Annotated in this window: 64 protein-coding genes (2 of these 64 cut by a window edge); 50 read left to right on the forward strand and 14 right to left on the reverse strand. The window is 66.1% G+C overall.

Annotation, left to right across the window (positions count from 1 at the left end):
• The 15 genes from fusA to AC6LJ5_RS00575 all read left to right on the forward strand — a co-directional run.
• On the forward strand, positions 1-602 hold the 3' portion of the coding sequence (fusA, locus tag AC6LJ5_RS00505) for an elongation factor G (RefSeq protein ID WP_103271743.1). It extends 1,501 nt beyond the left edge of the window; only the last 602 of its 2,103 coding nucleotides appear in the window; its start codon lies off the left edge, out of view; its stop codon occupies positions 600-602.
• Between the two features lie 76 nt (positions 603-678).
• Positions 679-1,869, forward strand: coding sequence for an elongation factor Tu (tuf, locus tag AC6LJ5_RS00510; protein ID WP_103271742.1), 1,191 nt, complete (start codon positions 679-681; stop codon positions 1,867-1,869).
• A 70-nt stretch (positions 1,870-1,939) separates the two neighbouring features.
• Positions 1,940-2,251 carry a 30S ribosomal protein S10 gene (gene rpsJ / locus AC6LJ5_RS00515; protein ID WP_003806903.1) on the forward strand — a complete coding sequence of 104 codons (312 nt, stop codon included), beginning with the start codon at positions 1,940-1,942 and terminating at the stop codon, positions 2,249-2,251.
• A 506-nt stretch (positions 2,252-2,757) separates the two neighbouring features.
• Complete coding sequence (gene rplC / locus AC6LJ5_RS00520) at positions 2,758-3,447, forward strand: 50S ribosomal protein L3 (RefSeq protein WP_199770953.1); 690 nt, start codon at positions 2,758-2,760, stop codon at positions 3,445-3,447.
• Between the two features lie 4 nt (positions 3,448-3,451).
• A complete protein-coding gene (rplD, locus tag AC6LJ5_RS00525) occupies positions 3,452-4,072 on the forward strand; it encodes a 50S ribosomal protein L4 (protein WP_103271740.1) in 621 nt (206 codons plus the stop codon).
• On the forward strand, positions 4,069-4,365 hold the full coding sequence (rplW, locus tag AC6LJ5_RS00530; protein WP_006216557.1) for a 50S ribosomal protein L23: 297 nt from the start codon (positions 4,069-4,071) through the stop codon (positions 4,363-4,365). Before rplD ends, rplW begins: the two co-directional genes overlap by 4 nt.
• Positions 4,366-5,193, forward strand: coding sequence for a 50S ribosomal protein L2 (gene rplB, locus AC6LJ5_RS00535; RefSeq protein WP_103271739.1), 828 nt, complete (start codon positions 4,366-4,368; stop codon positions 5,191-5,193).
• Between the two features lie 12 nt (positions 5,194-5,205).
• A complete protein-coding gene (gene rpsS / locus AC6LJ5_RS00540; protein WP_006216555.1) occupies positions 5,206-5,481 on the forward strand; it encodes a 30S ribosomal protein S19 in 276 nt (91 codons plus the stop codon).
• Positions 5,482-5,484: 3 nt separating this feature from the next.
• On the forward strand, positions 5,485-5,814 hold the full coding sequence (gene rplV, locus AC6LJ5_RS00545; protein ID WP_006389608.1) for a 50S ribosomal protein L22: 330 nt from the start codon (positions 5,485-5,487) through the stop codon (positions 5,812-5,814).
• Positions 5,815-5,823: 9 nt separating this feature from the next.
• The gene (rpsC, locus tag AC6LJ5_RS00550) at positions 5,824-6,615 is read left to right on the forward strand and encodes a 30S ribosomal protein S3 (RefSeq protein ID WP_103271738.1); all 792 of its coding nucleotides are present in this window, start codon (positions 5,824-5,826) and stop codon (positions 6,613-6,615) included.
• Positions 6,616-6,617: 2 nt separating this feature from the next.
• A complete protein-coding gene (gene rplP, locus AC6LJ5_RS00555; RefSeq protein ID WP_006389610.1) occupies positions 6,618-7,034 on the forward strand; it encodes a 50S ribosomal protein L16 in 417 nt (138 codons plus the stop codon).
• Between the two features lie 13 nt (positions 7,035-7,047).
• Complete coding sequence (gene rpmC, locus AC6LJ5_RS00560; protein ID WP_003806912.1) at positions 7,048-7,239, forward strand: 50S ribosomal protein L29; 192 nt, start codon at positions 7,048-7,050, stop codon at positions 7,237-7,239.
• Positions 7,240-7,241: 2 nt separating this feature from the next.
• Positions 7,242-7,523 (forward strand): 30S ribosomal protein S17, encoded by a 282-nt coding sequence (gene rpsQ, locus AC6LJ5_RS00565; RefSeq protein ID WP_006216549.1) that lies wholly within the window; start codon positions 7,242-7,244, stop codon positions 7,521-7,523.
• A gap of 87 nt (positions 7,524-7,610) precedes the next feature.
• Positions 7,611-8,312 (forward strand): hypothetical protein, encoded by a 702-nt coding sequence (locus tag AC6LJ5_RS00570; protein WP_233772645.1) that lies wholly within the window; start codon positions 7,611-7,613, stop codon positions 8,310-8,312.
• 148 nt (positions 8,313-8,460) lie between these two features.
• Positions 8,461-8,991, forward strand: a complete 531-nt coding sequence (locus tag AC6LJ5_RS00575; RefSeq protein ID WP_158658310.1) for a hypothetical protein — start codon at positions 8,461-8,463, stop codon at positions 8,989-8,991.
• Positions 8,992-9,098: 107 nt separating this feature from the next.
• Here AC6LJ5_RS00575 and AC6LJ5_RS00580 read toward each other — a convergent pair whose 3' ends face one another.
• Genes AC6LJ5_RS00580 through AC6LJ5_RS00605 form a run of 6 tightly spaced genes read right to left on the reverse strand, consistent with a single transcriptional unit; the run spans position 9,099 to position 14,855 of the window.
• The gene (locus AC6LJ5_RS00580; protein ID WP_103271736.1) at positions 9,099-10,166 is read right to left on the reverse strand and encodes a branched-chain amino acid ABC transporter permease; all 1,068 of its coding nucleotides are present in this window, start codon (positions 10,164-10,166) and stop codon (positions 9,099-9,101) included.
• 10 nt (positions 10,167-10,176) lie between these two features.
• Positions 10,177-11,187: a branched-chain amino acid ABC transporter permease gene (locus tag AC6LJ5_RS00585; RefSeq protein WP_103271735.1), complete on the reverse strand. Its 1,011-nt coding sequence runs from the start codon at positions 11,185-11,187 to the stop codon at positions 10,177-10,179.
• On the reverse strand, positions 11,184-11,990 hold the full coding sequence (locus tag AC6LJ5_RS00590; RefSeq protein WP_498139562.1) for an ABC transporter ATP-binding protein: 807 nt from the start codon (positions 11,988-11,990) through the stop codon (positions 11,184-11,186). Before AC6LJ5_RS00590 ends, AC6LJ5_RS00585 begins: the two co-directional genes overlap by 4 nt.
• Positions 11,987-12,757, reverse strand: coding sequence for an ABC transporter ATP-binding protein (locus AC6LJ5_RS00595; RefSeq protein ID WP_392412405.1), 771 nt, complete (start codon positions 12,755-12,757; stop codon positions 11,987-11,989). The genes AC6LJ5_RS00590 and AC6LJ5_RS00595 overlap by 4 nt, the downstream gene beginning before the upstream one ends.
• Positions 12,758-12,770: 13 nt before the next feature.
• Positions 12,771-13,943: a substrate-binding domain-containing protein gene (locus AC6LJ5_RS00600; protein WP_392412425.1), complete on the reverse strand. Its 1,173-nt coding sequence runs from the start codon at positions 13,941-13,943 to the stop codon at positions 12,771-12,773.
• A gap of 12 nt (positions 13,944-13,955) precedes the next feature.
• The gene (locus tag AC6LJ5_RS00605; protein ID WP_498139563.1) at positions 13,956-14,855 is read right to left on the reverse strand and encodes an alpha/beta fold hydrolase; all 900 of its coding nucleotides are present in this window, start codon (positions 14,853-14,855) and stop codon (positions 13,956-13,958) included.
• A 162-nt stretch (positions 14,856-15,017) separates the two neighbouring features.
• Here AC6LJ5_RS00605 and AC6LJ5_RS00610 point away from each other — a divergent pair, with 162 nt between their 5' ends.
• Together AC6LJ5_RS00610 and AC6LJ5_RS00615 are read left to right on the forward strand one after the other, a co-directional pair.
• Positions 15,018-15,977, forward strand: coding sequence for a helix-turn-helix domain-containing protein (locus AC6LJ5_RS00610; RefSeq protein WP_103271731.1), 960 nt, complete (start codon positions 15,018-15,020; stop codon positions 15,975-15,977).
• A 70-nt stretch (positions 15,978-16,047) separates the two neighbouring features.
• Positions 16,048-16,725 (forward strand): ArsR/SmtB family transcription factor, encoded by a 678-nt coding sequence (locus tag AC6LJ5_RS00615; RefSeq protein ID WP_498139564.1) that lies wholly within the window; start codon positions 16,048-16,050, stop codon positions 16,723-16,725.
• Here AC6LJ5_RS00615 and AC6LJ5_RS00620 read toward each other — a convergent pair.
• Positions 16,722-18,857, reverse strand: coding sequence for an alpha-amylase family protein (locus AC6LJ5_RS00620; RefSeq protein ID WP_498139565.1), 2,136 nt, complete (start codon positions 18,855-18,857; stop codon positions 16,722-16,724). The two genes, AC6LJ5_RS00615 and AC6LJ5_RS00620, sit on opposite strands and share 4 nt — an antisense overlap.
• A gap of 475 nt (positions 18,858-19,332) precedes the next feature.
• Positions 19,333-20,760, reverse strand: a complete 1,428-nt coding sequence (locus tag AC6LJ5_RS00625) for an NAD-dependent succinate-semialdehyde dehydrogenase (protein ID WP_103271728.1) — start codon at positions 20,758-20,760, stop codon at positions 19,333-19,335.
• A 191-nt stretch (positions 20,761-20,951) separates the two neighbouring features.
• Between AC6LJ5_RS00625 and AC6LJ5_RS00630 the strand changes: the two genes are divergently transcribed.
• The 19 genes from AC6LJ5_RS00630 (at position 20,952) to rplQ (ending at position 31,283) form a co-directional block, all read left to right on the forward strand.
• The gene (locus AC6LJ5_RS00630) at positions 20,952-21,707 is read left to right on the forward strand and encodes an aspartyl/asparaginyl beta-hydroxylase domain-containing protein (RefSeq protein WP_392412411.1); all 756 of its coding nucleotides are present in this window, start codon (positions 20,952-20,954) and stop codon (positions 21,705-21,707) included.
• Positions 21,708-22,236: 529 nt separating this feature from the next.
• Positions 22,237-22,605, forward strand: coding sequence for a 50S ribosomal protein L14 (gene rplN / locus AC6LJ5_RS00635; protein WP_006216531.1), 369 nt, complete (start codon positions 22,237-22,239; stop codon positions 22,603-22,605).
• Positions 22,606-22,616: 11 nt separating this feature from the next.
• Positions 22,617-22,937, forward strand: coding sequence for a 50S ribosomal protein L24 (gene rplX, locus AC6LJ5_RS00640; protein WP_103271726.1), 321 nt, complete (start codon positions 22,617-22,619; stop codon positions 22,935-22,937).
• 12 nt (positions 22,938-22,949) lie between these two features.
• On the forward strand, positions 22,950-23,489 hold the full coding sequence (gene rplE / locus AC6LJ5_RS00645; protein WP_103271725.1) for a 50S ribosomal protein L5: 540 nt from the start codon (positions 22,950-22,952) through the stop codon (positions 23,487-23,489).
• A 12-nt stretch (positions 23,490-23,501) separates the two neighbouring features.
• Complete coding sequence (gene rpsN, locus AC6LJ5_RS00650) at positions 23,502-23,807, forward strand: 30S ribosomal protein S14 (RefSeq protein WP_006227037.1); 306 nt, start codon at positions 23,502-23,504, stop codon at positions 23,805-23,807.
• Positions 23,808-23,817: 10 nt separating this feature from the next.
• Complete coding sequence (gene rpsH, locus AC6LJ5_RS00655) at positions 23,818-24,213, forward strand: 30S ribosomal protein S8 (protein WP_103271724.1); 396 nt, start codon at positions 23,818-23,820, stop codon at positions 24,211-24,213.
• Positions 24,214-24,225: 12 nt separating this feature from the next.
• Positions 24,226-24,759 carry a 50S ribosomal protein L6 gene (gene rplF / locus AC6LJ5_RS00660; protein WP_103271723.1) on the forward strand — a complete coding sequence of 178 codons (534 nt, stop codon included), beginning with the start codon at positions 24,226-24,228 and terminating at the stop codon, positions 24,757-24,759.
• 21 nt (positions 24,760-24,780) lie between these two features.
• Complete coding sequence (gene rplR, locus AC6LJ5_RS00665) at positions 24,781-25,146, forward strand: 50S ribosomal protein L18 (RefSeq protein ID WP_212316366.1); 366 nt, start codon at positions 24,781-24,783, stop codon at positions 25,144-25,146.
• Between the two features lie 15 nt (positions 25,147-25,161).
• Positions 25,162-25,683, forward strand: coding sequence for a 30S ribosomal protein S5 (rpsE, locus tag AC6LJ5_RS00670; RefSeq protein WP_006389628.1), 522 nt, complete (start codon positions 25,162-25,164; stop codon positions 25,681-25,683).
• 3 nt (positions 25,684-25,686) lie between these two features.
• Entirely contained in the window at positions 25,687-25,872 is a 186-nt protein-coding gene (gene rpmD, locus AC6LJ5_RS00675; RefSeq protein ID WP_006216520.1) for a 50S ribosomal protein L30, read from the forward strand.
• A gap of 9 nt (positions 25,873-25,881) precedes the next feature.
• Positions 25,882-26,322 (forward strand): 50S ribosomal protein L15, encoded by a 441-nt coding sequence (rplO, locus tag AC6LJ5_RS00680; RefSeq protein ID WP_103271721.1) that lies wholly within the window; start codon positions 25,882-25,884, stop codon positions 26,320-26,322.
• A gap of 14 nt (positions 26,323-26,336) precedes the next feature.
• Positions 26,337-27,662 carry a preprotein translocase subunit SecY gene (gene secY, locus AC6LJ5_RS00685; protein ID WP_103271720.1) on the forward strand — a complete coding sequence of 442 codons (1,326 nt, stop codon included), beginning with the start codon at positions 26,337-26,339 and terminating at the stop codon, positions 27,660-27,662.
• Positions 27,663-27,670: 8 nt separating this feature from the next.
• Positions 27,671-27,889, forward strand: coding sequence for a translation initiation factor IF-1 (gene infA, locus AC6LJ5_RS00690; RefSeq protein WP_003806927.1), 219 nt, complete (start codon positions 27,671-27,673; stop codon positions 27,887-27,889).
• A 34-nt stretch (positions 27,890-27,923) separates the two neighbouring features.
• Positions 27,924-28,037: a 50S ribosomal protein L36 gene (gene rpmJ, locus AC6LJ5_RS00695; protein WP_003806928.1), complete on the forward strand. Its 114-nt coding sequence runs from the start codon at positions 27,924-27,926 to the stop codon at positions 28,035-28,037.
• Positions 28,038-28,080: 43 nt separating this feature from the next.
• Positions 28,081-28,446 carry a 30S ribosomal protein S13 gene (rpsM, locus tag AC6LJ5_RS00700; RefSeq protein WP_103271719.1) on the forward strand — a complete coding sequence of 122 codons (366 nt, stop codon included), beginning with the start codon at positions 28,081-28,083 and terminating at the stop codon, positions 28,444-28,446.
• Between the two features lie 15 nt (positions 28,447-28,461).
• Complete coding sequence (rpsK, locus tag AC6LJ5_RS00705) at positions 28,462-28,863, forward strand: 30S ribosomal protein S11 (protein WP_006216516.1); 402 nt, start codon at positions 28,462-28,464, stop codon at positions 28,861-28,863.
• Between the two features lie 11 nt (positions 28,864-28,874).
• A complete protein-coding gene (rpsD, locus tag AC6LJ5_RS00710; protein WP_212316374.1) occupies positions 28,875-29,498 on the forward strand; it encodes a 30S ribosomal protein S4 in 624 nt (207 codons plus the stop codon).
• Positions 29,499-29,716: 218 nt separating this feature from the next.
• Positions 29,717-30,703, forward strand: coding sequence for a DNA-directed RNA polymerase subunit alpha (locus AC6LJ5_RS00715; protein WP_006216514.1), 987 nt, complete (start codon positions 29,717-29,719; stop codon positions 30,701-30,703).
• A gap of 184 nt (positions 30,704-30,887) precedes the next feature.
• Positions 30,888-31,283, forward strand: a complete 396-nt coding sequence (rplQ, locus tag AC6LJ5_RS00720) for a 50S ribosomal protein L17 (protein WP_103271717.1) — start codon at positions 30,888-30,890, stop codon at positions 31,281-31,283.
• Positions 31,284-31,365: 82 nt separating this feature from the next.
• On the opposite strand, the gene AC6LJ5_RS00725 is transcribed toward rplQ, so the two are convergent.
• Positions 31,366-31,818, reverse strand: a complete 453-nt coding sequence (locus AC6LJ5_RS00725) for an HIT family protein (protein ID WP_212316376.1) — start codon at positions 31,816-31,818, stop codon at positions 31,366-31,368.
• A 127-nt stretch (positions 31,819-31,945) separates the two neighbouring features.
• Between AC6LJ5_RS00725 and cutA the strand changes: the two genes are divergently transcribed.
• On the forward strand, positions 31,946-32,293 hold the full coding sequence (cutA, locus tag AC6LJ5_RS00730) for a divalent-cation tolerance protein CutA (protein WP_103271715.1): 348 nt from the start codon (positions 31,946-31,948) through the stop codon (positions 32,291-32,293).
• A complete protein-coding gene (dsbD, locus tag AC6LJ5_RS00735; RefSeq protein ID WP_498139566.1) occupies positions 32,293-34,194 on the forward strand; it encodes a protein-disulfide reductase DsbD in 1,902 nt (633 codons plus the stop codon). The genes cutA and dsbD overlap by 1 nt, the downstream gene beginning before the upstream one ends.
• Before the next feature lie 89 nt (positions 34,195-34,283).
• Here the strand turns inward: dsbD and AC6LJ5_RS00740 are convergent, their stop codons facing one another.
• The gene (locus tag AC6LJ5_RS00740) at positions 34,284-35,135 is read right to left on the reverse strand and encodes an IclR family transcriptional regulator (protein ID WP_103271713.1); all 852 of its coding nucleotides are present in this window, start codon (positions 35,133-35,135) and stop codon (positions 34,284-34,286) included.
• 164 nt (positions 35,136-35,299) lie between these two features.
• Here AC6LJ5_RS00740 and AC6LJ5_RS00745 point away from each other — a divergent pair, with 164 nt between their 5' ends.
• From AC6LJ5_RS00745 to AC6LJ5_RS00775, 7 genes are all read left to right on the forward strand, one after another.
• Complete coding sequence (locus AC6LJ5_RS00745; RefSeq protein WP_498139567.1) at positions 35,300-37,045, forward strand: FAD-dependent oxidoreductase; 1,746 nt, start codon at positions 35,300-35,302, stop codon at positions 37,043-37,045.
• A gap of 61 nt (positions 37,046-37,106) precedes the next feature.
• The gene (locus AC6LJ5_RS00750) at positions 37,107-37,868 is read left to right on the forward strand and encodes an SDR family NAD(P)-dependent oxidoreductase (RefSeq protein WP_392411009.1); all 762 of its coding nucleotides are present in this window, start codon (positions 37,107-37,109) and stop codon (positions 37,866-37,868) included.
• 76 nt (positions 37,869-37,944) lie between these two features.
• A complete protein-coding gene (locus AC6LJ5_RS00755) occupies positions 37,945-39,135 on the forward strand; it encodes an ABC transporter substrate-binding protein (RefSeq protein ID WP_103271710.1) in 1,191 nt (396 codons plus the stop codon).
• Between the two features lie 31 nt (positions 39,136-39,166).
• Positions 39,167-40,090, forward strand: a complete 924-nt coding sequence (locus AC6LJ5_RS00760; protein WP_392411010.1) for a branched-chain amino acid ABC transporter permease — start codon at positions 39,167-39,169, stop codon at positions 40,088-40,090.
• Positions 40,087-41,874 carry a branched-chain amino acid ABC transporter ATP-binding protein/permease gene (locus AC6LJ5_RS00765; protein ID WP_498139568.1) on the forward strand — a complete coding sequence of 596 codons (1,788 nt, stop codon included), beginning with the start codon at positions 40,087-40,089 and terminating at the stop codon, positions 41,872-41,874. The genes AC6LJ5_RS00760 and AC6LJ5_RS00765 overlap by 4 nt, the downstream gene beginning before the upstream one ends.
• Positions 41,875-41,886: 12 nt before the next feature.
• Positions 41,887-42,597, forward strand: coding sequence for an ABC transporter ATP-binding protein (locus AC6LJ5_RS00770; RefSeq protein ID WP_392411012.1), 711 nt, complete (start codon positions 41,887-41,889; stop codon positions 42,595-42,597).
• 88 nt (positions 42,598-42,685) lie between these two features.
• Positions 42,686-43,639 carry a DMT family transporter gene (locus tag AC6LJ5_RS00775; protein WP_498139569.1) on the forward strand — a complete coding sequence of 318 codons (954 nt, stop codon included), beginning with the start codon at positions 42,686-42,688 and terminating at the stop codon, positions 43,637-43,639.
• Positions 43,640-43,646: 7 nt separating this feature from the next.
• Here the strand turns inward: AC6LJ5_RS00775 and hemB are convergent, their stop codons facing one another.
• Both hemB and yihA read right to left on the reverse strand, forming a co-directional pair.
• Entirely contained in the window at positions 43,647-44,663 is a 1,017-nt protein-coding gene (gene hemB, locus AC6LJ5_RS00780; protein WP_103271706.1) for a porphobilinogen synthase, read from the reverse strand.
• Positions 44,660-45,283, reverse strand: coding sequence for a ribosome biogenesis GTP-binding protein YihA/YsxC (gene yihA / locus AC6LJ5_RS00785; RefSeq protein WP_103271705.1), 624 nt, complete (start codon positions 45,281-45,283; stop codon positions 44,660-44,662). Before yihA ends, hemB begins: the two co-directional genes overlap by 4 nt.
• A gap of 215 nt (positions 45,284-45,498) precedes the next feature.
• On the opposite strand from yihA, the gene AC6LJ5_RS00790 reads away from it, so the two are divergent.
• The 3 genes from AC6LJ5_RS00790 to ccsB all read left to right on the forward strand — a co-directional run bounded on the left by AC6LJ5_RS00790 (position 45,499) and on the right by ccsB (position 49,747).
• A complete protein-coding gene (locus AC6LJ5_RS00790; protein ID WP_103271704.1) occupies positions 45,499-46,200 on the forward strand; it encodes a c-type cytochrome in 702 nt (233 codons plus the stop codon).
• Between the two features lie 111 nt (positions 46,201-46,311).
• Positions 46,312-48,390 (forward strand): cytochrome c biogenesis protein ResB, encoded by a 2,079-nt coding sequence (locus AC6LJ5_RS00795; protein ID WP_498139570.1) that lies wholly within the window; start codon positions 46,312-46,314, stop codon positions 48,388-48,390.
• 7 nt (positions 48,391-48,397) lie between these two features.
• The gene (gene ccsB / locus AC6LJ5_RS00800; RefSeq protein ID WP_103271703.1) at positions 48,398-49,747 is read left to right on the forward strand and encodes a c-type cytochrome biogenesis protein CcsB; all 1,350 of its coding nucleotides are present in this window, start codon (positions 48,398-48,400) and stop codon (positions 49,745-49,747) included.
• Positions 49,748-49,840: 93 nt separating this feature from the next.
• Here ccsB and lptM read toward each other — a convergent pair whose 3' ends face one another.
• A complete protein-coding gene (gene lptM, locus AC6LJ5_RS00805) occupies positions 49,841-50,005 on the reverse strand; it encodes an LPS translocon maturation chaperone LptM (RefSeq protein WP_233772643.1) in 165 nt (54 codons plus the stop codon).
• A gap of 55 nt (positions 50,006-50,060) precedes the next feature.
• Here lptM and cyaY point away from each other — a divergent pair, with 55 nt between their 5' ends.
• On the forward strand, positions 50,061-50,390 hold the full coding sequence (gene cyaY, locus AC6LJ5_RS00810) for an iron donor protein CyaY (RefSeq protein WP_103271701.1): 330 nt from the start codon (positions 50,061-50,063) through the stop codon (positions 50,388-50,390).
• 135 nt (positions 50,391-50,525) lie between these two features.
• Here cyaY and AC6LJ5_RS00815 read toward each other — a convergent pair whose 3' ends face one another.
• Positions 50,526-52,970, reverse strand: a complete 2,445-nt coding sequence (locus AC6LJ5_RS00815; protein ID WP_103271700.1) for a penicillin-binding protein 1A — start codon at positions 52,968-52,970, stop codon at positions 50,526-50,528.
• A 114-nt stretch (positions 52,971-53,084) separates the two neighbouring features.
• Here AC6LJ5_RS00815 and AC6LJ5_RS00820 point away from each other — a divergent pair, with 114 nt between their 5' ends.
• Positions 53,085-53,395, forward strand: the 5' portion of a protein-coding gene (locus AC6LJ5_RS00820; protein WP_103271699.1) for a shikimate kinase. The gene runs 331 nt beyond the window's last position; the window shows 311 of its 642 coding nt (coding positions 1-311); it begins with the start codon at positions 53,085-53,087; its stop codon lies beyond the right edge, outside the window.

Raw genomic sequence — 53,395 nt, forward strand, 5'->3', positions numbered from 1 at the left:
GCAAGTTCGTCAAGCAGTCGGGCGGTCGTGGCCAGTACGGTCACGTGGTCCTGAAGGTCGAACCGCTGCCCCCGGGCGGTGGCTACGAGTTCGTGGACGCCATCAAGGGCGGCGTGGTGCCGCGCGAGTTCATCCCCGCGGTGGACAAGGGCATCCAGGAAACCCTGCCGTCGGGCATCCTGGCCGGTTATCCGGTCGTGGACGTCAAGGTCACGCTGTTCTTCGGTTCGTACCACGACGTGGACTCGAACGAAAACGCGTTCAAGATGGCCGGCTCGATGGGCTTCAAGGAAGGCATGCGCAAGGCCAGCCCCGTGCTGCTCGAGCCCATGATGGCCGTTGAAGTCGAAACGCCTGAAGACTACGCCGGTACCGTGATGGGCGATCTGTCCTCGCGTCGCGGCATGGTTCAGGGCATGGACGACATGGTTGGCGGCGGCAAGGTCATCAAGGCCGAAGTTCCGCTGGCCGAGATGTTCGGTTACGCCACGAACCTGCGTTCGCTGACGCAAGGTCGTGCCACGTACACGATGGAATTCAAGCATTACTCCGAGGCCCCCAAGAACGTCGCTGACGAAGTCATCGCCGCTCGGGCCAAGTAAATAACCCTCGCCGCGTCCGCCCAAAAGGCGGCGCGGCAAATATCGAAATTTCCTTGAAAGTCAAAGGATAGAGATCATGGCAAAAGGCAAGTTTGAACGTACCAAGCCGCACGTGAACGTCGGCACCATCGGCCACGTTGACCACGGCAAGACCACCCTGACCGCGGCCATCACGACGGTTCTGTCGACCAAGTTCGGCGGCGAAGCCAAGGGCTACGACCAGATCGATGCAGCTCCTGAAGAAAAGGCACGCGGCATCACCATCAACACCGCGCACGTCGAGTACGAAACGGAATCGCGTCACTACGCGCACGTTGACTGCCCGGGCCACGCCGACTACGTCAAGAACATGATCACGGGCGCCGCCCAGATGGACGGCGCGATCCTGGTCGTGTCGGCCGCTGACGGCCCGATGCCGCAGACCCGCGAGCACATCCTGCTGTCGCGCCAGGTCGGTGTGCCGTACATCATCGTCTTCCTGAACAAGGCTGACATGGTCGACGACGCCGAGCTGCTCGAGCTGGTGGAAATGGAAGTTCGCGAACTGCTGTCCAAGTACGACTTCCCGGGCGACGACACCCCGATCGTCAAGGGTTCGGCCAAGCTGGCGCTGGAAGGCGACAAGGGCGAGCTGGGCGAGCAGGCCATCCTGGCCCTGGCCCAAGCCCTGGACACCTATATCCCGACGCCCGAGCGTGCCGTTGACGGCGCGTTCCTGATGCCGGTGGAAGACGTGTTCTCGATCTCGGGTCGCGGCACCGTGGTGACCGGCCGTATCGAACGCGGCATCATCAAGGTCGGCGAGGAAATCGAAATCGTCGGTATCACCCCGACGGTCAAGACGACCTGCACGGGCGTGGAAATGTTCCGCAAGCTGCTGGACCAAGGTCAAGCCGGCGACAACGTGGGCATCCTGCTGCGCGGCACCAAGCGTGAAGACGTCCAGCGCGGCCAGGTTCTGGCCAAGCCGGGCTCGATCACCCCGCACACGGACTTCACGTCCGAGGTGTACATCCTGTCCAAGGAAGAAGGCGGCCGCCACACCCCGTTCTTCAACGGCTATCGTCCCCAGTTCTACTTCCGCACGACGGACGTGACGGGCACGATCGACCTGCCGGCCGACAAGGAAATGGTTCTGCCGGGCGACAACGTGACGATGACCGTCAAGCTGCTGGCCCCCATCGCCATGGAAGAAGGCCTGCGCTTCGCCATCCGTGAAGGCGGTCGTACCGTCGGCGCCGGCGTCGTCGCCAAGATCCTGAAGTAATCGGATCGCAAGCAGCACCTACCCAGCGGGGGCGCACCGCGCCCTCGCAACTCGTTCTTTAGGAAACGCCATGAAAAACCAAAAGATCCGCATCCGCTTGAAAGCCTTCGATTACAAGCTGATCGATCAATCGGCCGCCGAAATCGTTGATACCGCCAAGCGCACGGGCGCCGTCGTCCGTGGTCCGGTGCCGCTGCCCACGCGCATCCGTCGCTATGACGTGCTGCGTTCGCCGCACGTCAACAAGACGTCGCGCGACCAGTTCGAAATCCGCACGCACCAGCGCTTGATGGACATTGTTGATCCCACCGACAAGACCGTTGACGCCCTGATGCGTCTGGACCTGCCGGCTGGCGTCGACGTCGAAATCGCGCTGCAGTAAGTAGGCGTGGCAGGTTGGCGACCTTCGCCCGCCGACCTGTGAAAAATGGCCGCAATCCTTCGGGACTGCGGCCATTTTGTTTTGGGCGCCGGTCTGGACGCCGTCGCGGCGACCGGGGGCAGGGCACGGTTGTTAGCAGGCACTTACTTTGCCGGGAAGGCGCTGGTCAGCAATTGATCAGGATGAAAGGTGGCGATTCCTCGGAGCGCCGCCATGCATGCCCTGCGTCGGTCCGTCCGCTCCGCGTCGCGCGCCAGACACGGAAAACGCGCTAAGTGCTTGTGCTGCCTGAAAAAAACATGCTAATATGCGAAGCTTGCCATTTTGTGGCAAGTCTAACTATGGTCTGACGCTTTGCGTTGCCGGTCTTTTGCTGGAATCCGTAAGGAAACTCGCAAGGGAAACGCCCGGAAAGCCCGGATCAGGTTGCACATAGTCGTAGGGCAAAGGCCGTTACCTTTTGCCCGATTAGCCCCGACCAATCGCAGTCGGGAATGGAGAAAACGATGTCGAATTCGACACCCACGCCCGCCGCTCACCGGCTGGGTCTGGTGGGTCGCAAGGTCGGCATGACCCGCATTTTTACCGAGGAAGGTGAATCCATCCCGGTGACCGTGCTGGACGTGTCGAACAACCGTGTGACCCAGGTTAAGTCGCTGGAAACCGACGGCTACGCCGCGATCCAGGTGGCTTATGGCACCCGTCGTGCCTCGCGTGTGGCTCAGCCGCAAACGGGCCACTACGCCAAGGCCGGCACTGAAGCCGGCAGCATCCTGAAAGAGTTCCGCCTCGACCCCGCCCGCGCCGCTGAATTCGCGGCTGGCGCCGTCATCGCCGTGGAATCCGTGTTCGAAGCCGGCCAACAGGTCGACGTGACGGGCACCACCATCGGTAAGGGTTTCGCCGGTACCATCAAGCGCCACAACTTCGGTTCGCAACGCGCGTCGCACGGTAACTCCCGTTCGCACCGCGTGCCGGGCTCGATCGGTCAAGCTCAAGATCCGGGCCGTATTTTCCCGGGTAAGCGCATGGCTGGTCACCTGGGCGACGTCACCCGCACCGTCCAGAACCTGGACGTCGTTCGCGTTGACGCCGAGCGCGGCCTGCTGCTGGTCAAGGGCGCCGTCCCCGGCCACGCTGGCTCCGATATCGTCGTGCGCCCGGCCATCAAGGCCCCGGCCAAGAAGGGAGCGTAAGTAAATGGATCTCAAGCTCCTGAACGAACAAGGTCAGGCTGCCGCTACGTTCAGCGCGCCCGACACGATTTTCGGTCGTGACTTCAACGAAGCGCTGATTCACCAGGTCGTCGTGGCTTTCCAAGCCAACGCCCGTGCCGGTAACCGCGCCCAGAAGGACCGTTCCGAAGTCAAGCACTCCACCAAGAAGCCCTGGCGCCAGAAGGGTACCGGCCGCGCTCGCGCCGGTATGACCTCGTCGCCGCTGTGGCGTGGTGGTGGTCGCATCTTCCCGAACTCGCCTGAAGAAAACTTCAGCCAGAAGGTCAACAAGAAGATGTACCGCGCCGGTATCCGCTCGATCCTGTCGCAGCTGGCCCGCGAAGACCGCATCGCCGTCGTCGAATCGTTCGACCTCGAATCCCCCAAGACCAAGCTGGCTGCCGCCAAGCTGAAGAGCCTGGGCCTGGATTCGGTGCTGATCATCACCGACAACGTCGATGAAAATGTTTACCTCGCCACCCGCAACCTGCCGCACGTTGCCGTGGTCGAGCCCCGTTACGCCGATCCGTTGTCGCTGGTCCACTACAAGAAAGTGCTGATCACCAAGCCGGCCATCGCTCAACTCGAGGAGATGCTGGGATGAACGCTGAACGCTTGATGCAAGTCATTCTGGCTCCGATCGTGACCGAAAAGGCCACGTTCGTCGCTGAGAAGAATCAGCAAGTCGCTTTCCGTGTCGTGGCTGACGCTACCAAGCCGGAAATCAAGGCTGCCGTCGAACTGCTCTTCAAGGTGCAGGTCGAGTCCGTGCAGGTCCTCAACCGTAAGGGCAAAGTCAAGCGCTTTGGCCGTTTCGTCGGCCGCCGTCGCAATGAGCGCAAGGCCTACGTCTCGCTCAAGGACGGCCAGGAAATCGACTTTGCGGAGGTGAAGTAAATGGCCCTCGTAAAAGTTAAGCCGACTTCGGCTGGCCGCCGTGGCATGGTGAAGGTTGTCAGCCCGAACCTGCACAAGGGCGAGCCCTACGCGCCGCTGCTCGAAAAGAAGACCCGTGGCTCGGGCCGTAACAACAACGGCCACATCACCGTCCGTCATCGTGGCGGTGGTCACAAGCAACACTACCGTGTCGTCGACTTCCGTCGCGACAAGGATGGCATCCCGGCAAAGGTCGAGCGTCTGGAATATGACCCGAACCGTACGGCGCACATCGCTCTGCTGTGCTACGCCGACGGCGAGCGTCGTTACATCATCGCTCCCCGTGGCCTGGAAGTGGGCGCCACGCTGGTCTCGGGCATCGAAGCCCCGATCCGCGCCGGCAACACGCTGCCGATCCGCAACATCCCGGTGGGTACCACCATCCACTGCGTGGAAATGATCCCCGGCAAGGGTGCTCAGATGGTCCGTTCGGCCGGCGCTTCCGCCGTCCTGCTGGCCCGCGAAGGCACGTACGCCCAGGTTCGTCTGCGCTCGGGTGAAGTGCGCCGCGTGCACATCGAGTGCCGCGCCACCATCGGTGAAGTCGGTAACGAAGAACACAGCCTGCGCCAGATCGGCAAGGCCGGTGCAATGCGTTGGCGCGGTGTCCGTCCGACGGTTCGTGGCGTGGCCATGAACCCGGTCGATCACCCGCACGGTGGCGGCGAAGGCCGTACCGGTGAAGCACGCGAGCCGGTCAGCCCGTGGGGCACTCCGGCGAAGGGTTTCAAGACCCGTCGCAACAAGCGGACGAACAATATGATCGTCCAACGGCGCAAGCGCAAGTAAGAGGCGAACACTATGTCACGTTCGATCAAGAAAGGCCCGTTTGTCGACGCTCACCTGATCAAAAAGGTGGACACGGCCGTCGCGGGCAAAGACAAGAAGCCGATCAAGACCTGGTCGCGCCGTTCCACGATCCTGCCCGAGTTCATCGGTCTGACGATCGCTGTGCACAACGGCAAGCAGCATGTTCCCGTTTACATCAACGAGAACATGGTCGGTCACAAGCTGGGCGAGTTCGCGCTGACCCGTACGTTCAAGGGTCACGCCGCGGACAAGAAGGCGAAGAGGTAAGCGATGGAAACTACTGCCATTATCCGTGGGGTTCACATCTCCGCACAAAAGACTCGCCTGGTTGCGGACCTGATCCGCGGCCAGAAGGTCGGCCGTGCGCTGGAAATCCTCACCTTCTCGCCGAAGAAGGCCGCCGCCATCCTGAAGAAGGCTGTCGAGTCCGCCATCGCCAACGCCGAGCACAACGACGGCGCCGATATCGACGAACTGAAGGTCACCACGATTTTCGTGGACAAGGCTCAGTCGATGAAGCGCTTCTCCGCTCGCGCCAAGGGCCGCGGCAACCGTATCGAGAAGCAGACCTGCCACATCACGGTCAAGGTCGGAGCTTAAGGAGTCACGATGGGTCAGAAAATTCACCCCACTGGGTTCCGTCTCGCGGTCACCCGTAACTGGTCCTCGCGTTGGTTCGCCGACGACAAGGCCTTCGGCGCCATGCTGGCCGAAGACATTCGCGTCCGCGAGTACCTGAAGAAGAAGCTCAAGAGCGCCTCCGTTGGTCGCGTGATCATCGAGCGTCCCGCCAAGAATGCCCGCATCACCGTCTACTCGGCTCGTCCGGGCGTGGTGATCGGCAAGCGTGGCGAAGACATCGAAAGCCTGAAGGCTGATCTGCAACGCCTGATGGGCGTGCCGGTGCACGTGAACATCGAAGAAATCCGCAAGCCGGAAACCGATGCTCAACTGATCGCCGATTCGATCTCGCAACAGCTCGAAAAGCGCATCATGTTCCGTCGCGCCATGAAGCGTGCGATGCAGAACGCCATGCGTCTGGGTGCCCAGGGCATCAAGATCATGTCGTCGGGCCGTCTGAACGGCATCGAAATCGCTCGCACCGAGTGGTATCGCGAAGGCCGTGTGCCGCTGCACACGCTGAAGGCGAACATCGACTACGGCACCTCCGAAGCCCACACCACCTACGGTGTGATCGGCATCAAGGTCTGGGTCTACAAGGGCGACATGCTGGCCAACGGCGAACTGCCGCCGGAAACCGCCGCCCCGCGTGAAGAAGAACGCCGTCCGCGCCGCGCTCCGCGTGGCGATCGTCCGGAAGGTGCTCGCACCGGTCGTCCGGGTGGTCGTGGCCGTGGTCCCCGCAAGGCGGACGCGGCTCCGGCTCCTGAAGGAGAATAACCATGCTGCAACCCTCTCGCAGAAAGTATCGCAAAGAGCAAAAGGGCCGCAACACCGGTCTGGCGACTCGCGGCACCCACGTGTCGTTCGGCGAATTCGGTCTGAAGGCCACCGGCCGTGGCCGTCTGACCGCCCGCCAGATCGAAGCCGCTCGTCGTGCCATCAACCGTCACATCAAGCGTGGCGGCCGCATCTGGATCCGGATTTTCCCGGACAAGCCGATCTCGCAGAAGCCTGCCGAAGTCCGTATGGGTAACGGTAAGGGCAACCCGGAGTACTGGGTCGCCGAAATTCAGCCCGGCAAGGTGCTCTACGAAATGGAAGGGGTTAGCGAAGAGCTCGCGCGTGAAGCTTTCCGCCTGGCCGCTGCCAAGCTGCCGATTTCGACCACGTTCGTCGCGCGTCATATCGGTGCTTAAGGAGTACTAAGACATGAAAGCCAGCGAACTCCGTTCGAAAGACGCCGCCGAGCTCGGCAAAGAGCTCGAAAGCCTGCTGAAGGCACAATTCGGTCTGCGTATGCAGAAGGCCACGCAGCAGCTTGCCAACACCAGCCAGCTGCGTAACGTGCGCCGCGACATCGCGCGCGTGCGTACCTTGCTGACCGAGAAGGCAGGGAAATAAAGATGAGCGAAACTCAAAACACCCAAGTGGCCAAGCGCCAGCGCACGCTGGTTGGCAAGGTCGTCAGCAACAAGATGGACAAGACTGTCGTCGTGCTCGTTGAGCGCCGCGTCAAGCACCCCATCTTCGGCAAGATCATCATGCGCTCCGCGAAGTACAAGGCGCACGATGAGTCGAACCAGTACAACGAAGGCGATACCGTCGAAATCGCTGAAGGCCGTCCCATCTCGCGCTCGAAGTCGTGGCGTGTGGTGCGTCTGGTTGAAGCCGCGCGTATCATCTAAGTAGCAGTGCATCGGGACGGCATGCCGTTCTGATATAAAACGGCAAGGGATCAAACCCTTGCCGTTTTTTTTCGTCCGGCGCGTCCGTTGCGACGCGCGCAATCAGGCAATGTGGAGCAGGGCAAAGACATGGGCCGCCGTTTTTCAGGCTTCAAGCGGATCACACGCGCGGCGTGCGGCATGAGCGTGTTTGCATGCACGGCAGCCTGGACGATATCCGCGGCGCAGTCGCTGCCCGCGGAGCCCGTGGGCGCGGCACCCACGCCAGCGATGCCGGTGGCGGAACAGGGGCTGGCCGGACCTGCTGCCAAGGCCGGCGTCGCAAATCCTGGTGCTCAAATTGGCGTGGACAGGTCCGTCGCATCGCCTGGCGATGTGCCGATGCCCATCGACAAGCGGGGCAACAATGCCCTGACGGCCGGCCCCGACCCGCGTGTGCAGTTTCCCGCAGACTCACGTGACCATGCCGCCATTTTTGGCACGCAAGACGAGGACGAGCTGGCGCTCGCCGGACAGGAGCGCGCCGTCGACGAACAACGCATGCGCTTGCAGGCATTGGAACGCTTGTTCAATCAGACGCCGGGTCCGCGCGCAGCGCCGGCAGGCACGATTCCGCTGAGCCGGAGTTCGGCCGATCAGCCGCCGCCTTCCATGCCGAAGCTGGCCCCCGCGCCGGCCGGCTCGCGCCTGGACGGCACGATGGATGCGCGACGTCAGGTCGATGCCATGCAGCGCAAGGTGGATGGCATGCTGCGCAACGCCAATACCTTGAGCACGCCGTCGCGTTGAGGGGCCGCCTTCGGCGCATACCCAAACTCTGAAACCCAGCGTAGCAACTGTCCGGAACCAGGGTATTCCCGGCCTCGATCCCGCCTGTTACAACTCTCGCGGGCACGCATTCCGCGTGCCCGGACTTCAGTCGGCAGGAGCGTGAAACATGCGTGGATCTGTGGGTAAGTTCGTGGCCGCTTGCGGCGTTGTTCCGATGGTGCTGGTCTTGATGGCGCCGGCAGCGCAGGCTGATCTCAATAGCGTGCAATTGAAGGACGTCACCGTGCAGCGCCCCTTCAGCGAGAGCGTGGTCGTCATCGGTAGCGACGGTCAAGTGCGTGCCGGCATGGAGGTCAGCAAGTTGACCCGCCAGATCAGCGAGCAGGCCGATGCGTTGACGGAATTGCGGCGCAAGAACGAGGAGCTGAGCCGCAAGCTGGAAGAACAGACACAGAAACTGTCGGCGCTGGAGCGCAAGCAGGGCGACGGCGGCCGCAGCAGCGACGGCCAGCGCAACGACCTGGACAAGCTGAGCCGCAATGCGGACAGCCAAAAGAACGAGCTGGAGAAACTGTCGCGCAGCGTGTCGCAGTTGAACAGCAACGCGGATTCCAGCAGCCGCAAGATCGACGATCTGCAACGGCGCGTGGATGACGTAAAGCGCAGCGTGGAGGATGTGCGCAGCCGCGTGAAATAGCGCGCGGCGCGAGGCCGTGGATGGCTAGGCGAAAGCAGGCAGCAGCAGCTTTTGCCTGAGCCCGGGAACCGTGGCCACCGAGGCGCCGGCGCGGCAAGCGCGCCGGCTTATCGCCGTTTCGCCAGTTCCCTGAGCCGTCCCGCGATCCCCGTCGGAAAGTAATACACCGACACCACGAACAGGATGCCCAGCCACAGCAGCCAGCGGTCAGGCTCGAACAGCAGCGCCAGCGGCGCCACGCCCGCCACGGTTTCGTGGATCAGGTGCAGGCCGTCCTGCAGATAGCTTTGCGCGAACACGAACAGGCTCGCGCCGATCACCGCGCCGTACATGGTGCCCATGCCGCCGATCACCAGCATCAGCAGGATGTTCAGCATGATCTCGAACGACAGCGAGGTGTCCGGCCCGTTGTAGCGCAGCCAGAGCGCGTAGAGCGCGCCGGCCAGTGTGGCGAAGGCGGCCGCCAGCAGGTTGGACAGGCTGCGGTACAGCACCGTGCGGTAGCCGATGGCCTCGGCGCGGAACGGATTTTCGCGGATGGCCTGCAGCACGCGGCCGAACGGCGAATTGACGATGCGCAGCAGCAGCAGGAACAGCACGACGGCGACCGCGGCGATCAGGTAGTAGGTGATGATGCGTCCGTCCACCGTCACGCCGAACAGCGGTTCGGACAAGGGGCGGAAAGCGGGGCGCAGCATCTGCGGCACCTTGAAGTTCAGCCCGTCCTCGCCGCCCGTCAGATCCGACAGCTGCGATACCAGTGTCTGGAAGGCGGCGGCCACGGCCAGCGTGATCATGGCGTAGAAGATGGCGCGCACGCGCAGGCTGGCCAGCCCGATCAGCAACGCAAAGGCCAGCGACACCGCCAGGCCGCCGGCGGCGCCGGCCAGCACCGCGGTCCAGCCCGGTTCCAGCCGCACGCTGGCGATGGCCACGCCATAGGCGCCGATGCCGAAGAACATGGTGTGCGCGAAGCTGACGATGCCGGTATAGCCCAGCAGCAGGTCGTAGCTGGCCACCAGCACGATGAACACCAGGATCTTGGCCGCGACCGCGAGCGACTTCGGTCCGGGGAACAGGAACGGCGCGGCAAGCAGCAGCAGCGCCACCGCGATCAGCAGCGCGCCCAGCACCATGCTGCGCGGAGGATCGCCGGAAAGCAGACGTAGGGACATGAGGCGGGTCCTAGCGGTTGGCGACGGGGTAGACGCCTTGCGGGCGCCACAGCAGGATGGCGACCATGAGCGCGATGTTCGAGAAGAGCGCGGCCTTGGGCATCAGAAAGCCCGTGTAGTTGGCCATCAGGCCGACCAGCAGCGCACCGATCAGGCAGCCCACCGTCGATCCCAGCCCGCCGATCATGATGACGATGAAGATCAGCACGTTGACCTGCGCGCCCAGCTGCGGCACCACCGACTGCTGGTACAGCCCCCACAGCGCGCCGCCCAGTCCGGCCAGCATCGAGCCGGCCACGAACACGCCGACGAACAGATGGCGGATGCGGTAGCCCAGGCTTTCGACCATTTCGCGGTCTTCCACGCCGGCGCGGATCAGCAGGCCCAGCTTGGTGCGGTTGAGCAGCCACAGCATGCCGCCCAGCACCGCCAGGCCGCCGACCAGCGCCACGATGCGAAACTTCTCGATGGCGGCATCGCCCAGCAGCACCGCGCCGCGCAGCGCTTCCGGCAGCGGCAGCGAAATGGTCTGCGGGCCCCAGATCATCTTGATCAGCTCTTCGCCGATGATCATGCCGCCCATGGTGATCAGGATCTGCTTCAGGTGCTGGCCATAGACCGGCCGCACGATGACGCGCTCGAAGGCCAGGCCCACGGCGCCGGCCACCAGCATGCCCACGATCATGGCCGGCAGCACGGCGGCCAGGTTCATCCACAGGCTGCCGGACTGGGTCCAGTCGCCCATGGCGCCCAGCACGGTGGCCGCCAGGTAGGCGCCAATGGCGATGAACAGGCCATGGCCGAAGTTCAGCACGTCCATCAAGCCGAACACCAGCGTCATGCCCGAGGCCACGATGAAGATGATCATGCCCATCGCCAGGCCGGCGAAGGTCAGCGTGAGCCAGGTCGAGAAGGAGCCCACCAGCGGCAGGGCGATGGCGGCCAGCGCCAGCACCAGCAACACGGGGCGCAGGTCGGCGCGGACCTGCGGCAGCGGAGCGTCGGCGTCCAGGGTACTCATTGGTGGCTTCCCAGGGAAAGGCCGAGCAGGCGCGTCTGCAGCGCCTCGTCCTCGGCCAGCTGCGCCATGCCGCCGGCGTGCACCACGCGGCCGTCGTCCATGACGGCCACGCGGTCGCCGACCTGGCGCGCGAAATTGAAGTTCTGTTCGACCAGCAGGATGGTGGTGGCTGCCTGCTTGAGCTCGATGAAGGCGTCGATCATGTTCTGCACGATGGCCGGCGCCAGGCCCTTGCTGGGTTCGTCGATCAGCAGCAGCCGGCGCGGTTCGATGATGGCGCGCGCGACCGCCAGCATCTGCTTCTGCCCGCCGGAAAGCTTGCCGGCCGGATGCAGCCAGAACTTGCGCAGCGCGGGGAAGAACCCGAAGATCCATTCCAGCCGCGCCGTGTCGAGCTGGCTGGCGTTGGCGGCGCCGCGCGCGGCCAGCAGGATGTTCTCCTTCACCGACAGGTCGGCGAAGATGCCCATGTTCTCGGGTACGTAGGCGACGCCGCGGCGCGCCATGTCGGGCGGTGACACGCGCACGCCGGGTCCGCCGGCGGCCTCGCCGTCGAAGCGCACATTGCCCTGCGAGGCTTTCCACAGGCCCATGATGGTGCGCAGCGTGGTGGTCTTGCCGGCGCCGTTGCGGCCCAGCAGCATGGTCACCTGGCCGGCGGGCACCGTCAGGTCCACGCCGTGCAGGATGTGGTACGCGCCGATGTGCGTGTGCACGTCTTTCAATTCGAGCAGCGGACGGGTCTCGCCCGCCGGCGTATGCGTGCCTGGGGCGGCGCCCGCGCCGCGCGCTATCGCGCTCATGCCGTCTTCTCCGTCGGGGCCACGCCCAGGTAGGCCTGTTGCACGATGGGCGAGGCGATGACTTCGGCGGGCTCGCCATCGGCCATCAGCCGGCCGTTGTGCAGCACCACGATGCGGTCGGCCAGTTCACGCACCACGTCCATCTTGTGCTCCACCAGCAGGATGGTCTTGCTGCGGTCGGTCTTGATCTCGCGGATCAGGTCCAGCACCACCGGCACGTCGTCCACGCTCATGCCGGCGGTGGGCTCGTCGAACATGAACACCTGCGGTTCCAGCGCGATCAGCATGGCGATCTCCAGCTTGCGCTGGTCGCCATGCGGCAGGTCGGCGGCGATGTGGTCGCGCCGGGCGGACAGCCGGGTGCGCTCGAGCAATTCATCGGCGCGCGCGATCAGGGCGCGGTCGTCGTCCCAGGTGCGCCAGAAGCGGATCTGGCGCCAGCCCAGGCCCTGCTGGCGCGATTGCAGCGCCAGCCGCACGTTCTCGTGCACGCTCAGGCGCGGGAACAGCTGCGTCAGCTGGAAGGCCCGGCCCAGGCCCGCATGCATGCGGGCCGGCGCGGACAGTCCGGTCAGGTCGCGGCCGTTCAGCCGCACCGAGCCGGCGCTGGCGCGCAACTGGCCGGAGATCAGGTTGAAGTACGTGGTCTTGCCCGCGCCGTTGGGGCCGACGATGGCCGTCAAGGTGCCGGGCGCGAAGCCGCAACTGACACTGTCGACGGCTACGTGCCCGCCGAAACGGATCGTGAGCGCTTGGGTTTCGAGCATGAGTGGCGACGCGCTAGCGCTTGTTCTGGACGGGCACGTCCATCTGGTCGGGCGTGATCTCGCGCACCAGGTCCTGCACGGCCCAGGGCACCGAGGCGTCGTTCTTGATGCGGAAGTGGTACATCGACTGCATGGCCTGGTGGTCCTGCGGGCGGAACGTCATCTTGCCCTTGGGCGTGTCGAAGCTCATGCCTTCCATGGCCTTGATCAGCGCGTCGGTGTCGGACTTGCCCTGCGTCTTGTTCAGCGCCTGCACGATGGCGATGCCGGCCGACATGCCGCCCGCGGTGAAGAAGTCCGGCGGCTGGCCGAAGCGCTTCTGGTGCTCGGTGACCAGCCAGTCGTTGACCGGATTCTTGGGGATGCCGTAGTAGTAATAGGTGGCGCCTTCCATGCCGGCCAGCGACTTCAGCGGCGTCATGGCGGCCAGCGTGTTGCCGCCGGTGGCGATCTCGATGCCGTAGCGCTTCGGGTCCAGGTCGGCGATCTTGAACGGGTTGCCCGCGCCGGCCCAGAGGATGAAGATGATCTTGCGGCCCGGCTTGTCCTTGAGTGCGTCGAACAGGCGCTGCGCGCCGGCGGTGAAGTCTGTGGCGTTGGCCGGCAGGTATTCCTCGTGCACGATCTTGGCGTGCTTCAGGGCGCCCTTGAAAGCCTTCACGCCGTCGCGGCCGAAGGCATAGTCCTGCGCCAGCATGGCGATCGACGTGCCTTCCTGGTCGAAGGCCACGGCGTTGGCGATGGCGTCCTGCGAGGAATTGCGGCCGGTGCGGAAGATGTACTTGTTCCACTTGTCGCCGGTGATCGAATCCGCCACGGCGGGTTCGACCAGCAGGATCTTCTCGTATTCCTCGGCGATGGGCAGCATGGCCAGCGCCACGCCCGAGGACGTGGGGCCGACGGCGATGTCGGCGTTGTCGTCGGCATAGGCCGAGGCCAGCTGCGCGCGCGCCACGTCGGGCTTGCCCTGGTTGTCCTTCTCGATGACGCGGATCTTGCGGCCGGCCACCGTCATCGTGCCTTGCGTGGCGTACTCCAGGCCCAGCATCAGGCCGTTCTGGGTCTGCTTGGCATAGGCTTCCAGCGGGCCGGTCTTGTCGTAGACGTGGGCCACGACGAAGTCCTTGGCCATGGCGGCCGATTGCATGCACAGGCCGGCCATCGCGGCCAGCAATACGCGTTTCATCATGGTTGTCTCCTAATGCGCGGGGGCGGTCGCCGCCGCGTGATCCGGTTGAGCCAGGAATTGCCTGACGGCGTTGATCTGCGGCGCGATGTTCAGCGCCGGGGCGTGGCCGCAGTCGGGGAAGTCGATGCGCTGCGCGCGCGGTCCGCGCTGGGTCATCGCATGCGCCACGTCGGGCAGCAGCAGGTCGGAATCGGCGCCGCGCAGCAGCAGCAGCGGCATGCGCAGGCTGTCATAGCCCTCCCAGCGTTCGTAGTCGCCGGGGTGGTGGCTGAACTGGCCGACGATGGCCGGGTCGTAGTGCGCGGTGACGCGGCCGTCGGGCAGGCGCCGTACCGAGGTCTCGGCCATGCGGCGCCACTGTTCGTCGCTTTGCCAGCCGTAGGGCTTGTAGGCGGCGCGCAGCCAGGTTTCGAGTTCGGTCACGGTATCGAACGCCGGCGGCTGGCCGGCGTAGGCCAGGATGCGGTCGATCGCGGGCTGCGGCAGCGTGGGGCCGATGTCGTTCACCACCAGGTGCGAGATGCGGTCGCGCAGCGTGGTGGCGGCCGCGTGCATGCCGGTGGCGCCGCCCATGGACGTGCCGACCCAGCGCAGGCGCGCCAGGCCCAGCCCGTCGGCCAGCGCGCGCGCCAGCCGGGCGTAGAAGTCCAGGCGGTATTCGGCGACGGGGTCCGGGCTCCACTGCGACAGGCCGCGGCCGATGGCATCGGGACAGATGATGCGATAGTCGCCGGCCAGCGCCTGCGCCAGCTCGTCGAAGTCGCGCCCGGTACGGGCCAGGCCGTGCCACATGATGACGGGCGGCGCGTCGGGCGCGCCCCATTCCACATAATGCAGTTCCCGGCCCTCGCAGCGCAGGTAGCGCGAAGCCGGCGTATGACGGGCGGCCTGTGCGGTCGCTTGGGTCATGGTCTCCTCCCGGATGTTCCAGGTTGTTGTGTGCTTATCCGGCTGACTATAGACTTGCGCCAGGCGCGTCCACAATGCGTCCGCCGCCCCGCAGCAGGGTGGATCAAGAATATGTAGACGCAAGATCAATTTGCGCCATTTTCCGGGTAAGGAGACCGCGCCATGCCGGACACGGAATTCGCCATTTCGGCCGATGCCGGCGCCGAACGCTACGACCGCTGGCGCGAGGCGCTGGCCGACGCCTTTGGCCCGTTCGAGGTGCACCACGGCAAGCCGGCGCAGTTCGCCGGCCATGTGCGCTACGCGCGCCGCGCCAGCCTGCAGTTCAACGACCTGCATTACCAGGGCCAACAGCTGGAGCGCACCGCCGGCAATGTGTCGCGCCTGGACCAGGAGTTCTACACCTTCGGCCTGCCGCTGTCCGGCCCGCTGGCGGTGGTGCAGCAGGGCAGGGAGTTCCAGGTCGAGCCGGGTTGCGTGTACCTGATGAACCAGAGCCTGCCCTACCAGGCCACCGCGCTGGGGGCAGCCGGTTATCGCAGCCTGAGCGTGTCGTTTCCGCGCAGCGCGCTGTCGCAGCGCGATTCCCGCATCGGCGCGTTCCACAAGCTGCGCATCGATGACGGTTCGCCGCGAGGCGCCATGCTGGCCAGCTACATGGACCATCTGTTCAAGGGCATGGACGGCTGGTCGGACGGGGAAGTCGCGGAATTGGGCGAGCGGCTGATCGACCTGATCGCGCTGTTCATGGTGCAGGACGGGCAGGCGCAGGCCTCGGCATCCGACAGCAGCGTGACGCTGGCGCATCGGCAGCGGGCGCTGGCCTACATGCGCCAGCATCTGGCCGATCCGGATCTGTCGCCGCAGCGGGTGGCCGACGGCTGCGGCCTGTCGGTGGCGTACCTGCACCGGATCCTGCGCGCCGGCGGAACGTCGGCCGAGGCCTTCATCTTCGAGGAGCGGCTGGAACGATGCCGCGAACTGCTGCTCAACCCGCTGCATCGCCATCGCAGCATCGCCGAGCTCGCATATCAGGCGGGGTTTTCGCATCCCTCGCACTTCAGCCGGCTGTTCAAGCGCCGTTTCGGCATGACGCCGCGGGATTGGCGGGCCCGGTCCTGACGGGCCGGCCCTGGCCAGAACATTCAATTCCTTGATTGATCGTGTATCGGGCCGATGGTATGTTGGCCGGATGAGCACGTCCGCAACTTCTTCATCTTCTTCCGCCCAGCGTTTCGAGGCGCTGGCCGAGATCGCCAAGACCCTGGGCCATGCCCACCGGCTGGTCCTGCTGGAACACGTGGCCCAGGGCGAGCGCGCCGTGGAGCGGCTGTCCGAACTGTCCGGACTGAGCGTCGCCAATACGTCCCAGCATCTGCAGCATCTGCGTCGCGCCGGCCTGGTGCAGACGCGCCGCGACGGCAAGCGCGTGCTGTATCGGCTGGGCGATGGCCCCATCGCCGCGCTGCTGGCCGCCCTGGGCGCCTGCGCCGAGCATCAGCACGCCGAAATGCGCGAGGTCATCGCCGACAGCATCCACCAGCGGGAACGGCTGGACGGCGTGTCCATCACCGAGCTGGTCGGCATGTTGAAGGCCGAGAGCGTGACGTTGCTGGACGTGCGCCCGGCCGAGGAATTCGCGCTCGGCCACCTGCCCGGCGCGCTCAACATCCCCGCCGAGGAACTGGAGCGCCGCCTGGGCGACCTGCCGGCCGGCGCCGAGATCGTGGCCTATTGCCGCGGGCCGTACTGCGTGTTGTCCAGCGAGGCGGTGACAGCGCTGCGGGCCCGCGGCATGCAGGCCCGCAGGCTGGAGGCCGGCTTCCCCGAATGGAAGGCCGCCGGCCTGCGGGTGGAGTCGCCCGACTAAGGCTTGTACTGCGTGACGCTCAGCACCGGCCCTTCGGCGCCGCTGGCCGGATCGAACTCGCAGATATCGAGCGACACGCCCGCTGTCGTGTAGCCGTAGGTTGCAACCTGTTTGGCGCGCGTGAACAGGTACTGGCTCGACGGCGTGTCCAGCTGGTCGATGACCGCGCCGGTGCCCAGGTGCAGGTTGCGCACGCGGAACCAGCCCGTACCCGATTGCGGCGGATTCCAGCGGACCGACACGTCTTCCGACGGCTGCCATTGCACGGTCGGGGCAGACGGCGGCGCCATTGTCGCCCAGGCCGGCGGCGCGTCGGCCAGGTCGCCGTCCAGCGCCATCATCCGGCCCATTTCTTCGGCCGCCGCGTGGTAGGCCGAGGGCACCGGGTGCACCCAGCCGATCTGCGGCATTTCGTTCCAGTAGTCGTAGGCGAAGGCCGCGCCCGGCACCCAGGTGCCCACGTATATCGCCGGATCGGCGCGCGCCACGTTCACCAGCGCGTCGCGCACGGCCTTGTATTGCAGCGCCGTGCCTTCGCGCGGCGGAATCCCGTAGTACGCGCGCAGATGCGGTTGCAGCCACAGCTTGAGCTGGGGGTTGCCGCCGTAGCCGCGCACCGTGGCGTGGATCGCCGTCAGCGCCGTGGCGGCCGCCGCGAGGATGGCGTCGCGCTGCGCCGGGTACTGGAAGATGGTGTCCGGCTCCACGCCGCCCGACCACATCATGTGCGTGAGCGGCACGCCCAGCGCCGCGATGCGCGGCTGGATGGCGAGCAGGTTGGGGCCGGGCGCCGATTGCGTGTCGTCCCACCAGTAGCTGGTGCTGTTCAGCAAGTCCGCGCTGGTGCGCGACAGGTGCGAGCCGCCGACCGTCAGGTTCACCGGCAGGATCTGCGCGATATGCAGGCCGGCCGCCTGCGCCATGGCGCGACGCAGCGTGGCGGCGGCGACGCTGGACTTGCGGCCCGCGACGCCGGTGGTGCCGGGATTGCCCAGGTCCGACAGATCGGAAAAGTAGCCGCCCGTGTACGACGTGCCGGCCATGCCGACCACGGCCTGCGCCCAGCTGTTGTCCTGCATCGCCATGCCGGCGGACAGGGCCGAGGGATCGCTTTCATAGCCGTTGGCCGCCACTTCGGTCACGCGCCACGCCAGGTAGGCGGGCGGGAAACCGAAATCGGCCACGCTATCGTCGACGGGGTAGAAGCAGTGAGCCTGACCGCCGGGCACCTCATAGCGGCGCAACACTTGCGCGCCCATGCCGTCCAGGATCTCGACGCGGTATTTCGCCACCGCCACCGACGCGGCGCTGGCGCGTTGCCAGTCCAGCCGCGCGTCGCCCCAGCTGTTGACGCGCGCGTTCAACGCCGTCGGCGGCAGGGCGGGCTCCACGCCGCCGATGCGCTGGATCAGCGCTGCGTCCAGGTAGTTGGGGCCGTCGAAGACGTGCACCGGATCCAGGTGCGCATAGGCCTGCAGCTGCGCTTGGTATTCGGCCGCCGTGGCGGGAATGAAGTAGGCGCCGCCGGGCGTGGGATTCGGACGGAAGGCCTCGGCGATCATTTCGGTCTTCGGGTGTCGCGCGCGGATCAGGTCGAAGCGGGCCAGCGCCTGCTGCGGCGTCGCGCCGTGTGCGCCCACGCCGTCCTGGAACAGGATGGTCACGTCCTGCGGGATGAATGAGTCCAGCCATTGCGCGGCGGCCGCGTCGTCGACGCCGGCGCCGTAGTAGACCGACACGTACAGGGGGCGCGGCAGCTTCGACCAGATGGCGCCGAAGTCGGCGGGCGCGGCGGTGTAGGTGGGATCGATCTCCACCGGGAAGTAGAAGCCGGCGGCGTTGGACGGGTATGACAGCGTGCCAAACTTCTGCGCCAGGTCGGCCAGTTCGTGGATGCGGGCGCGGGCCTGGGTCTCGTCGGACAGGCCCGGCGTGCCGATGATCATGCGCCGCGCCCAGGGCCGGGTGGCGATGTCCGCCAGGTCCAGCTGGCTGCCGTGCAGCGGCAGCCAGGGATTGGGGATGAAGGAGCTGCCATTGACGGCCACCCATTGGAAGATCGTCGTGCCCACGCCCAGCCTGTCCCATTGGCGGCGGACGTCCACGTTGGACGTCCATGTTTGCCAGAACATGGACGCGGCCCGGGGCGCGGGAACGGAGGTAGAAGGAACGGAAGTGCGGGTCTGCATGAGAGCCTCGTTCGGATGAGGGAAAGGAACATGCCCGTCCGCCGTGCCGACGCGCGTGAGGACGCGGTCGGGTTGGGAGGTCGCGGCGGGAGGAGTCCGCGGCCCGCGACGCAAAAAAGCCCGCGTGCGTGGTCGCAGGCGGGCGATGTCGGGACGGAAGGAGGGCAGGGAGTGGCGCGCAAGGGCGCCGTGACGGGCCAGGCGCAAGACGCAATGGCCCCGAGGAATTGTCTCACCGGCGCTCGCAGATCATGCCGGCCGCATGTCGCACCGGGTGCTTGGCGCGCCGTGCGTATCGCAGGGCATGCCGCGCGACGGGCGGGCGCCCGCCATGTTCCGCTACGGCACGCCGGGGCCACAAGGCTAACGGGCTCCCGAAGGAGCCCGTTGCCTCATTCCGGCTGGCGCCGGAACACGCTCAGATGTGCGTGATGTACTTCGTGACCAGGTAGCCGTCGAAGGTTTCCAGGCCGCCTTCGCTGCCGATGCCGCTGTCCTTGATGCCGCCGAACGGCGTCTCGGCCAGCGCGCTGCCGAAGTGGTTGATGTTGACCATGCCGGCTTCCAGGCCGTTGGAGACCTTGGTGGCGGTCTTCAGCGAATTGGTGAAGACGTAGGACGACAGGCCGAACGGCAGGCTGTTGGCGCGCTTGAGCACTTCGTCGGTGTCGCTGAAGCGCACCACCGGCGCCACCGGGCCGAAGGGTTCCTCGGTCATCAGCATGGCGTTGTCGGGCAGGTCCGTGACCACGGTGGGGGCGAAGAAGAAGCCCTTGCGGTCCAGCGCGCCGCCGCCCACGACGACCTTGCCGCCGTGCTTCTGGGCGTCCTCGACGAAGGCCGCCATGGCCGGCACGCGGCGCTCGTGCGCCAGCGGGCCCATGTCGGTGCCGGCTTCCAGGCCATCGCCGACCTTGACGTTCTTCAGCACGTCGGTGAAGCGCGCCAGGAACTGCTCGTAGGCGCCGTTCTGCACGTAGAAGCGGGTGGGCGACACGCAGACCTGGCCTGCGTTACGGATCTTGAACTTGGCCAGCATCTCGGCGGCGCGGTCGATGTCGGCGTCGTCGAACACCAGCACCGGCGAGTGGCCGCCCAGTTCCATGGTGACGCGCTTCATGTGCGCGCCGGCCAGCGCGGCCAGCTGCTTGCCCACCGGCACCGAGCCGGTGAAGGACACCTTGCGCACGATGGGCGAGCGGATCAGGTAGTCGGAGATCTTGGCGGGTTCGCCCCAGACGATGTTCAGGCAGCCCTTGGGCAGGCCGGCCTCATGGAACATGCGCGCGATCGCCATGACGGCGGACGGCGAATCCTCGGGACCCTTGAGCACCACGGTGCAGCCCGCGCCCAGCGCGGCGGCGATCTTGCGGATGGCCTGGTTGTAGGGGAAGTTCCAGGGCGTGAAGGCAGCGCACACGCCGATGGGCTCGCGCACCACGATCTGGCGCACGTCCGGGTTGCGCGGCGGGATTACGCGGCCGTAGATGCGGCGGCATTCCTCGGCGTGCCAATCGGCGTGCTCGGCGCAGGACGAGACTTCACCCACGGCCTCGGCCAGCGGCTTGCCCTGGTCCAGGGTCATGTTGCGGCCGATTTCCTTGGCGCGCTCGCGCGACAGCTGGGCGACCTTGCGCAGGATGGCGGAACGGTCCATGGGAGAAGATTTCTTCCAGGACTCGAAGGCGCGCTGGGCCGCGGCGAGCGCGCGGTCCAGGTCGGCTTCGGTGGCGTGGGGCAGCTGGCCCAGCACTTCGAGCGTGGCCGGGTTGATGACGTCCTGGGTGCGCCTGCCCTCGCCGGCGAGGAATTCGCCGTCGATATACAGCGCCAACTGTTCATACATGCCTGTCGTTCCTTGCGAAATGGGTGGGGGCGTGAAATGTGTCCGTGCCAGTCTAAACCAGCTTGTACGACAAGGGGAGGACCAGTTTCGCGCGGCGGACTGGGGCCAATCCGTGCTTTCCAACCCTTGCGCCGCCACGGGCGGGTGGACACAATGAGGGCACCATTGGCTGTCCGGACCCGATATCCACCGTGCAACCCGTCGACAAGAATCCGTCCAGCATCTACTCCCGGATTTTTTTCCGCTTCATCGATTGGCTGCGCCATCGCATCGCTCTGTCGTCACTGGTAGGCGACCATCCCATCTTCGACAACAGCCAGTTTCCGTGGGTCTCGGCCCTGGAGGCGCAGACCCCCGCCATCCGCGCCGAGTTGCTGGAACTCCTTTCAGAGCGCGATCATCTTCCGTCTTTTCACGAGATTTCCCCCGATGTCGGCATGATCACGTCGGACAATCAGTGGAAGACCTTCGTCTTCATGGGCTACGGCCTGCGGTCGGACCGCAACCTGCGGCGCTGTCCGGCCACCGCTCGGGCGCTGGCCGACATTCCCGGCCTGCGCACCGCCTTTTTCTCGATCCTGGAGCCAGGCAAGCGCATTCCGTTGCACACCGGTCCCTACAACGGGGTACTGCGACTGCATCTGGGCCTGGTCGTGCCGGACCCCGCCGAGCAGTGCTGGATCGAGGTCGGCGGCCAGCGTTACAGCTGGCGCGAGGGCCAGGCAGTGGTGTTCGACGATCTGTATCCCCACCAGGTCCATAACGACACCGATGGCGTGCGCGCCGTCCTGTTCGTGGATTTCGAGCGGCCATGCCGCGCGCCGGTGAGGTGGCTGAACCGCCTGGTGCTGATGGCGGCGCCGTTTACCGACGAGATCCGCCGGGGCAAGGTCAACCACGATGCCTGGGAACGGGGCTACTACGGCAAGAAGCAGGGGCGCGGCTGAATGCCCGGGAGCTGGCCCGCAAGAGCCGGGTTCGTGGGCTGGCCAAGGGCCCGGGCGGCGTGGTTAGTTTTCCACAGGCGCCACCGGGGGAATGCGCAATATTTCAACAAAGCACTTGCATGCGGATTCCAGGCGCGATAGAATGGTCAGCTTTCCCAGATTGTCGATTTGCCTGCCGGCTCGATATCGGGTGTTGCTCTGGTAGCGAACAGCTACGGAGCGATGCGCGCAAAGGCAGGAACTTCGCGAAAAGGGCCAGGAAGGGAACCTCGGGGATGAGCCCCGGTCATACCGACCCAGCCGGAACGCGAAGCAGGCAAGTCAGGCGTGTTGGGGGAATACCCGCAGGATTTCAACCCAGGGTCGTTGCGTTGCAAGCCGTCGATTGCGCAGTGTGCAGACACAGCCAACTCGGCGCCAAAGCAGGGCAATTGACCTGACGGGACCAAAACTGGCAGGAATTGCAGAGTTCCTAGGGGGAAAACCCCGGGAAAACCGTATTTCCAGTTAAGTTGGAACAGGAAAAATCATGATCCAAATGCAGACCACGCTGGACGTGGCCGATAACACTGGTGCGCGTCACGTCATGTGCATTAAGGTGCTCGGTGGCTCCAAGCGCCGTTATGCCGGCATCGGCGACATCATCAAGGTGAGCGTCAAGGATGCGGCCCCGCGCGGACGCGTCAAGAAAGGCGAAATTTACAATGCCGTGGTGGTTCGTACCGCCAAGGGCGTGCGCCGTAAGGACGGTTCGCTGATCCGTTTCGGTGGCAATGCCGCCGTGTTGCTCAACGCCAAGCTGGAGCCCATCGGCACCCGCATCTTCGGACCCGTTACGCGTGAACTGCGTACCGAGAAGTTCATGAAGATCGTGTCGCTGGCCCCGGAAGTGCTGTAAGGAGCCCCGCGATGAACAACATCCGTAAAGGCGACGAAGTCATCGTCCTGACCGGTCGCGACAAGAAGCGTCGCGGCACCGTGCTGGCCCGCGTCGATGCCGACCACGTCCTGGTCGAAGGCGTCAACGTCGTCAAGAAGCACATGAAAGCCAACCCGATGGCCAACAACCCGGGCGGAATCGTCGAAAAGACCATGCCGATCCACATCTCGAACGTCGCGCTGTTCAACCCGGCCACCGGCCGTGGCGATCGCGTTGGCGTCCAAGAAGTCGACGGTCGCAAGGTCCGCGTGTTCCGTTCCAATGGTGCCGTTGTCGGCGCCAAGGCGTAAGGGGCGACAGACATGTCTCGTTTGCAAGATTTCTACAAGAGCAAGGTCGCTGGCGACCTGCAAGCCAAGTTTGGCTACAAGAGCGTGATGGAAGTGCCCCGCATCACCAAGATCACCCTGAACATGGGTGTCTCGGAAGCGGTCTCCGATAAGAAAGTTATCGAGCACGCCGTCTCGGACCTGACCAAGATCGCTGGCCAAAAGCCCGTGGTGACGAAGACCAAGAAGGCTATCGCCGGCTTCAAGATCCGCGAAAACTACCCGATCGGTTGCATGGTCACGCTGCGCGGTCAACGCATGTACGAATTCCTGGATCGCCTGGTGGCGGTTGCGCTGCCTCGCGTGCGCGACTTCCGCGGTATCTCGGGTCGCGCGTTCGACGGCCGTGGCAACTACAACATCGGGGTGAAAGAGCAGATCATTTTCCCCGAAATCGAGTACGACAAGATCGACGCGCTGCGTGGGCTGAACATCAGCATCACCACCACCGCGAAGACCGACGAAGAAGCCAAGGCGCTGCTGACCGCCTTCAGCTTCCCGTTCCGTAACTAAGGGGCTGATGACGTGGCTAAACTTTCCCTCATCAATCGCGACATCAAGCGCGCCAAGCTGGCTGACAAGTTCGCCGCCAAGCGCGCTGAGTTGAAGTCGATCATCGACGACCAGTCGAAGACCGACGAAGAACGTTACCAAGCTCGGCTCAAGCTGCAACAGCTGCCGCGCAATGCCAACCCGACGCGTCAACGTAACCGTTGCGTGGTCACCGGTCGTCCGCGCGGCGTGTTCCGCAAGTTCGGCCTGACCCGCCACAAACTGCGTGAAATGGCGATGAAGGGTGAAATCCCCGGCATCACCAAGGCCAGCTGGTAGGAGAAAGAATATGAGCATGAGCGATCCCATCGCCGATATGCTGACCCGCATTCGCAATGCGCAGCAAGTGGACAAAGTTACGGTGAGCATGCCCTCCTCGAAGCTGAAGGCGGCTATCGCCGGCGTGCTGAAGGACGAAGGCTACATCGACGGCTTCGAAGTCAAGGGCACCCAGGCCAAGCCTGAGCTCGAGATCACCCTGAAGTACTACGCTGGCCGTCCGGTCATCGAGCGCATCGAACGCGTTTCGCGTCCCGGCCTGCGCATCTACAAGGGCCGCACCAGCATTCCTCAGGTCATGAACGGCCTGGGCGTGGCTATCGTGTCGACCTCGCGTGGCGTCATGACGGACCGCAAGGCCCGCGCCAATGGCGTCGGCGGCGAAGTGCTGTGCTACGTGGCCTAAGGAGAAATTCGAATGTCACGTATCGCTAAATATCCGGTCGAACTGCCGAAGGGTGTTGAAGCCAGCATCCAGCAGGATCAGATCACCGTCAAGGGCCCGCTGGGCACCTTGACCCAAGCCCTGACTGGCGACGTCGCGGTCGCGTTGGACAACGGCAAGCTGACGTTTGTCGCCGCCAACGAAACCCGCCACGCCAACGCCATGTCGGGTACCGTGCGCGCGCTGGTGGCCAACATGGTCAACGGCGTGAGCAAGGGCTTCGAGCGCAAGCTGACCCTGGTGGGCGTGGGTTACCGCGCCTCGATCCAAGGCGACGCCGTTAAGCTGCAGCTCGGTTTCTCGCACGACGTTCTGCACAAGTTGCCGGCCGGCATCAAGGCCGAATGCCCCACCCAGACGGAAATCGTCATCAAGGGCTCCAACAAGCAGGTCGTCGGCCAGGTGGCCGCTGAACTCCGCGCGTACCGCGAACCCGAACCCTACAAGGGCAAGGGCGTGCGTTACTCGGACGAACGCGTCGTCATCAAAGAAACCAAGAAGAAATAACGGCGCACGCAAGGACGAATCATGGACAAAAAAGTTTCCCGTTTGCGTCGTGCGGTTCCGACCCGCCGGAAGATCACCGAGCTGCGCGTTCATCGCCTCTCGATTTTCCGCTCGAACCAGCACATCTACGCCAACATCATTTCGCCGGAAGGCGATCGCGTTCTGGTCAGCGCCTCGACGGTGGAAGCCGAAGTGCGTGCGCAGCTGGCTGGCCAAACCGGCCAAGGCGGCAACAAGGCCGCCGCCACGCTGGTTGGCAAGCGCGTGGCCGAAAAGGCCAAGGCTGCCGGTATCGAACTGGTCGCTTTCGATCGCTCGGGCTTTCGTTACCATGGCCGCGTGAAAGCGCTGGCCGACGCCGCGCGTGAAGCCGGCCTGAAGTTCTAAGCGAGGATCTGTCAAATGGCTAAAGTACAAGGCAAGAACGCCGCGGAAAAAGAGAACGATGACGGCCTGCGCGAGAAGATGATCGCGGTCAACCGCGTCAGCAAGGTCGTGAAGGGTGGTCGCACCATGAGCTTCGCCGCGCTGACCGTGGTTGGCGATGGCGACGGCCGCGTCGGCATGGGCAAGGGCAAGGCGCGTGAAGTGCCGGTGTCGGTCCAGAAGGCGATGGAACAGGCCCGCCGCGGCATGTTCAAGGTTGCGCTGAAGAACGGCACGCTGCACCACACCGTGGTCGGCAAGCATGGCGCCGCCACCGTGCTGATTTCGCCCGCTGCTGAAGGTACCGGCGTCATCGCCGGCGGCCCGATGCGCGCTATTTTCGAAGTGATGGGTGTGCGTAACGTGGTTGCCAAGAGCCTGGGCTCGAGCAACCCCTACAACATGGTTCGCGCCACGTTGAATGGCCTGCGCGCCTCCCTGACCCCGGCGGATGTTGCTGCCAAGCGCGGCAAGACCGTCGAAGAGATCCTGGGGTAAATCATGGCTCAGAAGCAGATCAAAGTGACCCTCGTGCGCTCCGTGATCGGTACCAAGCAATCGCACCGTGACACGGTTCGCGGTCTGGGCTTGGGCCGTATCAACAGCAGCCGCGTGCTGGTCGATACGCCCGAGGTGCGTGGGATGATCCGTAAGGTGGATTATCTCGTTTCCGTCTCGGAAGCCTAAGGAATCACCATGTCGGATATGCAACTCAATACGCTGAAGCCCGCTGAGGGCAGCAAGCACGCCAAGCGCCGCGTCGGCCGTGGCATCGGTTCGGGTCTGGGTAAGACCGCCGGCCGTGGTCACAAGGGTCAGAAGTCGCGCTCGGGCGGTTTCCATAAGGTTGGCTTCGAAGGCGGTCAGATGCCGCTGCAGCGTCGCCTGCCCAAGCGCGGTTTCACGCCGCTGGGCCAGCACCTGTACGCCGAAGTGCGTCTGTCGGAACTGCAAGCCGTGCCCGTCGACGAAATCGACGTGCAAGTGCTGAAGGCCGCTGGCGTGATTGGCCAGGCGGTTCGTTTCGCCAAGGTCATCAAGTCGGGTGAAATCTCGCGCAAGGTTGTGCTCAAGGGCATTTCCGCGACGGCCGGCGCTCGCGCCGCCATCGAAGCCGCGGGCGGCTCGCTTGCCTGATCACGAGGTGACGAGTGGCTAACGCGCAGGCATTGGGCAAAACCGGAGCACGGTACGGCGACCTAAAGCGCCGCCTCGTGTTCCTGGTGCTCGCCCTGGTGGTTTACCGTTTGGGTACACACATCCCCGTGCCGGGCATCAACCCGGATGCGCTGGCGGACCTGTTCCGCCAGAACCAGGGCGGGATCCTGGGCCTGTTCAACATGTTCTCGGGCGGGGCGCTCTCGCGCTTCTCGATTTTTGCCCTGGGGATCATGCCGTACATTTCGGCATCCATCATCATGCAGCTGATGTCTGTGGTGGTGCCGTCGCTGGAAGCGCTCAAGAAAGAGGGCGAGGCCGGTCGTCGGAAGATCACCCAATACACCCGCTACGGCACGGTCGTGCTGGCGCTGGTGCAGGCTGTGGGCATTTCGGTTGCGCTTGAGTCCCAGCAGGGACTGGTGATCGATCCGGGCATGCTGTTCCGCTTCACGACCGTTGTGACCCTGGTCACCGGCACCATGTTCGTCATGTGGCTGGGTGAGCAGATCACGGAACGCGGTCTGGGTAACGGGATTTCGATCCTGATCTTCGCCGGTATCGTTGCGGGCCTGCCCGCCGCGTTGGCCGCGCTGCTGGATCTGGTTCGCACCAACTCGATGTCTGTGCTGTCTGCGCTGTTCATCGTGGCTCTGGTGGTGCTGGTGACCGCTTTTGTGGTGTTCGTGGAACGCGGACAGCGCAAGATCACGGTCAACTACGCCAAGCGCCAAGTCGGCAACAAGGTCTACGGCGGGCAAAGCTCGCACCTGCCCTTGAAGCTGAACATGGCTGGGGTGATTCCGCCGATCTTCGCGTCGTCGATCATCCTGTTCCCGGCCACGATCACGAGCTGGTTTTCCAGCAGCGAGAACATGCGCTGGCTTAGCGACCTGGCTGCGGCCCTGTCGCCTCGTCAACCGCTCTACATCACGCTGTACTCGGTCGCGATTATTTTCTTCTGCTTTTTCTACACGGCTCTGGTGTTCAACAGCCGCGAAACGGCGGACAACCTGAAGAAGAGCGGCGCATTCGTTCCGGGCATCCGTCCGGGTGAACAAACGGCGCGCTACATCGACAAGATCCTGATGCGTTTGACGCTCGCAGGTGCCATCTACATCACGTTGGTGTGCCTGTTGCCGGAATTCTTGGTGATGCGCTGGAATGTGCCCTTCTACTTCGGTGGTACGTCCCTGCTGATCATTGTGGTGGTGACGATGGATTTCATGGCGCAGGTTCAGGCCTACATGATGTCTCACCAGTACGACTCGTTGCTCAAGAAGGCTAACTTCAAGGGCGCGGGTTTGCCGATGCGGTAAGCAAAAGAATGTCCAAGGACGACGTCATTCAGATGCAAGGCGAGGTTCTCGAGAACCTCCCTAACGCGACATTTCGCGTCAAGCTCGAAAACGGCCACGTGGTGTTGGGCCATATTTCCGGCAAGATGCGTATGCATTACATCCGGATCCTGCCGGGTGACAAGGTCACAGTGGAGCTCACGCCCTATGACCTGACGCGGGCCAGGATTGTGTTCCGCTCCAAGTGAGCGGATACGGATTACGGAAAATTAGGAGTCAACCATGAAAGTAATGGCATCGGTTAAGCGGATCTGCCGCAACTGCAAAGTTATCAAACGTCACGGCGTCGTGCGTGTCATCTGCACCGACCCGCGTCACAAGCAGCGTCAAGGCTAACCCGGGTTAGCGACTACGCAACGGATTTATTCAAGGAACAGTCATGGCCCGTATTGCTGGCATTAACATTCCGCCGCAACAGCACGCCGAGATCGGCCTGACCGCCATTTTTGGCATCGGTCGTACCCGCGCTCGCAAGATTTGCGAATCGGCGAACGTCCCGTTTGACAAAAAGGTCAAGGATCTGACCGACGCTGAACTGGAACGCGTCCGCGAACACGTTGGTTTGTTCACGGTTGAAGGCGACCTGCGTCGTGAAGTGCAGCTCTCGATCAAGCGTTTGATCGACCTGGGAACCTACCGCGGCATGCGCCACAAGCGCGGCCTGCCCGTGCGCGGCCAGCGCACTCGCACCAACGCTCGCACCCGCAAGGGACCGCGTCGTGCTGCTGCGTCCCTGAAGAAATAATCGAGGAACTGGATTATGGCGAAAGCTTCCACCAGCGGCGCTTCGCGCGTGCGCAAAAAGGTCAAGAAGAACGTCTCGGACGGCATCGCGCACGTTCACGCTTCGTTCAACAACACCATCATCACCATCACCGATCGTCAGGGCAACGCGCTGTCGTGGGCCACGTCGGGCGGTGCTGGCTTCAAGGGCTCGCGTAAGTCGACCCCGTTCGCCGCGCAGGTCGCCGCTGAAACGGCTGGCCGCGTTGCGCTGGAATACGGCATCAAGACGCTGGAAGTGCGCATCAAGGGCCCCGGCCCCGGCCGTGAATCGTCGGTCCGCGCCCTGAACGCGCTGGGCATCAAGATCTCGAGCATCGCCGACATCACGCCCGTTCCGCACAACGGCTGCCGTCCGCCGAAGCGTCGTCGTATCTAAAGGGAATCCACATGGCACGTTATATTGGACCCAAATGCAAGCTCTCGCGCCGCGAGGGTACTGACCTGTTCCTGAAGAGCGCCCGCCGCTCGCTGGATTCCAAGTGCAAGCTGGATTCCAAGCCTGGCCAACACGGCCGCACTTCGGGCGCCCGCACTTCCGACTACGGCCTGCAGCTGCGCGAAAAGCAAAAGCTCAAGCGCATGTACGGCGTGCTGGAAAAGCAATTCCGCAAGTACTTCGCTGAAGCCGAGCGTCGCCGTGGCAACACCGGCGAAACGCTGATCCAGCTGCTGGAATCGCGCCTGGACAACGTCGTCTACCGCATGGGCTTCGGCTCGACCCGCGCCGAAGCTCGCCAGCTGGTGAGCCACCGCGCCGTCGAACTGAACGGCCACACCGCCGACATCGCCTCGATGCTGGTCAAGGCTGGCGACGTCATCACGATCCGCGAAAAGGCCAAGAAGCAAGGCCGTATCAAGGAATCGCTCGACCTGGCCAACAGCATCGGCATCCCCCAGTGGGTGGAAGTCGACGCCGCCAAGATGACCGGCACGTTCAAGTCGGCCCCCGATCGCGCTGACGTCGCTCGCGACATCAACGAATCGATGGTCGTGGAACTGTACTCGCGTTAATCGCCGGCCTGGAGCCGCCACGCGCCACCTTCGCAGGCGCTCGGCGGTTCCCTGCGACACGTCTGCAAGTCCCGCAGCAGCCCGCTACGCCGTTTTCGGCGCAGCGGGCTTTGCGGTAGTAAAGGGCCGCATTCTTCGCGCCCCGTTTTTCACGTTTCACCCTGTCCATCAGCCTTATCGGTGTAACGAGCCGAGGGTATTGAAAAGGAACAAAATCGATGTCCACTCAAGGTTTCCTGAAGCCGCGCTCCATTGAAGTCGAACCGGTCGGCACCCACCATGCCAAGATCGTGATGGAGCCGTTCGAGCGTGGCTACGGTCACACGCTGGGCAACGCCCTGCGCCGCATCCTGCTGTCCTCGATGACCGGCTACGCGCCGACCGAAGTGCAGATGACCGGCGTGGTGCACGAATACTCGACCATCCCGGGCGTTCGCGAAGATGTCGTCGACATCCTGCTGAACCTGAAGGGCGTGGTCTTCAAGCTGCACAACCGCGACGAAGTCACCCTGGTCCTGCGCAAGACCGGCGCCGGCACCGTGCTGGCCAGCGACATCGAGCTGCCGCACGACGTCGAGATCATCAATCCCGGCCACGCCATCTGCAACCTGACGGATGCCGGCAAGCTGGAAATGCAGATCAAGGTCGAAAAGGGCCGCGGCTACGTGCCGGGCAACGTGCGCGCGCTGTCGGAAGACCGCACCCACACCATCGGCCGCATCGTGCTGGATGCGTCGTTCAGCCCGGTTCGTCGCGTCAGCTACGCCGTTGAAAGCGCTCGCGTGGAACAGCGCACCGACCTGGACAAGCTGGTCCTGGACATCGAAACCAACGGCGTGATCTCGCCCGAGGAAGCGGTGCGCCAGTCGGCCCGCATCCTGATGGACCAGATCTCGGTCTTCGCCGCCCTGGAAGGCGCTGGCGACTCCTACGAAGCCCCGGTCCGCGGCACGCCGCAGATCGACCCGGTCCTGCTGCGTCCGGTCGACGACCTGGAACTGACCGTGCGTTCGGCCAACTGCCTGAAGGCCGAAAACATCTACTACATCGGCGACCTGATCCAGCGTACCGAGAACGAACTGCTCAAGACCCCGAACCTGGGTCGCAAGTCGCTCAACGAGATCAAGGAAGTGCTGGCCGCACGCGGCCTGACGCTGGGCATGAAGCTCGAAAACTGGCCCCCGCTGGGCCTGGAGCGTCCCTAAGCATCACCCGGGCGGCGCGCCGCGAGGCACGCTGCCCGCAACGCCCGGCCGATTGGCCGGGCGATTTGCAAAGCCGTCGTAAAATGCACCGTTTTTCACCGGACCGCGGCCTGATTGCAGGTTGATAGAAGAGCCGGCAACCCGATGGCGGAAACGCCGTCTTTAGATTCAAAGGAAACTTATCATGCGTCACGGTAATGGCTTGCGTAAGCTCAACCGCACCAGCAGTCACCGTCTTGCCATGTTCCGCAACATGGCCGTTTCGCTGATCACTCACGAAGCGATCAAGACCACGCTGCCGAAGGCGAAAGAATTGCGCCGCGTCATCGAACCCCTGATCACGCTGGGCAAGGAGCCCACGCTCGCGAACAAGCGTCTGGCTTTTGCCCGTCTGCGCGATCGCGACGCCGTGGTGAAGCTGTTCGCCGAAATCGGTCCGCGCTACGCGAACCGCAACGGCGGCTACACCCGCGTGCTGAAGATGGGCTTCCGTCAAGGCGACAACGCTCCCATGGCTTTCATGGAGCTGGTCGACCGTCCGGAAGTCGATGAAGCCGCTGAAGACAGCGCCGCCGAATAAGTTGTAGGCGGTAGCGATAAGCGACAAGGGCAGGTCTTCGGACCTGCCCTTGTTTTTTGTGCGCGGCGATACGCGCCGCCCTTCAGCCGGCGCGCGCCGGCTCGCCGTGCAATTCGCCGCGCAGTTGGGCGGCGGTCGCCGCCAGTTCCTCTTGCGGGGCCTGCGGCGGCATGGTGAAGGTGAGGTCCTTCTGCACGATGTACTGCGTCGACGTCACGTCCTGCGGGTCGTGCATGGGGATCACATGGGCGTGGGCGTGTGCCACGTGGATGCCGGTGAAGGCAAAGCCCACCCGGTCCACGCCATACAGGCGCTTCATGTGCCGTCCCAGCTTCTGCCCCAGGTTCAGGATGTGGCCGGCCAGGTCCGCCGGCATGTCCTCGAAATAGGGATAGTGCTGCTTGGGAATGATGAGCGTGTGGCCGGGCCGCACCGGCTGGATGTCCAGGAACGCCAGCAGGCGGTCATCCTCGTGCAGGATGTGGGCGGGAATCTCGCGGCGGGCGATGCGGCAGAACAGGCAATTGTCGGACATGCGGGCCTCTGTTTGATCATGAGCAGACGAGCATGAGGGCACGGGCATCCGGCGGCGCCGGACGGCTGCGGCAATATCGATAAAATACCCCGAGTTACATCCCGCAAGGGTATTCCCTGGAGGCTGCATGTTGCGCGACGACGACGTGGTGCTGATCATCAGCAATGCGCCCGACCTGCTGTTGGCGAAACGGATCGCGCACGTGCTGGTCGAAGACGGCCTGGCGGCCTGCGTGAACCTCGGCGCGCCGGGCCTGTCCATCTACATGTGGCAAGGCGAGGTGGAAGGGGCCGAGGAAGTGCCCATCCACATCAAGACCACCTACGCGCGCCATGCGGCGGTCGTTGCCGCGCTGGCGCAGATGCATCCCTACGACGTGCCCGAAATCATCGTGCTGCCCGTGATCGGCGGCGCGGCGCCCTACCTGGACTGGGTGCGCGAACAGACGGCCGTCGTGCAGAACAAGAGAGACTGATGTTGCAATTTGCCGGTATGGCTGGCGGCCGCGCCCTGCGCCCGTCCAGGACGGATCTTGCCAGGCGGCTGTTCGCGCTGCTGGCCCTGGCGCTGCTGTGGCTGGGCTGGAACGCCACCGCGCGCGCCGAGGCCGAATTCCTGGATCCTGAAAAGGCCTTCGTCTTCAGCGCCGCCATGAGCGCGCCGGACTCCGTCGAACTGCGCTACCGTGTCGCGCCCGGCTACTACATGTACCGCGAGCGCTTCGGCATCACCATCAGTCCATACGGCGCGGCCACGCTGGGCGAGGCCGTCTATCCGAAAGGCGAGGTGAAGTACGACCCCACGTTCGAGAAGGACATGGAGGTCTACCACCAGGACGTGATCGTGCGCGTGCCGGTGCAACCCGGCGGCCAGGCCTTCACGCTGACGGCCACCTCGCAAGGCTGCGCCGACGCTGGCCTGTGCTATCCGCCGATGGACCACAGCGTGAAGCTGACCCCCGTGCAGGGCGGCTACGCCGTCGCGGGCGGCGCGCTGGCCGGCGCCGGCGCGGCGGCATCGGCCGGCGCATCCGCCGGCGGCCTGGGCGGCCTGCTGAGCGCGGGCGACACCGGGCTGGCCGACGCGCTGGGCGGACTGGGCTGGGCCAAGACCGCCGGCGTGTTCCTGGTGCTGGGCCTGCTGCTGGCCTTCACGCCCTGCGTGCTGCCGATGATCCCGATCCTGTCGTCCATCGTGGTGGGCGGCACGGCCCCCGGCGCCAAGCCCGCGCGCGGACGCGGACTGGGCCTGGCCGCCACCTACGTGCTGGGCATGTCCGTCGTGTATACGGCGCTGGGCGTGGCCGCCGGCCTGAGCGGCGCGGGCCTGGCCGCCTGGCTGCAGACGCCCTGGATCCTGAGCCTGTTCGCCGCGTTGCTGACGGTGCTGGCGCTGGCCATGTTCGACGTGTTCACTTTCCAGATGCCGTCCGGCATCCAGGCGCGCCTGTCGGAGCGCTCGTCGCGCATTCCAGGCGGACGCTACACCGGCGCGCTGCTGATGGGCGCGCTGTCGGCGCTGATCGTCGGGCCCTGCGTGGCCGCGCCGCTGGCCGGCGCGCTGTTGTACATCTCGCAGACCGGCGACGTGGTGCTGGGCGGTTCCGCCCTGTTCGCGATGGCCTGGGGCATGGGCGTGCCGCTGCTGATTGTGGGTGCCTCGTCGGGCGCGCTGCTGCCCAAGGCCGGCCCGTGGATGGACGGCGTCAAGCGCCTGTTCGGCATGCTGCTGCTGGCCACGGCATGGTGGATGCTGATTCCGGTGGTGCCGACCTGGGTGCAGATGACGGGCTGGGCCTTCCTGGCTATCGTGGCCGCCGTGATGCTGCGCGCCTTCGATGCGCTGCCGGCCGGCGCCGGCGCGGGCCGCATGTTCGGCAAGGGCCTGGGCCTGCTGCTGGCGCTGGCCGCGGCGGCCTGGCTGGTCGGCGCCGCGAGCGGCAGCCGCGACGTGCTGCAGCCCTTGGGCCATCTGGCCGGCGGCGCCGCCGCCACGCCGGGCGCGGCAAGTGCTGGCGAGGCGCACTTCAAGCGCGTGCGCACCATCGCCGAGCTGGATGCCGCGCTGGCGCAAAGCCGCCAGCCGGTGATGCTGGACTTCTACGCCGACTGGTGCGTGTCGTGCCGCGAGATGGAGCGCTTCACTTTCACCGATCCCGGCGTCGCGCAACGCATGGGACAGATGCTGCTGTTGCAGGCCGACGTGACCGCCAACAATGCCGATGACCGGGCGCTGCTCAAGCGCTTCCGCCTGTTCGGCCCGCCGGGCATCATGTTCTTCGAACCCGGCGGCAAGGAGCTGCCGGATGCGCGCGTCGTGGGCTTTCAGGATGCCAAGCGCTTCACTGAATCGCTGGATCGCGTGCTGACGCGCTGAATGCCGCCTGCCGCAAGCTTGCGCACGCGGCAGCTTCGGACCACGTCATGCCGCAAGGGCCGCGCCTGTCATGCGCGGCCCTTGCGCTTTCAGGACTGCCGCGTCGCGCGCGCGTCCACGTTCTGCCAGCCCAGCTCGGCCGACACCGCATCGGCGCAGCGCTTGATGTCCGCGACCAGCGGGCTGTTCCAGCGCGCGTCGAACACGCCGGCCGCGCCGATCGCGGTGATCACCAGCACCACGTTGCCATTGGAGTCGAACACCGGCGCGCTCAGGCCGTTGATGCCGGGGATGGGATCGCCCACCGCGCGCGCGACGCCGCGCTGGCGCACCTCGCGCAGCGACTGCTCGAACTTCTCGGTATGGCTCAGCGTGGGCACCGCGCCCAGGCGCAGGAAGTCCTCGTGCAGCAGGCTTTCGATCTTCTTGGGTGGCAGCAGCGCCGCGAACACCTTGCCGGTGGCGGTGTTGGTCAGCGACATGACCGTGCCGGTGCGCATGTTCACGTGGATCGGGTAGTTGGATTCGTGCAGGTGCACGATGACCGGCCCCAGGTTGCCCAGCACCGCGATGGCGATGGTCTGCCCGGTGCGCTCGGCCAGCTCGCGCGTCATGGGCACGGCGATCTTGATGGGGTCGAGCCGGTGCAGCGCCGCCAGGCCCAGCTGCAAGGCCAGCGGCCCCAGTTCGTAGTGGCCGGAGGCGGGATCCTGGCGCACCAGGCCCAGCGTGCCATAGCTGACCAGGTAGGCGTGGGCGTTGGCGCCGGACATGCCGGCGGCCTTGGCCAGCGCGCCCAGCGGCAAGGGAGAGGAGTGTTCCAGCAAGGCCAGCAGCAGCTTGCCGCCGACTTCGATGGACTGGATGCCGCGGCGCCGGGGCGCGGCGGCCTGCGCGCCCGCGGGCGCCTGGCGTTTGCCGGAAGAGGTGTGGGCTACCATTTTGCTTTGTCGAACTCAGTTGTCTATGTTGGTAGTTTCGCTAATAGCGAACAGTATTGACATTATCGAACCGTCTGTCTACAGTCGCAACCATAACAAGGCCCGTCCGTTTCGAGCGGATGCGGGCCAGCCCCGGCGGGGCGATAAGTGGGTATGGAGACAACGTGGAAGATACTCGGCAATACGACTGCGACGTGCTGGTCGTGGGATCGGGCGCGTCCGGAATGGCCGCGGCCATCACCGCGGCCAGCGCCGGATTGAAGGTCCTGATCATCGAAAAGGAGCCGCGCTTTGGCGGCTCCACGGCCCGCTCCGGCGGCTGGCTCTGGATACCCGGCACCGCGCTGGCGCGCGTGCAGGGCATCCATGAAACGCCCGACGAGGCCCGCGCCTACCTGCGCCACGAGGCCGGCGACAGCTACAACGGCGAGCGCGTCGACGCCTTCCTGGCGCACGGCCCGGAAGCGGTGGACTTCTTCACCGCCAATACCGAAGTGCAGTTCGACATGCCGCTGGTGTTCCCCGACTATCACGCGGAAGCCGCCGGCGGAAAGCAGGGCGGACGCTCGATGGTGGCGCGCCCCTACGACGGCCGCAAGCTGGGCGCGCACGTCAAGGACCTGGCGCCCGCGCTGCCCGAGCTGACCGTGTTCGGCATGATGCTGGGCTCGGGCAAGGAAATCGTGCACTTCATGCGCGCCACGCGTTCGCTGGCCTCGGCCTGGTACGTGGCCAAGCGCCTGTCGCGCCATTTCCTGGACGTGCTCAAGCATGGCCGGGGCATGACGCTGACCAACGGCAATGCGCTGGCGGGCCGGCTGGCGGCCAGCGCCTTCAAGCTGGGCATACCGCTGTGGCTGAACGCGCCGGCCAAGTCGCTGATCATCGAGGACGGCGTGGTGAAAGGCGCTGTGGTGCAGCGCGATGGCGCATCGGTGCGCGTGCGCGCCGCGCGCGCCGTGGTGCTGGCGGCGGGCGGCTTTCCTTACGATATCGAGCGGCGCAAGCAGCTCTACGCCCACGCGCCCACCGGCGTCGAGCATTATTCGCCGTCGCCCTCGGGCAATACCGGCGACGGCCTGCGCCTGGCCGAGAGCGCGGGCGGCAGCGTGAACACCAGCCTGCCCAACGCCGCGGCCTGGGTGCCGGTGTCGGTGGTCACGCGCAAGGACGGCAGTCCCGGCTACATGCCGCACTTCATCGACCGCGCCAAGCCCGGCGTCATCGCCGTCACGCGCAACGGCCGCCGCTTCACCAACGAGGGCGCGTCGTATCACGACTTCGTGCAGGACATGGTGCGCGCCTGCCAGGACGGCGGCGAGATCTGCGCCTGGCTGGTCTGCGACCACAAGACGCTGCGCAAGTACGGCCTGGGCAGCGCCGCGCCGTTCCCGATGCCGATCAAGCGCTATCTGCAGACCGGCTACCTGCTGCGCGGCTCCAGCGTCGCCGAGCTGGCGCAACGCGCCGGCATCGATGCCGGCAGCCTGCGCCAGACGGTGGAAGCCTTCAACGCCGAAGCGCGGCTGGGCCGCGATCCGCTCCACGGCAAGGGCAGCAAGGCCTACAACCGTTACCAGGGCGATGCGCTGCACGGCCCCAATCCCTGCGTGGCGCCCATCGAACAGGGACCGTACTACGCGATCAAGGTCATGATCGGCGACATCGGCACCTTCGCCGGCCTGAAGGTCGACGCCGAGGGGCGCGTGACCGATGCCGGCGGCGCGGCCATCGATGGCCTGTACGCGGTGGGCAACGACGCCTGCAGCATCATGGGCGGCAACTATCCCGGCGCGGGCATCACGCTGGGCCCGGCGCTGACCTTCGGCTATATCGCCGGCCGCAGCATCGCCGGCCAGCTGGCGAACCGCAAGACCGCGCGCGCCGCGCAAGCCGAGGCCCAAGCATGAGCCGGGCCGCCAGGCGCGCGACGCGCGCGCCCCGCATCCGCTGAACGCGACGGAGAAGCACATGGACAAGGAAGGACTGCTGCAAGGCAAGCTGGCGCTGGTGACCGGCGCCGGGCAGGGCAACGGCCGCGCCCTGGCGCTGGGGCTGGCCGCCGCCGGCGCGCGCGTGATGGCGGCGGACCTGCGCGCGGACAGCGCGCGCGACACCGCCGACGCCATCATCGCCGCGGGCGGACAGGCCTGGAGCCTGGCGCTGGACGTGACCGACGCCCAAGCCTGCGCGGCCGCCGCCGCCGACGTGCAGCGGCATGCCGGACCGATCGACGTGCTGGTCAACAACGCCGGCATCCTGATCCGCGAAGGCCTGGACAGCCCGCGCGCGGCCGAGAACTGGCGCCGCGTGCTGGACGTGAACCTGAACGGCAGCTTCAACATGATCCACGCCTTCCTGGGCGCGCTGCGCGCCACGCGCGGCGTGATCATCAACGTGGGTTCGATCGCCTCGTTCGCGGGCGTGGGCGCGGCGCTGGGCTATTCGCCGTCCAAGGGCGGCGTGAAGATGCTGACGCAGTCGCTGGCGCGCGACCTGGCCGCCGACGGCATCCGCGTGAACGCTATCGCGCCGGGCGTGATCGAGACGCCGATGACCGCGTCCACGCGCGAGGATCCGGCCAAGCTGGCCAGCTTCATGCAACGCATTCCGCTGGGCCGCGTGGGACAGCCCGACGACCTGGTCGGCCCCGTGGTCTTCCTGGCTTCGTCCATGGCGCGCTATGTGACCGGCGTGTCGCTGCCGGTGGACGGCGGCTTCCTGGCGGTCTAGCGACAGGCCCGGCCACGCCGGGCCGCAATTCTTCATCGACACGCAGCACCTTCCATAAAAAACACAGGAGACAACGATGAACACCAAGGGGATCCTCTCCCGTCTTTCCAGAACGGCGGCTTGCATCGCGCTGGCCGCGGGCGCGCAGCAGGCGCTGGCCCAGGACATCAAGATCGGCTTCAACGGCGACCTGTCTGCCTCGCCCTCGGCACAGAGCGGCCAGGCCGCGGTGCTGGGCCTGAAGACCGCCATCGAGGACATCAACGCCGCCGGCGGCCTGCTGGGCCGCAAGGTGGTGCTGGTGGTGCGCGACGACCTGTCGCAGCCGCCAAAGTCGATCCAGAACATGACGGACCTGATCGACAATGAAAAAGTCGTGGCCGTGTTCGGCCCGACCAATTCGGGCAACGCGCTGGCCTGGAAGCACATTCCCAACCAGAAGAAGGTGCCGGTGATGGGCGCCATCGGTTCGGGCACCGACATCACCAAGCCCATGCGCGCCGGCGCCGACAACTACATGTTCCGCGTCGGCATGGTCGACCGCGAACAGGTCGAGGGCGTGATCGGCTACCTGAAGCGCAATCCCAAGGTCAAGAACGTGGGCTTCATGATCGAGACCACCGGCTACGGCCAGAGCGCGCTCAAGGACCTGGAGGAAGTGGGCGCGGCGCAGGGCGTGAAGGCCGTGGCGGTGGAGAAGTTCGGCGTGGCCGACACCGACATGACCTCGCAGCTGAACAAGCTGAAATCGGCCGGCGTGGATACCGTGGTGATCTGGGCGCAGAGCACGCCCATCGCCCACGTGTTCCGCAGCATGGAGAAGATCAACTGGTTCCCGCTGACGCTGACGTCCTGGGCCGCCGACAACATCGCGTTCTACGACACGGCCGGCAAGACGCTGTCGGAAAAGCCGTTCTTCCTGCGCACCATCACCGACAACCGTTCGCCGGCGCAGCAGAAGCTGTACGACCGCGTCTCGGGCCAGATGACCTCGCCCACCGCCTTCGGCTTCCTGGCGCATGCCTATGACGGCATGCATCTGATGGCCATGGCGGTCAAGCAGGCCGGCTCCACCGATGGCGACAAGCTGCGCCAGGCGCTGGAAAACCTGCAAGGCACGTATGACGGCGCCATGAAGACCTACACCAAGCCGTTCTCGCCGACGGGGCACGACGCGCTGCTGGTGGGCGACTACAAGTGGGCGCATTGGCAGGATGGCAAGCTGGTTCCGTACGCGGACGACGTGACGCGCGCCGGCGCCAAGTAAGCGCGGGGCCGGGAAAGAAGAGGGGGCCATCATGATGGCGACGTTGTTGCAGGCGCTCGTCAGCGGGCTCGCCGTGGGAGGCGCGTATGCGCTGGTGGCGCTGGGATTCAGCATCACCTTCACCACGACGCGCACGCTGAATTTCGGGCATGGGGAGTTCGTGTCCGTGGGCGCGTTCGTCGGCGTGGGGGCCCTGTTCCTGCTGGCCGGCAAGCCGGCCACCACGGCCGCCTTCACGGGGCTGGACCTGACCGGCTGGCAGTATCTGCTGGCCGCCGTCGCGGCGGCGCTGGCGATGGGGCTGCTGGGCGTGCTGCTGTATGTGTTCGGCGTGCGGCCCTTCGCCGCGCGGCCGGGCATGGCCTGGGTCATGAGCACGCTGGGCTTCGGCATCCTGCTGCAAAGCGCGGCTTTCGCCGTGTGGGGGCCGGCGCCCGTGACGGTGCCGGCGCCGTTCGGCGACGAGGTGATCCGCGTGTTCGGCGCGGGCGTGCGCACGCAGGAGCTGCTGCTGCTGGCCGTGGCCGTCATCGTGATGCTGGCGTTCGACCGCATCATGAACGGCAGCATGCTGGGCCGCGCGATGCGCGCCGTCGCCGCCAATCCGGCGGTGGCCAACCTGATGGGCATCAACGTCAACGCGGTGATGATCGGCGCCTTCTTCGCCAGCTCGGCGCTGGCGGGCCTGGCCGGCTTCCTGGTGGCGCCGATCACCTCGGCCTCGATCTTCATGGGGCTGGCGATCGGCCTGAAGGGCTTTTCCGGCGCCATGATCGGCGGCCTGACCAATCCGCGCGGCTGCGTGCTGGGCGGCTTCGTGCTGGGCCTGCTGGAATCCTATGTGAACCTGTGGCAGTCGCAGTGGCGCGAAGTGGCGATCTTCGCGCTGGTGATCCTGGTGCTGGCCGTGCGTCCCACGGGCCTCTTCGGCAAGCGCCTGGTGGAGAAGGTATGACGCGGCGCGGACAAACCCTGGCCACCCTGGCGGTGGCGGCGGCGCTGGCCGCCTGCGCGGCGCTGGTGGACAACGACTACTACCTGCGCATCCTGTTCATGTCCTGCGTGTACTACCTGTGCGCGGCCGGCGTGAACGTGCTGGTGGGCTATGCCGGGCAGAAGTCGCTGGGGCAGGCGGGCCTGTTCGCCGCCGGCGCCTACACCGCGGCGCTGTTGACCTCGCGCTGGCAGGTGGATCCCTGGCTGGCGCTGGCGGCCGCGCCCGTGGTCGCGGGCGTGTTCGGCGTGCTGATCGCGCTGCCGTCGTTGCGGGTCAAGGGCCCCTACCTGGCGATGGTGACGCTGGCCTTCGGCATCGTGATGGAAAAGATCATCACCGAATGGGTGGACGTGTTCGGCGGCCCGTCGGGCCTGTTCGGCATCCTGCCGCCGACCTGGAACGGCAATCCGCTCAGCAACCAGCAATGGGTGTGGTTCGCGCTGATCCTGTGCGTGGCGACGCAGCTGCTGCTGGCCAACGTGCTGCAAGGGCGCTTCGGCCGCGCGCTGCTGTCGGTGCAGGCCGACGAGATCGCCTCGTCGTCGGTGGGCGTGCGGGTCTATCGCGCCAAGGTGATCGCCTTCGTGGTGGCGGCCGTGACCTGCGGCATCGCCGGCGCGCTGGTGGCGCAGCAGAACCAGTACATCAACTCCGATTTCATCAGCTTCAACCTGTCCATCTTCATCCTGCTGCTGGTGCTGTTCGGCGGCGCGGGTTCGAAGGCCGGGCCGGCGGTCGGCGCCATCGTGCTGACCGTGGTGGACGCGCTGCTGGCGCGCTGGCCATCCGTGCAGCACTTCTTCTACGGCGCGCTGCTGCTGTTCGCGTTGTACGTGATGCCGGGCGGGGTGATGGGCCTGTTCGCGCGCCGTCCGCGCCGCGTCGACGAGGCGGACGCGAAGCCGGGCGTCGCGCCGCCGCCCGCCGCGACGGCGCCGCCAGGCGCCGCCAAGCCCTGTGCGCCCGCGCGGGAAGACCTGCTGCTGGTGGTGGAGAACCTGTGCAAATCCTATGGCGGCGTGAAGCCGGCGCAGGACATCTCGTTCTGCCTGCGGCGCGGCCATGTGCATGCGCTGATCGGCCCCAATGGCGCCGGCAAGAGCACGCTGATCAATATGTTGAGCGGCGTGGTTCTGCCCGACAGCGGCGTGATCCGCTATCGCGGCGCCGACATCGCCGGCGCGCGGCCGCACGCGATCTGCGCGCTGGGCGTGGGCCGCAGTTTCCAGAACCTGCGCCTGTTCGGCGAGCTGTCGGTGCTGGACAATGTGCTGCTGGGCCGCCACAGCCGCATGACGAACGGTTTCTGGGTCTCGCTGCTGGGCCTGCCCGGCGCGCGCGAGCAGGAACGGCTGGCGCGGGTGCGCGCCCGTGAACTGATCGCCATGGTGGGCCTGTCGCATCTGGCCGACACGCCGGCCGGCAGCCTGCCCTACGGCCTGCAGCGGCGCGTGGAGCTGGCGCGCGCGCTGGCGACCGAGCCCTCGCTGCTGCTGCTGGACGAACCCGCCGCCGGCCTGAATCCGCAGGAGACCGCCGAGCTGGGCGCCTTGCTGGCGCGCATCAGCGCGTCCTGCGGCATCACGCTGCTGATGGTCGAGCATCACATGGACCTGGTGATGGCGATCTCCGATCATGTGATCGTGCTGGACTACGGCGTCAAGATCGCGGAAGGCAAGCCCGCCGAGGTGCAGGCCGACAAGCGGGTCATCGAAGCTTATCTCGGCGCCGGCATGGCCTGAGGCGGGAACGAAATGCTGAAACTTGAATCCCTGCGCGTGTCCTATGGCGCGATCCAGGCCGTGCGCGATGTGTCGCTTGAGATCCGCACGGGCGAGATCGTCACCATCATCGGCGCCAACGGCGCCGGCAAGAGCACGCTGCTCAAGGCCGTGGCCGGGCTGGAACCGGCGCAGGACGGTCGTATCACCTTCATGGACCGCGATATCACGCAGCTGCCGGCGCACCAGCGCGTCGGGCTGGGCCTGGCGTTGTCGCCGGAAGGGCGCGGCGTGTTCGCCGACCAGACCGTCTACGACAATCTGCTGCTGGGCGGCTATGCGCGGCGCAAGGATCGCGACGCCATCGCGGCCGGCGTGGAGCGGGGCTATGCGCTGTTCCCGCGACTGCGCGAACGGCGCGACCAGCTGGCCGGCACGCTGTCCGGCGGCGAGCAGCAGATGCTGGCGATGGCGCGGGCGCTGATGTGCGGGCCGCGCCTGCTGTGCCTGGACGAGCCCTCGCTGGGGCTGGCGCCGCTGATCGTGCAGGACATCTTCGCGGCCATCCGGCAGTTGCGCGACGACGGACTGACGATCGTGCTGGTGGAGCAGATGGCGAACCAGGCGCTGGGCGTGGCCGACCGCGCCTATGTGCTGGAGACCGGCCGCGTCACGCTCAGCGGGACCGGCGCGCAGCTGCTGTCCGACCCGAAGGTGCGCGCGGCCTACCTGGGATCGCATTGAGCCCGTCGGGCCGCCGCGCTACCATGTCGGCGGCGCCGCGCGGGCGGCGCGCTTCATCCGCAACCCACCCTACGCGCAGGCCGACGCCGTGACGTCCCCAACCCTCGATGCGGGCCATGACCGCGCCGGCTTCATCTATCTGCAACTGATGTTCGTCATGGCCACGTGGGGCCTGAACATCGTCGCGGTCAAGTACCTGACGCAGTACATGGACGCGCGCATCCTGGCGGCCGTGCGCATCGTCATCGCGCTGCTTGTCGTCACGCTCATCATCAAGGCGCGCGGCGGCCGCATTCCGAAGCTGACGCGCGCGCAGCTGGGCTGGCTGGCGCTGGCGGGATTCCTGGTGGTGTACGCGCACCAGGCGGCGCTGGTGGCGGGGCTGGGCCTGACCTCGGCCGCCAACGGCACGCTCATCATGGCCACCAGCCCCTTGCTGTCGGCGGTGCTGGCCGCGGTGTTCTATCGCGAGCGGCTGACGCCGGCGCGCGTGTGCGGCGCGCTGCTGGGCCTGGCCGGCGTGGCGCTGGTGGTGCTGGGCAGCGGCAAGGCGCTGGGCGCGGCCGGCTGGGGCGACGCCATGGTCTTCCTGGCGGTGGTGGTGTTCGTGTGCGGCGGGCTGGTGATCCAGCGCATGTCGCGCAGCATGGCGCCGCTGGCGATGCTCTGGTACATGTACCTGGCCGGCGGGCTGATGCTGGCCGCGCACGCGGGTACGGCGCCATCCACCTACCGGGCCGAGTCCTGGAGCATGGCCTGGTGGCCGTGGCTGGTGCTGATGTTCTCCGCCGTGGTGGCCTCGGGCATCAGCAACATCCTGTGGAACGGCGGCATCGCGCGGCGGGGCATCAGCCGCGCCTCGCTGTTCCTGAACTGGCTGCCGATCTTCGGCCTGCTGTTCGCGGCGCTGTTCCTGGGAGAGAAGGTGGGCGCCACGCACGCGGCCGGGCTGGCCTGCGTGCTGGGCGGCACCTGGCTGGGATTGCGGCGCGGCGCCAGCCCGGCGGGCGCCGCCGGCGAGCCGGGCAAGGCCCGGCCCTGAGCGCGGCTCAGCGCGGACGCGAGAGCAGGCGCGCGGCCTCGATGGCGAAGTAGGTCAGGATGCCGTCGGCGCCGGCGCGCTTGAACGACAGCAGCGCTTCCATCATGACCTTGTCGTGGTCCAGCCAGCCATTGGCGGCGGCGGCCTTGATCATCGCGTACTCGCCGCTGACCTGGTAGGCGAAGGTCGGCACGCGGAAGGCGTCCTTGACGCGGCGCAGCACGTCCAGGTACGGCATGCCGGGCTTGACCATGACCATGTCGGCGCCTTCCTGCAGGTCGGACGCCACTTCGCGCAGCGCCTCGTCCAGGTTGGCCGGATCCATCTGGTAGGCCATCTTGTTGGACTTGCCCAGGTTGGTGGCCGAACCCACGGCGTCGCGGAACGGGCCGTAGAACGCGCTGGCGTACTTGGCCGAGTAGGCCATGATCTGCGTGTGGATGTAGCCGTTCGCTTCCAGCGCGCGGCGCACCGCGCCGATGCGGCCGTCCATCATGTCGCTGGGCGCGACCATGTCCACGCCGGCCGCGGCCTGCGTCAGCGCCTGCTTGACCAGGATCTCGACGGTGGGCTCGTTGACCACGTAGCCGTTGGCGTCGATCACGCCGTCCTGGCCGTGGCTGGTGTACGGGTCCAGCGCCACATCGCACAGCACGCCGAGTTCGGGGTAGCGTTCCTTCAGCGCGCGCACCACGCGCGGGATCAGGCCGTCGGGATTGGTGGCCTCGATGCCGTCGGGCGTCTTGAGCGCGGGATCGATGGCGGGGAACAGGGCCAGCACCGGGATGCCCAGCGCCACGCATTCCTCGGCCACCGGAAGCAGCGTGTCCAGCGAGTAGCGCACCACGCCCGGCAGCGAGGGCACGGCCTGCTGCAGGCCTTTGCCTTCGGCCACGAAGACCGGGTAGATCAGATCGTTGACCGTCAGCGCGTTCTCGCGCACCAGGCGGCGGGTGAAGTCGTCGCGGCGCAGGCGACGGGGACGGGAAACCGGGAACTCAGGGGCGATGATCTGCGGGTTCATGGTACGACCTTGGGGGAAATCCAATTCTCGATGTGGGAGGCGGCCTCTTCCAGGCCGATGCGCTCGGTGGCCGAGAAGGGGATGGTGTGCAGCGCGCCGATGTCCGCGAGATCCTTGCGGACCGCGAAGATGGTGCGCATGCGCTGGCCATACGGCAGTTTGTCGGCCTTGGTCAGCAGCGCCAGCACCGGGCGTCCGGTGGGGGCGATGAAATTGGCGAGGCGGCGGTCCAGCTCGGTGACGCCGCGGCGGATGTCGATCAGCAGCACGATGCCGGCCAGCGATTCCCGGTCGCGCAGATAACCGCCCAGGATGTCGGCCCACTTCTCCTTTTCGTTGCGGGCCACCGACGCGTAGCCGTAGCCGGGCAGGTCGACCAGGAAGCCGATGTGGCCTTCGGGGTCCAGCGGATCGGGCAGGCCGAACATGTTGATCAGCCGCGTGCGGCCCGGCGTCTTGCTGGAGAAGGCCAGCCGGCGCTGGTTGCACAGCACGTTGATCGCCGTGGATTTACCGGCGTTGGAACGGCCGACGAAGCAGACTTCCGGCGCGCTGGCGGCCGGCAGCTGGTCGAGGCGGGCCGCGGAAGTGAGGAAGGAGGCGCGATGGAGGAGGGACACGACAGGGCTTTTGGGTGCGGTTGGTTTCAGCCCCTATTGTATAATCCGGCGTTTGCAACAGTGGTCCCGTGCGCGGAGCCGTCTTTTTTGCCCACTGCCAGCAGCGGTTTTCGGCAGGCAAAACTGGCAGAACAGGTTCGTTACGGCTTTCCAGGGTGTGCGGGCAGGCGTGGGCGCCATTTGCGCCTTGATCGTGCGATTGTCGCGAGGTCTTCATGAAGCGTGTGCTGTCCCGGATGTTGGTTGCGAGCGGGCTGTTGCTCGGCGCCTCCGCCTTATCTACCGCCAGTTTCGCCGCCGAGGGCGCGGCCGGTCCGGCCAAACCCGATGCTGCCAAGGGTGGCCAGCTGTTCGACCAGGGAGACGCCTCGCGCGGCATCATCGCCTGTGCCTCCTGTCACGGCGCGGCGGGCAACAGCACCATCCCGGTGAATCCCAACCTGGCCGCGCAACCCCACGAATACCTCGTCAAGCAGTTGACCGACTTCCAGGTCAAGCAGGGCGCCAAGCTGCCCGTGCGCAATGGCGCCGGCGGCAATCCGACCCCCATGACCGCCATGGCGCAGAACCTGACGCCGGCCGACATGCAGAACATCGCGCTGTACCTGGCGCAGCAGCCGCTCAAGCAGCCCGCCACGGCCGGCCAGGAGAAGCTGGTTGATCTGGGTCAAAAGATCTGGCGCGGCGGTTTGCCCGAACGCAACGTGCCGGCCTGCGCGGCATGCCATTCTGCCAATGGCGCCGGACTTCCCGGCCAGTACCCCCGTCTGTCGGGTCAGTTCCCGATGTACATCGAAGAGCAGCTCAAGCTGTTCCGCAGCGGCGACCGCGCGAATGACGTCATGCACGCCATCGCCGATCGCATGTCGGACGCCGACATCAAGGCCGTGGCCGACTACGCCGCGGGCCTGCGCTAGCGGACCATCCTGCGCGCGGCTCGTCCGCGTCGTCAACACGGGCGCGAGGAACCAGATCGCCTCGCGCCAGTCTATGAGGGGGGCAGCCGACAGCGCGGTCCCCCTTTTTTCATGAATTCGACCCGTACCCATACCCGTCCCTCCCTGCGCAGCCTGCCCGGCGACTTTTTCGAGTTGCTCGGCTCGATGCGCTTTGCCGTCAGCCTGCTGATGTTCATCTGCGTGGCCAGCGTGGTGGGGACGGTGTTGCAGCAGAACCGCTCGTCCAGCAACTACATCGACCAGTTCGGTCCGTTCTGGTACGAGGTGTTCGACAAGTTCTCGATCTGGCATGTCTACAACAGCTGGTGGTTCCTGCTGATCATGGCTTTCCTGGTGGTGTCGACCACCGTCTGCCTGATCCGCAACGCGCCCAAGATGCTGCGCGACGCGCGCTCGTTCCGCGAGCACGTCCGCGCCAGCAGCCTGCGCGCGTTCCCGCACCGCGTCGAAAGCCAGGAACCCACCGACGTGCCGAGCACGGTGACGGGCCTGAAGACGCTCCTGGGACGCTTCGGCTACGCGGTGCGCGAGCGCCGGGACGGCGACGGCGTGCTGCTGGCGGCCAAGAAGGGCAGTGCCAACCGCCTGGGGTATGTGTTCGCTCACGCGGCCATGGTCATCATCTGCATCGGCGGGCTGCTCGACAGCGAATTGCCGGTGCGGCTGCAGGTCATGTTCGGCGGCAAGAAGCCCATCGTCGAGAACATGCTGATCTCCGAGGTGCCCGAGAGCGGCCGGCTGTCGGTCAACAACCCGAGCTTCCGCGCCAGCGTGCTGGTGCCCGAGGACGGCCAGGCCTCCACCGCCGTGGTCATGGTGGGCGACGGCGCGCTGGTGCAGCCCATGCCGTTCACGCTCAAGCTCAAGAAATTCGTCGTCGATTATTACTCCACCGGCATGCCCAGCCGCTTCGCCAGCGAAGTGGTGGTCACCGATCCCGACACCGGCAAGAGCTTCGAGTCCACCATCGAGGTCAATGAGCCGCTGCGCTTCAAGGGCATGACGGTCTACCAGTCCAGCTTCGATGATGGCGGCAGCACGGTGGCGCTCAAGGGCTATCCGCTGGTGGGCGCGGGCGACGCGACCTTTACCGTGGACGGCACCGTGGGCAAGACCACCGAAGTGTCGGCCCAGACCGCGCGCGGTCCGCGCAGCATGGGCGTGGAGATCACCGCGCTGCGCCCGATCAACGTCGAGGACCTGACGCGCGGCGACCCCAAGGGCGGCAACCAGAGCTTCGCCGAGCACGTGGCCTCGGTGGCCGGCAGCGCCGCTGGCAAGAAGAACGAGAACCTGCGCAACGTCGGCCCCAGCGTCGAGTACAAGCTGATCGACGACGCCGGTCAGGCGCACGAATTCCAGAACTACATGCTGCCGGTCGAGCTGGACGGCGCCACGGTGTTCCTGGCCGGTGTGCGCAACAACGCGTCCGAGTCCTTCCGCTACCTGCGCATCCCGGCGGATGACGACAGCTCGGTCGCCGAATTCATGCGCCTGCGCGCCACGCTGGCCGATCCGGCGGCGCGCCAGGAAGCCGCGCGTCGCTTCGCCGAGCGCAACAGCCCGTCAGGCGCCGACCGCCAGCCGCTGCAGACGGCTGCCGAGCGCGCGCTGGAAACCTTCGCCGGCGGCGGCCTGCAGGCCGTGGCCGCGTTTCTGCAAGCCAACACGCCGCCCGCCGACCTGGAGCGCGCCGCCGACGTGGTGATTCGCCTGATCGGCGCCAGCATGAATGAGCTGCGCGCCATCGAGCGCGAGCGCGCCGGCCTGCCGCCGGTGGCGACCTCGGGTCCGGACGGCGAGCGCGCGGCGGTCTGGTCGCGGCTGGCCGTGGCGGCGCTGTCGGACCTGACGGTGTATCCGGCCCCGGTTTTCCTGTCGCTGGCGGACTTCAAGCATGTCCAGGCCAGCGTGTTCCAGGTCAGCCGCACGCCGGGCAAGCGCGCCGTCTATCTGGGCAGCCTGCTGCTGGTGCTGGGCGTGTTCGCGATGTTCTATATTCGTGACCGCCGCATCTGGATCTGGGTCAAGCCGCAGGATGGCGGCAGCGGCATCCTGGCCGCCATGACATCGCAGAAGCGTACACTCGACTTCAACCAGGAGTTCGAGCGGTTCAAAGCGGCGCTGCTGCGCCAGAAAAGGTCCTGAGGGTTCCATGTCCACGACGACCACCACCACGCATTCCTCCTCGCCTGAAACGCTGTGGCAGGACGGGCTGTCCGAAACCGGCGACAGCCGCGCCCAGCGCGGCCGGCCCGACTGGACCGACCTCGTGTTCTTCCTGTTGCTGTCGGCCGGCGCGGGCTATGCGCTCATGCGCCATGGCGGCGCCATGGACTACTACGAGAAGATCATCCTGTGCGGCACCGTGCCGGCGCTGGCCTGGCTGGGCTGGCTGTGGCGTCCGCTGCGCGGCTTGATGGTGGCCTGTGCCATCGCGGCCGGCGTGGCGCTGATGCTCTACGGCAACGACCTGGCGCGCGCCGAGCAGGTGTTCTTTCTGAAGTACCTGTTCTCGTCGCAATCCGCCATCCTTTGGATGAGCGCGCTGTTCGCGCTGGCCATGGTCTGCTACTGGATCGGCTTCTTCAGCCCCACGGCCGCCTGGCTGGGCACGGCGCTGACCTGGGGCGCGGTGTTCGCCGGCACCACCGGCATGCTGGTGCGCTGGCGCGAAGGCCACCTGATGGGCCCGGACCTGGGCCACATCCCGGTCAGCAACCTGTATGAAGTGTTCGTGCTGTTCGCGCTGATCACGGCCCTGTTCTACCTGTACTACGAACGCAAGTACGCCACCCGCGCGCTGGGCGGCTTCGTGCTGCTGGTGGTGACCTCGGCGGTGGTGTTCCTGCTGTGGTACTCGTTCACGCGCGACGCCGGGCAGATCCAGCCGCTGGTGCCGGCGCTCAAGAGCTGGTGGATGAAGCTGCACGTGCCGGCCAACTTCATCGGCTACGGCACCTTCTCGCTGGCGGCCATGGTGGGCTTCGCCTACCTGGTCAAGCAGCACGGCCAGACCTCGTCCTGGCTCAAACTGGCGCCGCTGTTCGTGCTGGGCGTGCTGCTGTGCGCCGAACCCATGGTGTTCCGCTCGGAAGGCCTGTCGGCCACCTGGATGCTGTATTTCGGCATCGGCGCGGTGATCGTCGGCGCTATCCTGCTGGGCCGGCGCCGCATCGCCGCCGCGCTGCCGTCGCTGGAGGTGCTGGACGACATCATGTATCGCGCCATCGCCATCGGCTTCGCCTTCTTCACGGTCGCCACCATCCTGGGCGCGCTGTGGGCGGCCGACGCCTGGGGCGCCTATTGGCAGTGGGATCCCAAGGAAACCTGGGCGCTGATCGTCTGGCTCAATTACGCGGCCTGGCTGCACATGCGCCTGATCAAGGGTCTGCGCGGCACCATGGCGGCGTACTGGGCGCTGACCGGCCTGCTGATCACCGGCTTCGCCTTCCTGGGCGTGAACATGTACCTGTCGGGCCTGCATTCCTACGGCCAGCTCTGATCGGCCGGGATTGCGCCCAGCAAAAAGCCCCCATGCGGGGGCTTTTTGTTGTCTGCCGCGCCTGGCTGCCCAGGCGCATGCCGTCCTGGCGCGTCAGGGCAGCGCAGGGGCGGGCGGGATGATCGGCTGCTGCTGTTTCTGCTGCTTGGCGGTCGACGGCGGCTTGCCATCGGGCGTCGGCATGTATAAAGGACCCTTGTAACCGCAGGCCGCGACCAGGCCGGTCGCCACGAGCGTGGCTACAATGCGAAGAGCCATGCGGCTATATGCCAATTGGGACACTGGGAACTCCGTAATTCTTGCAGGCTCGATTATGACCGAAACCGAATTTCTTGCGTTGATCGACCAGGTGCTGAACAGCATCGAAAGCCAGGCCGATGACTGGGCGGCTTCGCTCGATGTCGATGTCGAGACCAGCCGCAGCGGCAATGTGCTGACGATGGTGTTCGAAGACAACACCCACGTGGTGGTGAACAGCCAGGCCGCCATGCAGGAGCTGTGGGTCGCGGCGCGCAGCGGCGGGTTCCATTATCGCTTCGACGGCCAGCACTGGAATGACACGCGGGGCGGTCCGCAGCTGCCGGATGCGCTGTCGCAGATCTGTTCGGCCGCCGCCGGCGTGCCGGTGACGATCCGCCTGTAGCCGTTCCTGCGAGGCATCGCGCCGTCCGCCGCGCGGGCTTCTCTCGAAGCCGCCGCCCGACCGGACGCGAACACCCGTCGGGCGGCGGCCCGGCCATGAAAAAGCCGGCTCTGTCAGAGCCGGCTTTTTTCACATTCAGAACGGTATCTTCTGCGACCAGGGGGCGTTGCCCTGGGCGCCGACGCCCGGCGCCACCTTGATGCTGTTGTCCTCGCCGCCGCCGCCCAGGCCGTTGAGGAACTCGCCCAGCGTGTCGGCTTGCGGCAGGCCCAGGCGGGCCACCGCCTGTCCCGGCGGGAATTCCGAGAAATAGTATTCGCCGTTCTCGACGATGATGCCGTCCGGGCGGGGGCGCGGCTTTTCCTCGGGCACGCCCTTGAGCGCGGTCTGCATGTAGTCCACCCAGATCGGCATGGCGACGCCGCCGCCGGTCTCGCGCGAGCCCAGCGACTTGGGCTGGTCGAAGCCCAGCCACGAGGTCGCCACCAGCGAGGGCGTGTAGCCCGAGAACCAGGCGTCCACCGATTCGTTGGTGGTGCCGGTCTTGCCGGCGATGTCGTTGCGCTTGAGCAGCACGCGCGCGCGGGCGGCGGTGCCGTAGGTGGCCACGCCGCGCAGGATGTCGTCCATGATCCAGGCGGTGCGCGGATCGATGGCGCGGGCCGCCGCGTCGCCGGCCACGACCGGCTTGGACTGCATGATGACCTTGCCGTTACTGTCGGTCACGCGGTCGATCAGGTAGGGCGTGATGCGGTAGCCGCCGTTGGCGAACACCGCGTAGGCGCCGGCCACCTGCAGCGGCGTGACCGAGCCCGCGCCCAGCGCCAGCGGCAGCACCGCCGGCTGGCGGGCCTTGTCGAAGCCGAAGCGGGTCAGGTAGTCCTGGCCGTACTGCGGGCCGATGGCCTGCAGGATGCGGATCGACACCATATTCTTGGACTTGTACAGGCCCTGGCGCAGCGTCAGCATGGGCTCGTACTGGTTGCCGTAGTTCTTGGGCGTCCAGGCCTTGGAGCCGGTCTGGGCCGCCGACAGCTCGAACGGCAGGTCGGAGATCTGCGTGGCCGGCGTCAGGCCGCGTTCCAGCGAGGCGGCGTAGATGAAGGGCTTGATGTTCGAGCCCGGCTGGCGCCAGGCCTGGGTCACGCGGTTGAAGTTGCCGCGATAGAAGTCGAAGCCGCCCACCATGGCGCGGATGGCGCCGTCCTGCGGCGACAGGGCGACGAAGGCCGCCTGCACGGCCGGCAGGTTGATGATTTCCCAGTTGTCGCCGAACTTGCGGATGTAGACCACCGAGCCGCGCTTGATGCGCTGTTCGGGCTTGGCCTTGTCATTCAGCGCGCGCGCCACCACGCCCAACACCTTCTTGTCGGTGATGGTGATGATCTCGCGCGAGCTGCGCGCCAGCTTCACTTCGGTGGGGCTGGCCGACAGCACCAGCGCGGTCAGCAGGTCGCCGCTGTCGCTGAACTTGTCGAACACGCCATCCAGGAAGTCATCCAGCGCCTGCGGGTTGCTCTCGGTGCCGGCGGGCAGGTCGAGCTGCTCTTCCGGACCGGGGTAGGGCGCGCGGCGGGTGTATTCCAGCACGCCCTCGCGCACGGCGCGGTAGGCGGCTTCCTGGTCCTTGGACTGGACCGTGGTGTAGATGTTCAGGCCGCGCGAATAGACGTTGTCCTGGTACACGTTGAACAGCAGCTGGCGCGCCAGCTCGGCCACGTATTCGCCGTGGATGGCGTAGCCGCCGGCGGGCGTCCCTTCGGCCGACTTCATCACGATGGGCTGGGCCATCGCCTGCTTGTACTCGGCCTCGGTCAGGTAGCCCAGCGACTGCATGCGGCCCAGCACGTAGCGCTGGCGCAGCTCGGCGCGGGGGCGGTTGGCGATCGGGTTGAAGCGCGACGGGGCCTTGGGGATGCCGGCCAGCATGGCGGCCTCGGCCGGCGTGATGTCCGACAGCTGCTTGCCGAAATAGGTGCGCGACGCGGCCGCGAAGCCGTAGGCGCGGTGGCCCAGGTAGATCTGGTTCATGTACAGCTCAAGGATCTGGTCCTTGGTGAGCTGGGACTCGATCTTGAATGTGAGCAGCAGCTCGTAGAACTTGCGCGAGTAGGTCTTTTCCGACGACAGGTAGAAGTTGCGCGCCACCTGCATGGTGATCGTGCTGGCGCCCTGCGTCTTGGACATGTTGACGAGGTTGGTCAGACCGGCGCGCACCACGCCGACCCAGTCGATGCCGCCGTGCTGGTAGAAGCGGTCGTCCTCGGCCGCCAGCACCGCGGACTTCATCACGTCCGGGATTTCGTTGAAGCGCAGCACGTTGCGGCGCTCTTCGCCGAACTCGCCGATCAGCACCCGGTCCGCCGTGTAGACGCGCAGCGGCACACGAGGGCGGTAATCCGTCATGGCGTTCAGGTCGGGCAGGTTGGGCCAGGCCAGCGCCAGCGCCATGCCGGCCAGCAGCACGCCGCACAGGAACAGGCCCGCGCAGAAAATGCCCGCCTTGACGAAAAATCGCAGGAACGGCGAACCGCCTTTGGCGGGCTTGTCTTTCTTGGAGGAATTCTGGGGCTTGCTCATCGCGGCGATTTTACGGGTATCTCAGGTCCCGCCTGGGAGCGGGAAGCCGGTTTCTGTAACAATATCGTTCAGTGTGGCGCGCGGGCAACTGGCGGCAATGTGATAATTGCCGTCATGAACGTATCCGCAAGCTCATGTCCGGAGGCTGACCCGGACCTGGCGCCCTCCGGCGAGGCGCCCGAACTCCAGCCCTGCGCCGCCGAATGCGCCGGCAAGGCCGTGACCCTGCCGCATGACCTGCCCGTGTTCCTGGTGGGCATGATGGGGGCGGGCAAGACGACCATAGGCCGCAGCCTGGCGCGCGCCTTGGGGCGCGACTTCGTCGATCTGGATCATGAGCTGGAGGCGCGTTGCGGCGTGCGTGTGCCGGTAATCTTCGAAATCGAGGGCGAGGCCGGTTTCCGTCGCCGGGAATCCGCCGCACT

It is taken from the genome of Achromobacter sp. 1011791174, from assembly GCF_059760925.1.

Coding starts and splice junctions, on each gene's coding strand:
- AC6LJ5_RS00755 (WP_103271710.1), top strand. CDS start 37,945: ATGAACACCAAGGGGATCCTCTCCCGTCTTTCCAGAACGGCGGCTTGC.
- rplD (WP_103271740.1), top strand. CDS start 3,452: ATGGATCTCAAGCTCCTGAACGAACAAGGTCAGGCTGCCGCTACGTTC.
- AC6LJ5_RS00595 (WP_392412405.1), bottom strand. CDS start 12,757: ATGCTCGAAACCCAAGCGCTCACGATCCGTTTCGGCGGGCACGTAGCC.
- AC6LJ5_RS00750 (WP_392411009.1), top strand. CDS start 37,107: ATGGACAAGGAAGGACTGCTGCAAGGCAAGCTGGCGCTGGTGACCGGC.
- rpsK (WP_006216516.1), top strand. CDS start 28,462: ATGGCGAAAGCTTCCACCAGCGGCGCTTCGCGCGTGCGCAAAAAGGTC.
- AC6LJ5_RS00760 (WP_392411010.1), top strand. CDS start 39,167: ATGATGGCGACGTTGTTGCAGGCGCTCGTCAGCGGGCTCGCCGTGGGA.
- rpsQ (WP_006216549.1), top strand. CDS start 7,242: ATGAGCGAAACTCAAAACACCCAAGTGGCCAAGCGCCAGCGCACGCTG.
- rpmC (WP_003806912.1), top strand. CDS start 7,048: ATGAAAGCCAGCGAACTCCGTTCGAAAGACGCCGCCGAGCTCGGCAAA.
- rplX (WP_103271726.1), top strand. CDS start 22,617: ATGAACAACATCCGTAAAGGCGACGAAGTCATCGTCCTGACCGGTCGC.
- tuf (WP_103271742.1), top strand. CDS start 679: ATGGCAAAAGGCAAGTTTGAACGTACCAAGCCGCACGTGAACGTCGGC.
- hemB (WP_103271706.1), bottom strand. CDS start 44,663: ATGAACCCGCAGATCATCGCCCCTGAGTTCCCGGTTTCCCGTCCCCGT.
- rplR (WP_212316366.1), top strand. CDS start 24,781: ATGGACAAAAAAGTTTCCCGTTTGCGTCGTGCGGTTCCGACCCGCCGG.
- AC6LJ5_RS00770 (WP_392411012.1), top strand. CDS start 41,887: ATGCTGAAACTTGAATCCCTGCGCGTGTCCTATGGCGCGATCCAGGCC.
- AC6LJ5_RS00590 (WP_498139562.1), bottom strand. CDS start 11,990: ATGAGCGCGATAGCGCGCGGCGCGGGCGCCGCCCCAGGCACGCATACG.
- AC6LJ5_RS00815 (WP_103271700.1), bottom strand. CDS start 52,970: ATGAGCAAGCCCCAGAATTCCTCCAAGAAAGACAAGCCCGCCAAAGGC.
- AC6LJ5_RS00585 (WP_103271735.1), bottom strand. CDS start 11,187: ATGAGTACCCTGGACGCCGACGCTCCGCTGCCGCAGGTCCGCGCCGAC.
- AC6LJ5_RS00625 (WP_103271728.1), bottom strand. CDS start 20,760: ATGTATGAACAGTTGGCGCTGTATATCGACGGCGAATTCCTCGCCGGC.
- rpsD (WP_212316374.1), top strand. CDS start 28,875: ATGGCACGTTATATTGGACCCAAATGCAAGCTCTCGCGCCGCGAGGGT.
- AC6LJ5_RS00740 (WP_103271713.1), bottom strand. CDS start 35,135: ATGGTAGCCCACACCTCTTCCGGCAAACGCCAGGCGCCCGCGGGCGCG.
- AC6LJ5_RS00795 (WP_498139570.1), top strand. CDS start 46,312: ATGAATTCGACCCGTACCCATACCCGTCCCTCCCTGCGCAGCCTGCCC.
- rplN (WP_006216531.1), top strand. CDS start 22,237: ATGATCCAAATGCAGACCACGCTGGACGTGGCCGATAACACTGGTGCG.
- AC6LJ5_RS00580 (WP_103271736.1), bottom strand. CDS start 10,166: ATGTCCCTACGTCTGCTTTCCGGCGATCCTCCGCGCAGCATGGTGCTG.
- rpsJ (WP_003806903.1), top strand. CDS start 1,940: ATGAAAAACCAAAAGATCCGCATCCGCTTGAAAGCCTTCGATTACAAG.
- rplC (WP_199770953.1), top strand. CDS start 2,758: ATGTCGAATTCGACACCCACGCCCGCCGCTCACCGGCTGGGTCTGGTG.
- rpsC (WP_103271738.1), top strand. CDS start 5,824: ATGGGTCAGAAAATTCACCCCACTGGGTTCCGTCTCGCGGTCACCCGT.
- infA (WP_003806927.1), top strand. CDS start 27,671: ATGTCCAAGGACGACGTCATTCAGATGCAAGGCGAGGTTCTCGAGAAC.
- rplE (WP_103271725.1), top strand. CDS start 22,950: ATGTCTCGTTTGCAAGATTTCTACAAGAGCAAGGTCGCTGGCGACCTG.
- rpsH (WP_103271724.1), top strand. CDS start 23,818: ATGAGCATGAGCGATCCCATCGCCGATATGCTGACCCGCATTCGCAAT.
- lptM (WP_233772643.1), bottom strand. CDS start 50,005: ATGGCTCTTCGCATTGTAGCCACGCTCGTGGCGACCGGCCTGGTCGCG.
- AC6LJ5_RS00605 (WP_498139563.1), bottom strand. CDS start 14,855: ATGACCCAAGCGACCGCACAGGCCGCCCGTCATACGCCGGCTTCGCGC.
- AC6LJ5_RS00610 (WP_103271731.1), top strand. CDS start 15,018: ATGCCGGACACGGAATTCGCCATTTCGGCCGATGCCGGCGCCGAACGC.
- AC6LJ5_RS00715 (WP_006216514.1), top strand. CDS start 29,717: ATGTCCACTCAAGGTTTCCTGAAGCCGCGCTCCATTGAAGTCGAACCG.
- rpmJ (WP_003806928.1), top strand. CDS start 27,924: ATGAAAGTAATGGCATCGGTTAAGCGGATCTGCCGCAACTGCAAAGTT.
- rpsS (WP_006216555.1), top strand. CDS start 5,206: ATGTCACGTTCGATCAAGAAAGGCCCGTTTGTCGACGCTCACCTGATC.
- cutA (WP_103271715.1), top strand. CDS start 31,946: ATGTTGCGCGACGACGACGTGGTGCTGATCATCAGCAATGCGCCCGAC.
- AC6LJ5_RS00790 (WP_103271704.1), top strand. CDS start 45,499: ATGAAGCGTGTGCTGTCCCGGATGTTGGTTGCGAGCGGGCTGTTGCTC.
- ccsB (WP_103271703.1), top strand. CDS start 48,398: ATGTCCACGACGACCACCACCACGCATTCCTCCTCGCCTGAAACGCTG.
- AC6LJ5_RS00615 (WP_498139564.1), top strand. CDS start 16,048: ATGAGCACGTCCGCAACTTCTTCATCTTCTTCCGCCCAGCGTTTCGAG.
- rplB (WP_103271739.1), top strand. CDS start 4,366: ATGGCCCTCGTAAAAGTTAAGCCGACTTCGGCTGGCCGCCGTGGCATG.
- rpsM (WP_103271719.1), top strand. CDS start 28,081: ATGGCCCGTATTGCTGGCATTAACATTCCGCCGCAACAGCACGCCGAG.
- rplP (WP_006389610.1), top strand. CDS start 6,618: ATGCTGCAACCCTCTCGCAGAAAGTATCGCAAAGAGCAAAAGGGCCGC.
- dsbD (WP_498139566.1), top strand. CDS start 32,293: ATGTTGCAATTTGCCGGTATGGCTGGCGGCCGCGCCCTGCGCCCGTCC.
- cyaY (WP_103271701.1), top strand. CDS start 50,061: ATGACCGAAACCGAATTTCTTGCGTTGATCGACCAGGTGCTGAACAGC.
- rpmD (WP_006216520.1), top strand. CDS start 25,687: ATGGCTCAGAAGCAGATCAAAGTGACCCTCGTGCGCTCCGTGATCGGT.
- rplF (WP_103271723.1), top strand. CDS start 24,226: ATGTCACGTATCGCTAAATATCCGGTCGAACTGCCGAAGGGTGTTGAA.
- rplV (WP_006389608.1), top strand. CDS start 5,485: ATGGAAACTACTGCCATTATCCGTGGGGTTCACATCTCCGCACAAAAG.
- AC6LJ5_RS00620 (WP_498139565.1), bottom strand. CDS start 18,857: ATGTTCTGGCAAACATGGACGTCCAACGTGGACGTCCGCCGCCAATGG.
- AC6LJ5_RS00600 (WP_392412425.1), bottom strand. CDS start 13,943: ATGAAACGCGTATTGCTGGCCGCGATGGCCGGCCTGTGCATGCAATCG.
- AC6LJ5_RS00725 (WP_212316376.1), bottom strand. CDS start 31,818: ATGTCCGACAATTGCCTGTTCTGCCGCATCGCCCGCCGCGAGATTCCC.
- rplW (WP_006216557.1), top strand. CDS start 4,069: ATGAACGCTGAACGCTTGATGCAAGTCATTCTGGCTCCGATCGTGACC.
- AC6LJ5_RS00575 (WP_158658310.1), top strand. CDS start 8,461: ATGCGTGGATCTGTGGGTAAGTTCGTGGCCGCTTGCGGCGTTGTTCCG.
- rplQ (WP_103271717.1), top strand. CDS start 30,888: ATGCGTCACGGTAATGGCTTGCGTAAGCTCAACCGCACCAGCAGTCAC.
- AC6LJ5_RS00765 (WP_498139568.1), top strand. CDS start 40,087: ATGACGCGGCGCGGACAAACCCTGGCCACCCTGGCGGTGGCGGCGGCG.
- rpsE (WP_006389628.1), top strand. CDS start 25,162: ATGGCTAAAGTACAAGGCAAGAACGCCGCGGAAAAAGAGAACGATGAC.
- rplO (WP_103271721.1), top strand. CDS start 25,882: ATGTCGGATATGCAACTCAATACGCTGAAGCCCGCTGAGGGCAGCAAG.